Annotated in this window: 43 protein-coding genes (2 of these 43 only partly in view); 32 read left to right on the top strand and 11 right to left on the bottom strand. The window is 43.3% G+C overall.

Translation table 11 applies throughout. The features are described 5' to 3' along the window. The 5 genes from NAF19_RS03305 to NAF19_RS03285 form a co-directional block, all read left to right on the top strand. A protein-coding gene (locus NAF19_RS03305) for a putative Ig domain-containing protein (RefSeq protein ID WP_252788333.1) crosses the window boundary here: on the top strand, positions 1–1,028 show its 3' portion. 1,195 nt of this gene lie to the left of the window's left edge; only the last 1,028 of its 2,223 coding nucleotides appear in the window; its start codon lies beyond the left edge, outside the window; the stop codon is at positions 1,026–1,028. Positions 1,029–1,162: 134 nt separating this feature from the next. After that, positions 1,163–2,095, top strand: coding sequence for a dihydrodipicolinate synthase family protein (locus NAF19_RS03300; protein ID WP_252788332.1), 933 nt, complete (start codon positions 1,163–1,165; stop codon positions 2,093–2,095). A gap of 119 nt (positions 2,096–2,214) precedes the next feature. After that, a complete protein-coding gene (locus NAF19_RS03295; protein ID WP_252788330.1) occupies positions 2,215–3,792 on the top strand; it encodes an aldehyde dehydrogenase (NADP(+)) in 1,578 nt (525 codons plus the stop codon). Positions 3,793–3,870: 78 nt separating this feature from the next. After that, complete coding sequence (locus tag NAF19_RS03290) at positions 3,871–4,869, top strand: 4-hydroxyproline epimerase (protein WP_252788329.1); 999 nt, start codon at positions 3,871–3,873, stop codon at positions 4,867–4,869. Positions 4,870–4,974: 105 nt separating this feature from the next. Further along, the gene (locus NAF19_RS03285) at positions 4,975–6,219 is read left to right on the top strand and encodes an NAD(P)/FAD-dependent oxidoreductase (protein ID WP_252788328.1); all 1,245 of its coding nucleotides are present in this window, start codon (positions 4,975–4,977) and stop codon (positions 6,217–6,219) included. Positions 6,220–6,374: 155 nt separating this feature from the next. Here the strand turns inward: NAF19_RS03285 and NAF19_RS03280 are convergent, their stop codons facing one another. Then, on the bottom strand, positions 6,375–7,397 hold the full coding sequence (locus NAF19_RS03280) for a fatty acid desaturase (protein ID WP_252788327.1): 1,023 nt from the start codon (positions 7,395–7,397) through the stop codon (positions 6,375–6,377). Between the two features lie 507 nt (positions 7,398–7,904). Between NAF19_RS03280 and NAF19_RS03275 the strand changes: the two genes are divergently transcribed. Further along, positions 7,905–8,507: a GIN domain-containing protein gene (locus NAF19_RS03275; RefSeq protein WP_252788326.1), complete on the top strand. Its 603-nt coding sequence runs from the start codon at positions 7,905–7,907 to the stop codon at positions 8,505–8,507. Positions 8,508–8,565: 58 nt separating this feature from the next. On the opposite strand, the gene NAF19_RS03270 is transcribed toward NAF19_RS03275, so the two are convergent. The 5 genes from NAF19_RS03270 to NAF19_RS03250 form a co-directional block, all read right to left on the bottom strand. Beyond that, a complete protein-coding gene (locus tag NAF19_RS03270) occupies positions 8,566–11,688 on the bottom strand; it encodes an efflux RND transporter permease subunit (RefSeq protein ID WP_252788323.1) in 3,123 nt (1,040 codons plus the stop codon). Continuing rightward, positions 11,685–12,617, bottom strand: coding sequence for an efflux RND transporter periplasmic adaptor subunit (locus NAF19_RS03265; protein WP_252788322.1), 933 nt, complete (start codon positions 12,615–12,617; stop codon positions 11,685–11,687). Before NAF19_RS03265 ends, NAF19_RS03270 begins: the two co-directional genes overlap by 4 nt. Before the next feature lies 1 nt (position 12,618). Continuing rightward, positions 12,619–13,854 (bottom strand): TolC family protein, encoded by a 1,236-nt coding sequence (locus NAF19_RS03260; protein WP_252788320.1) that lies wholly within the window; start codon positions 13,852–13,854, stop codon positions 12,619–12,621. 136 nt (positions 13,855–13,990) lie between these two features. Further along, positions 13,991–15,265 carry a sensor histidine kinase gene (locus NAF19_RS03255; protein ID WP_252788318.1) on the bottom strand — a complete coding sequence of 425 codons (1,275 nt, stop codon included), beginning with the start codon at positions 15,263–15,265 and terminating at the stop codon, positions 13,991–13,993. Further along, entirely contained in the window at positions 15,262–15,939 is a 678-nt protein-coding gene (locus NAF19_RS03250; protein ID WP_252788317.1) for a response regulator transcription factor, read from the bottom strand. Before NAF19_RS03250 ends, NAF19_RS03255 begins: the two co-directional genes overlap by 4 nt. A 256-nt stretch (positions 15,940–16,195) precedes the next feature. Between NAF19_RS03250 and NAF19_RS03245 the strand changes: the two genes are divergently transcribed. The 20 genes from NAF19_RS03245 to NAF19_RS03155 all read left to right on the top strand — a co-directional run bounded on the left by NAF19_RS03245 (position 16,196) and on the right by NAF19_RS03155 (position 47,541). Further along, entirely contained in the window at positions 16,196–16,612 is a 417-nt protein-coding gene (locus NAF19_RS03245; RefSeq protein ID WP_252788316.1) for an EamA family transporter, read from the top strand. Positions 16,613–16,715: 103 nt separating this feature from the next. Next, positions 16,716–19,187: a TonB-dependent receptor domain-containing protein gene (locus NAF19_RS03240; RefSeq protein WP_252788314.1), complete on the top strand. Its 2,472-nt coding sequence runs from the start codon at positions 16,716–16,718 to the stop codon at positions 19,185–19,187. A 128-nt stretch (positions 19,188–19,315) separates the two neighbouring features. Further along, entirely contained in the window at positions 19,316–19,921 is a 606-nt protein-coding gene (locus NAF19_RS03235; RefSeq protein WP_252788313.1) for a C40 family peptidase, read from the top strand. Between the two features lie 285 nt (positions 19,922–20,206). Then, positions 20,207–21,238: a YncE family protein gene (locus NAF19_RS03230; RefSeq protein WP_252788311.1), complete on the top strand. Its 1,032-nt coding sequence runs from the start codon at positions 20,207–20,209 to the stop codon at positions 21,236–21,238. A gap of 291 nt (positions 21,239–21,529) precedes the next feature. Beyond that, positions 21,530–22,726: an MFS transporter gene (locus tag NAF19_RS03225; protein WP_252788310.1), complete on the top strand. Its 1,197-nt coding sequence runs from the start codon at positions 21,530–21,532 to the stop codon at positions 22,724–22,726. A 47-nt stretch (positions 22,727–22,773) separates the two neighbouring features. Next, positions 22,774–23,079, top strand: coding sequence for a hypothetical protein (locus NAF19_RS03220; protein WP_252788309.1), 306 nt, complete (start codon positions 22,774–22,776; stop codon positions 23,077–23,079). Between the two features lie 52 nt (positions 23,080–23,131). Continuing rightward, positions 23,132–23,794, top strand: a complete 663-nt coding sequence (locus NAF19_RS03215; protein WP_252788308.1) for an ATP-binding cassette domain-containing protein — start codon at positions 23,132–23,134, stop codon at positions 23,792–23,794. Positions 23,795–23,924: 130 nt separating this feature from the next. Beyond that, positions 23,925–27,572 (top strand): carboxypeptidase regulatory-like domain-containing protein, encoded by a 3,648-nt coding sequence (locus NAF19_RS03210; RefSeq protein ID WP_252788307.1) that lies wholly within the window; start codon positions 23,925–23,927, stop codon positions 27,570–27,572. Positions 27,573–27,950: 378 nt separating this feature from the next. Next, positions 27,951–31,454: a carboxypeptidase-like regulatory domain-containing protein gene (locus NAF19_RS03205; protein WP_252788306.1), complete on the top strand. Its 3,504-nt coding sequence runs from the start codon at positions 27,951–27,953 to the stop codon at positions 31,452–31,454. Positions 31,455–32,037: 583 nt separating this feature from the next. Further along, positions 32,038–33,642 (top strand): vitamin K epoxide reductase family protein, encoded by a 1,605-nt coding sequence (locus NAF19_RS03200; RefSeq protein WP_252788305.1) that lies wholly within the window; start codon positions 32,038–32,040, stop codon positions 33,640–33,642. A gap of 116 nt (positions 33,643–33,758) precedes the next feature. Next, a complete protein-coding gene (locus NAF19_RS03195) occupies positions 33,759–33,980 on the top strand; it encodes a bacteriocin-like protein (RefSeq protein ID WP_252788304.1) in 222 nt (73 codons plus the stop codon). A 42-nt stretch (positions 33,981–34,022) separates the two neighbouring features. Next, positions 34,023–35,114, top strand: a complete 1,092-nt coding sequence (locus tag NAF19_RS03190) for a TlpA disulfide reductase family protein (protein WP_252788303.1) — start codon at positions 34,023–34,025, stop codon at positions 35,112–35,114. A gap of 28 nt (positions 35,115–35,142) precedes the next feature. Further along, complete coding sequence (locus tag NAF19_RS03185) at positions 35,143–35,319, top strand: hypothetical protein (RefSeq protein WP_252788302.1); 177 nt, start codon at positions 35,143–35,145, stop codon at positions 35,317–35,319. A 7-nt stretch (positions 35,320–35,326) separates the two neighbouring features. After that, positions 35,327–37,777 (top strand): carboxypeptidase-like regulatory domain-containing protein, encoded by a 2,451-nt coding sequence (locus tag NAF19_RS03180; protein ID WP_252788301.1) that lies wholly within the window; start codon positions 35,327–35,329, stop codon positions 37,775–37,777. Next, on the top strand, positions 37,689–40,235 hold the full coding sequence (locus NAF19_RS03175) for a TonB-dependent receptor (protein ID WP_252788300.1): 2,547 nt from the start codon (positions 37,689–37,691) through the stop codon (positions 40,233–40,235). Before NAF19_RS03180 ends, NAF19_RS03175 begins: the two co-directional genes overlap by 89 nt. Before the next feature lie 149 nt (positions 40,236–40,384). Next, positions 40,385–40,627 (top strand): hypothetical protein, encoded by a 243-nt coding sequence (locus tag NAF19_RS03170; RefSeq protein ID WP_252788299.1) that lies wholly within the window; start codon positions 40,385–40,387, stop codon positions 40,625–40,627. A 100-nt stretch (positions 40,628–40,727) separates the two neighbouring features. Then, positions 40,728–40,937, top strand: coding sequence for a bacteriocin-like protein (locus NAF19_RS30910; protein WP_295796539.1), 210 nt, complete (start codon positions 40,728–40,730; stop codon positions 40,935–40,937). Positions 40,938–41,270: 333 nt separating this feature from the next. Further along, a complete protein-coding gene (locus NAF19_RS03165; RefSeq protein ID WP_252788298.1) occupies positions 41,271–43,448 on the top strand; it encodes a peptidase domain-containing ABC transporter in 2,178 nt (725 codons plus the stop codon). 47 nt (positions 43,449–43,495) lie between these two features. Further along, on the top strand, positions 43,496–44,800 hold the full coding sequence (locus NAF19_RS03160; RefSeq protein ID WP_252788297.1) for an HlyD family secretion protein: 1,305 nt from the start codon (positions 43,496–43,498) through the stop codon (positions 44,798–44,800). Between the two features lie 293 nt (positions 44,801–45,093). After that, positions 45,094–47,541, top strand: a complete 2,448-nt coding sequence (locus NAF19_RS03155) for a carboxypeptidase-like regulatory domain-containing protein (protein WP_252788296.1) — start codon at positions 45,094–45,096, stop codon at positions 47,539–47,541. Here the strand turns inward: NAF19_RS03155 and NAF19_RS03150 are convergent. Next, positions 47,538–49,211, bottom strand: a complete 1,674-nt coding sequence (locus NAF19_RS03150; protein WP_252788295.1) for an ArnT family glycosyltransferase — start codon at positions 49,209–49,211, stop codon at positions 47,538–47,540. The genes NAF19_RS03155 and NAF19_RS03150 overlap by 4 nt on opposite strands. A gap of 384 nt (positions 49,212–49,595) precedes the next feature. Here NAF19_RS03150 and NAF19_RS03145 point away from each other — a divergent pair, with 384 nt between their 5' ends. Beyond that, positions 49,596–50,099: a DUF2911 domain-containing protein gene (locus NAF19_RS03145; RefSeq protein WP_252788294.1), complete on the top strand. Its 504-nt coding sequence runs from the start codon at positions 49,596–49,598 to the stop codon at positions 50,097–50,099. 91 nt (positions 50,100–50,190) lie between these two features. Further along, the gene (locus NAF19_RS03140; protein WP_252788293.1) at positions 50,191–51,282 is read left to right on the top strand and encodes a DUF3810 domain-containing protein; all 1,092 of its coding nucleotides are present in this window, start codon (positions 50,191–50,193) and stop codon (positions 51,280–51,282) included. 105 nt (positions 51,283–51,387) lie between these two features. Here NAF19_RS03140 and NAF19_RS03135 read toward each other — a convergent pair whose 3' ends face one another. Next, positions 51,388–51,906: a hypothetical protein gene (locus tag NAF19_RS03135; RefSeq protein WP_252788292.1), complete on the bottom strand. Its 519-nt coding sequence runs from the start codon at positions 51,904–51,906 to the stop codon at positions 51,388–51,390. A gap of 414 nt (positions 51,907–52,320) precedes the next feature. Between NAF19_RS03135 and NAF19_RS03130 the strand changes: the two genes are divergently transcribed. Both NAF19_RS03130 and NAF19_RS03125 read left to right on the top strand, forming a co-directional pair. After that, entirely contained in the window at positions 52,321–54,495 is a 2,175-nt protein-coding gene (locus NAF19_RS03130) for a penicillin acylase family protein (protein ID WP_252788291.1), read from the top strand. A 109-nt stretch (positions 54,496–54,604) separates the two neighbouring features. Continuing rightward, the gene (locus NAF19_RS03125; protein WP_252788290.1) at positions 54,605–55,096 is read left to right on the top strand and encodes a hypothetical protein; all 492 of its coding nucleotides are present in this window, start codon (positions 54,605–54,607) and stop codon (positions 55,094–55,096) included. Between the two features lie 268 nt (positions 55,097–55,364). On the opposite strand, the gene NAF19_RS03120 is transcribed toward NAF19_RS03125, so the two are convergent. From NAF19_RS03120 to NAF19_RS03110, 3 genes are all read right to left on the bottom strand, one after another. Then, complete coding sequence (locus NAF19_RS03120; RefSeq protein ID WP_252788289.1) at positions 55,365–55,655, bottom strand: GIY-YIG nuclease family protein; 291 nt, start codon at positions 55,653–55,655, stop codon at positions 55,365–55,367. 91 nt (positions 55,656–55,746) lie between these two features. Beyond that, positions 55,747–56,193: a YybH family protein gene (locus tag NAF19_RS03115; protein WP_252788288.1), complete on the bottom strand. Its 447-nt coding sequence runs from the start codon at positions 56,191–56,193 to the stop codon at positions 55,747–55,749. A 110-nt stretch (positions 56,194–56,303) separates the two neighbouring features. Then, entirely contained in the window at positions 56,304–56,642 is a 339-nt protein-coding gene (locus tag NAF19_RS03110) for a TfoX/Sxy family protein (RefSeq protein ID WP_252788287.1), read from the bottom strand. 218 nt (positions 56,643–56,860) lie between these two features. Here NAF19_RS03110 and NAF19_RS03105 point away from each other — a divergent pair, with 218 nt between their 5' ends. Next, positions 56,861–57,433 carry an RNA polymerase sigma factor gene (locus tag NAF19_RS03105; protein ID WP_252788285.1) on the top strand — a complete coding sequence of 191 codons (573 nt, stop codon included), beginning with the start codon at positions 56,861–56,863 and terminating at the stop codon, positions 57,431–57,433. A 21-nt stretch (positions 57,434–57,454) separates the two neighbouring features. After that, positions 57,455–57,671 carry the 5' portion of a hypothetical protein gene (locus NAF19_RS03100; RefSeq protein WP_252788284.1) on the top strand. It continues 176 nt past the right edge of the window, so 217 of the gene's 393 nt are visible here — the first part of the coding sequence; it begins with the start codon at positions 57,455–57,457; its stop codon lies beyond the right edge, outside the window.

Here is a 57,671-nt window from a genome sequence, read left to right as displayed (position 1 = left end):
AAACCATGATTGATAAGCTAAGCGCACACGGCTGGAACTTTGTAAATATAGACGATGGCTGGGAAGCTGAAAAGCGTGCTGAAAGCGGTGAGATTGTAACCAACAGCAAGTTCCCGGATATGAAGGGTACTGCCAATTTTGTACACAGCCTGGGCTTAAAGATGGGGATTTACTCGTCGCCGGGTCCGCGTACCTGCGGCGGTTACTTAGGTAGCTGGCAGCATGAAGACCAGGATGCCAAAACTTACGGCGATTGGGGTATTGACTATTTAAAATACGATTGGTGCTCGTACAGCGAGGTAACGGCTAAAGACCCAAACCTTGATGATATGAAAAAACCTTACCAGGTAATGCGGGCATCGCTGAATAAAATCTCAAGGGATATTATGTTTAGCTTTTGCCAGTACGGTATGGGCCAGGTTTGGAACTGGGGCGCCGAAGTTGGCGGCAATAGCTGGCGCACCACTGGTGATATCACCGATACATGGAAAAGCATGACGGACATAGGCTTTACCCAGATGCCCGCCGCGCCACATGCCGAACCGGGCCATTTTAACGATCCGGATATGCTTATTGTCGGTAAAGTTGGTTGGGGCGATAACCAGCACAATACCCACTTAACGCCTGATGAGCAATATACACACATCAGCCTTTGGAGCCTGTTATCATCGCCCTTATTAATAGGCTGTGATATGGGCAAGTTGGACAGGTTTACACTTAACCTGCTTACCAACGATGAAGTATTGGCGATTGACCAGGATGCTTTAGGCAAAGAAGCATTACAGGCAGTTAAAAAAGACGATTACCAAATATGGATAAAGGATTTGGCAGATGGGGGCAAAGCAGTTGGGATATTTAACACATCCGATAAATATCAAACCATTACCCTTAACCGTGATGAAAACGGTTTTAGCGGGCTTGGTAAAATACGCGACGTTTGGCAGCAGAAATACATCATTACCAGCGGCAATACATATTCGGTAAAAGTTGCGCCGCACGGGGTAATGCTGGTGAAATTGAGTAAGTAGCCACACCCAAACCCTCTCCGCCGGCTGGCGGAAGAGGGCTTAAAAAGAATTAATTGAGTAAAAACATAAATATTAACAAATAACTAAAAGTCTCCTTCCGCTAATCAGCGGGGGAGATTTAGAGGGGGCATATTATGAGCGTAATTTGGAAAGGGGTTTTCCCGGCGGTAACAACAAAATTCAATGACAATGATGAAATGGATTTTGAGGCATTCGATAAAAATATCGAAGCACAATTAGAGGCTGGTGCAAAGGGCATCATCATAGGCGGTTCGCTTGGCGAGGCCAGCGTATTAACCGATGATGAAAAAATCGAACTGTTAAAGCAAACCGTGAAAACGGTTAACAAGCGCGCTTATGTGATATTAAATATTGCTGAGCAAACTACCAGGGCAGCGCTGGTATGTGCCGCCAACGCTTTAAAATACGGTGCTGATGGCTTAATGATGCTGCCGCCGTTGCGCTACAATGCCGACAAGCGCGAAACGCTGGAGTATTTTGCAACTGTTGCCAAAAGCACGCCATTGCCGATCATGATCTACAATAACCCCTACGATTATAAAATTGAGGTTACCCTGGATATGTTTGCCGAATTGGCCCAATATGATAACATACAGGCCGTAAAAGAGTCGACACGTGACGTGAGCAATGTAACAAGAATGATAAACCGTTTTGGAGACAGATTTAAACTATTAACAGGCGTAGATACGTTAGCATTGGAGAGTTTGTTTATGGGCTGCGATGGCTGGGTAGCTGGCTTGGTTGATGCTTTCCCGCGCGAAACCGTGGCGATATTTAATTTAGCCAAACAGGGCCGCCACCAGGAAGCACTGGCTATTTACCGCTGGTTTTTACCAGTGCTTGAGCTGGATATTCATCCAAAACTGGTTCAGTACATAAAGCTTGCCGAAAAGCAAACCGGCCTGGGTACCGAAACTGTAAGAGCTCCACGTTTGCCGCTAATTGGTGAAGAACGTGAACGTATATTATCAATAATTGATAACGCCATTGCCAATCGCCCTGAATTGCCTGCTGGTAGCTGGGGTGTTGAGGTTGAGGCTAATTAGCCTTTTTTGTCATTGCGAGGAACGAAGCAACCGCGAACTATGCAAGACGATTTTGCAGGGTGACGAGTTTGCTTCGTCGTATCTCATCGCAATGACAAGTTTTTTTAATTTTACATACTATGGAAACAAGAAACTTAATAGGCTACAAATACCAACCCGAACAAGGCAAAACATTCAAAGCCATAGATCCTGCTTTGGGCGTTGACCTGCCAGGTGAATTTTATGCCGCCAGTATAGCCGAAGCTGAAGCCGCCATGGTTTTGGCTGATAAAGCTTTTGCCACTTATCGCAACATAGGCAAAGCAAAGAGGGCTGCGTTCTTACGAGCAATAGCCGATGAAATAATTGCCATTGGCGATGCACTTATTGAACGTGCATCAGCCGAAAGCGGTTTACCTGCGCCACGTTTGCAGGGCGAACGCGGACGTACCACCAACCAGCTAAAAATGTTTGCCGATGTGCTGGAAGAAGGCTCATGGGTGGAAGCAATAATAGATACTGCCATACCCGATCGTCAGCCGTTGCCCCGTTTGGATATTCGTAAAATGATGGTGCCGCTTGGCCCGGCAGTAGTGTTTGGCGCAAGCAATTTTCCTTTGGCATTTTCCGTTGCGGGTGGTGATACTGCGGCTGCTTTGGCCGCAGGTTGTCCCGTAGTTGTTAAGGCACACCCTGCACATCCCGGAGCTAGTGCAATGGTAGCGGAAGCTATTAAAAAAGCTGCCGAAAAGACCGGCATGCCCGAAGGCGTTTTTTCGATATTATATGACGATGGTTATGCCGTTGGCGAAACGCTGGTAAAACATCCAAAAACCAAAATAGTAACCTTTACAGGCTCGTTAAAAGGCGGGATGGCCCTGGTGAAAATGGCACAGGAGCGTAAAGAGCCTATCCCGGTATTTGCCGAAATGGGCAGCGTTAATCCTATCGTTTTGCTTCCGCAGGCCCTTGAAAACCGGCCCGAAGAACTGGCTAAACTGGCAGGTCCGATAACCAATAATGCAGGTCAGTTTTGCACGCAGCCGGGTTTATTACTGGCAGTAAAATCTTCCGGACTGGATAAGTTTAAAACGGCGCTTGCCACTGCTATTGCCGGTATCAATTCAGATACCATGCTCACCCCTGGTATCTGCAAAAACTTTAGCAAACTGGCTGAAAGCGTGCTGGCTGATAAAGCTGTAACGGTTATCGCAAAATCGGATAAAATAAACACCGAAAAGTTAAACCAGGGTGCCGCCATTGTGACTGAAATTACTGCTTCAGCATTTTTGGCTGATGACAAGTTTAAAGAAGAAATTTTCGGGCCGTACTCCATGCTGATAGTGGCTGATGACATAGCCCAATTGGAGGAGGTTGTTGATTCGTTACACGGCCAGTTAACCGCCACTATTTATGCCGATGGAAATGAGCTTGCTGCTTATACAAGCATTACCGATATGCTGACAAACCGTGCCGGCAGGGTAATACTTAACGGCCCACCAACCGGTGTTGAAGTTGGTAATGCCATGCAACACGGTGGCCCTTACCCGGCAACCTCAGATAGCCGCTTTACATCGGTAGGTACCTCATCCATCAAACGTTTTGTGCGCCCGGTATGCTGGCAAAACTGGAGCGAGGATTTATTGCCCGACGAATTAAAAACCAATAATCCGCTTAATATCTGGCGGTTGTTTAATAATGAATGGAGTAAAAAGTAGTCCTAAGTCTGGAGTCTTAAGTCGTTAGTCAATTGCGATTTTCGACTCAGGACTTAAGACTCAGGACTTAAGACTGATATGAATAAGACATTCTTCTGCATAGACGCCCACACTTGCGGCAACCCGGTAAGGCTTGTAGCCGGCGGCGGCCCGAACCTTGAGGGTAATAACATGAGTGAAAAGCGCCAGCATTTTTTGAGAGAATACGACTGGATACGCAAAGGACTGATGTTTGAGCCGCGCGGCCACGATATGATGTCGGGCAGTATTCTTTACCCGCCGCACGACCCGGCAAACGACGTAGCTGTTTTGTTCATCGAAACCAGCGGTTGCTTGCCCATGTGCGGGCATGGTACCATCGGCACCATAACCATAGCTGTGGAAGAAGGGCTTATAGTTCCAAAAATTCCTGGAGTTATCCGCATGGAAGCACCTGCTGGTTTAGTGCTGATTGAGTACAAACAGGAGGGAAGCAAAGTTAAATCGGTAAAGCTAACCAACGTGGCATCGTATCTTGCAGCCGAAAACCTGGAAGTTGAATGCCCCGACTTGGGCTTACTAACCGTTGACGTAAGCTACGGCGGTAATTACTATGCCATTGTTGACCCGCAACCAAACTTTAAAGGACTTGAAGATTATACCGCCGACCAGCTAATATCATGGAGCCGTGTGTTACGGAAAAGGATAAATGAGAAATATACTTTTGTTCATCCTCAAAACCCAACCATAAACGGTTGCTCGCATATCCTTTGGACAGGCAAAACTATTTCACCTGAAGCCACTGCACGCAACGCGGTTTTCTATGGTGATAAAGCTATCGACCGCTCACCCTGCGGTACTGGTACGTCAGCCCGTATGGCGCAATGGCACGCAAAAGGAAAGTTAAAAAAAGGTGATAAATTTATACACGAAAGCATCATCGGCAGCCAGTTTATCGGCACCGTTGAAGATGAAGTAATGATAGGCGATAAACCGGCCATAATTCCCGGTATTGAGGGCTGGGCCAGGGTTTACGGGTATAATACTATTAAAATAGATGATGAGGACCCGTATGCATTTGGGTTCCAGGTGATATAAAGCCCCACCCAAACCCTCCCCTAAAGGGAGAGGGCTTTAAAAGAAGAGTTCAAAAAATAAAAACAATTAAAAAGTCTCCCCTTTAGGGGAGATTTAGAGGGGCTTATGAAAGCAATAATAATCGGTGGTGGTGTAATAGGTTTATTTTCGGCATACTACCTGCACAAATCAGGCTGGGAAGTCGACGTTTTGGAGCAAGGCGACCTGAGCGACAATTGTTCATTCGGCAACGCCGGTATGGTTACGCCAAGCCATTTTGTGCCGCTGGCGTCGCCCGGCATGATTGAGCAGGGGATACGCTGGATGTTTGACAGCAAAAGTCCGTTTTATGTAAAACCGTCCTTAAATAAAGAACTGATTGGCTGGGGACTAAAGTTTGTAAAAAGCGCCACCAAAAAGCATGTGGAACGCTCGGCGGAAGGATTGAGGGATATTTCATTACTAAGCCGGAATTTATACCACGAGTTTGAAAAGGACTCGGGTATCAATTTCGATTTGGAAGATAAAGGCATCCTGATGCTTTTTAAATCGGCAAAGGTTGAGGAAGAAGAGATTCACATGGTGGAAAAAGCTACCAAACTTGGTTTGGATGCACAATATTTAACACCGGAAGAAACCCGCAAACTACAGCCGGATATCGAACTGGACATATTAGGTGCCGTGCATTATCATTGTGACTCGCATATGTCGCCCAACAAACTGATGAAGGGATTAGTAAAATACCTGGAAGCAGAGGGGGTGCGCATACACAGAAATACTGAAGTTACAGGAATAAACCACGATGCCGGTAAAATAACATCAGTAATCACAAAGGATGCCGAATATACAGGCGATAGTTACCTGATTTCCGGCGGTTCATGGTCGCCGGGAATAGCAAAACTAGCCGGATTGAGCATACCGCTAATGCCGGGCAAAGGTTATTCTTTTATGGTGAACGACCCGGTTAAAAAAATGACCATTCCATCTATCCTCTGCGAAGCAAGGGTAGCCATAACACCGATGAATGGCGGCATCCGCTTTGGCGGCACCATGGAAATAGGCAAAATAAACAAGCAGGTAAACATGAACCGTGTAAAGGGAATTGTTGAATCAGTGCCCAAATACTTCCCTGAATTTAAGCTGGATGTGCCGGCTGAAAAAGATGTGTGGTTTGGTTTCAGGCCATGCTCACCGGACGGCCTGCCTTACATCGGCATATCAAGTAAATACAAAAACCTGGCTATTGCAACTGGTCATGCCATGATAGGTTTGGGCCTGGCGCCGGCTACTGGCAAGCTGATTGCCGATGCGTTCAATGGTGAAAAGCCAGTGATTGAGGCCGGACTGTTTAGCCCGAACAGGTACGAATAGCTTGAACCGCTGATTTTTATGATTGCGTTGATTTCGCTGATTGCCGTTTGCGAGGCATCATGGCAATCCTGCAATCCTTTAGTCAAAGTTCAGACAAACAAAAATGACCTGCCATTCGGCAGGTCATCTCAATAAAATCTTATAACGATTGTTGTTTACAAAACCGCTGCCGGTTCCTGTGCTTTTATCAGGTCGGTATCAGGTTTTGAGACATCGGTAAGCGCTACGCGGCCGCGGTCTTTTCTTAGTATCCTGTTAAACAGCGATATCTCCCTGTCAAACAAAAATCTGAAGAATAACTTGGTCCACGAAGTATGATAATGCAATGTATCGTAATATTCGGGGGCAGCTTTCCTTATCTCAGGCAGCTTATTCCATGGGATAGAAGGAAAATCGTGGTGCTCATTGTGGAAGCCTACGTTAAATGCAAGTACGTTCCATGAGCCATAATAGCTATAGGTTTCCTGCTCGTCGCTGTGGGTAAGGTAATGTTCCTGTATCCAGCGGGCACCAAGCGGGTGCAGGCCAACCGAAAACGAGAAGCTCAGCAGCAAAAACGCTACCGCCGGCCATCCCATAAAGTACCATATGGCAGTGGTGAATGCTGCCTGTAAAACAAAATTGGTAATAATCCACCCATCAATAGGGTGAATTTCGCGTAAACGCGAAAGACGGAATATTTGGAATATCGGGAAAAACAGCAGCCATAAGGCTTTACCAAAGAACGAGCTTCCTATCAGCTTTGCTTCCCATTTGTTGGGAAGGTCGGCATCAAGCTCATGCACACCCTGGAAAGAGTGGTGTTTGATGTGGTATTTTTCGAATGATATTGCGCTGGGCAATATTTGCGGTAAGTTTGAAAACATCGAGGCCCAACGGTTTGCATTGCCATTTTTAAACAACAGTTTGTGGGTACACTCATGTATCATCACAAAAAGTGCGTGGTCGGCAAAGGCGCCCAAAAGATAGGCAGCGCCAAAAATAATCCACCATGATTGGTCGCGCACAAACCAGGCGAGCACTACCTGGAAAGCCACCAAGCCTATAATGGCAAAAATTGTTATCGGGTTTTTACCAATCAACTGCCTTAGGTGCGGAAATTCTTTTAAGATTTTTTTTGTCCTTATACGGTGCGGCTCAGACTCCTGTGAGTAAACGAAATCGGTTCTTTTTGTCATTAGCTTAAATAGTATCAGGGGTAAAGATAATAATATGATGCTTAAATATAATTTTATTGTAAATTTTTATTCCGTAAAATTATATTAATAATTTATTTTTTTAATTCAAAACGTGTTTTTTGAGCCCGTTATTGCCGAAATAGGGCATTATAGCCATTTATAAATCACAACCTGTGGTTGTTTGCCCTTTGAATTGTACGAGGGCTGGAAATTAAAATTGAGCATTACTCCAAACAACTCCAATATCCTCTACTCTGTCGCGATTAATTGGTTAAAGTATAAATATAGGTGATAATTCTGTATTAAAATTGGGTTGCCGCTGGTTATTTCTCTCTGCCGACCGGTAAAAACTGTTCGCCATGGTTCACAAAGCGTACGCTATCGAACGGTTTTTTCAATAATAAAAAATTTAAATATTTGATTGTCAATTAATTACAAATAGGGTATCAAATTTGGCATGGGTTAGTAAATTAAAAAATAAATAATTCATCAATAAAATATACAACAATGAAAACTATAATAACAACAGCAGCAATATTACTGGTAGCAGTATTTGGGCTAAGTAATTCCACCTACGCCGTAGCAGCAAAAGACTCACAGGCATATACCATATTAACCGAAGTAAGCAGTATTAACAAAATCGAAGTTCATGGTAACGTTGAGCTATATGTATCGGCAGGTTCAACCGACCAGGTAAAAGTTTACAACCAATACTATAAAGAAACAGCATTGGTTCAAAGCCAAAACGGCGCGCTTTGCATATCATCATATAAAACAGAAAAACTGGTGGTTTGGGTAACCGTAAGCGATCTGCGCAGCCTTGAAGTTTACGATAACGCATCAGTAAAATCATTCGGCAAATTTGCTGCAATTGATATCGACGTTAAGCTTTATGACAATGCAACGGCGAAACTGGATGTGGACGCTTTTCGCGCTGACATTACCCTTAACGGCAATGCAAGAGCAAACGTTGCCGGCAGTATTACCTATGCAGCACTTAAATACAACAAGGCGTCAATGCTAACTACTACAAACCTGGTGGCGGACAACATCATCAAAACAGATGTTGATGGCGTTAAAGACAGCTCAGCAGATTTTGTATCACTATAAATATAAACACCAATCCAACCGACCGGCTTTGCATATTTGCAGGCCGGTTTTTGTTTTATTAGCTTAGTGCAGTTTCGCTGTTATGGTTGTCGCCATTAGGCTGTTGTGCGTTTTCATGGAACTTACCGCCCCGGTATAAAATGCGCATTGCGCTTGGCAGTACTATCAGCAACATTGGCAATGCTACCACAAAGCCGCCAATAACAGCAATAGCTAATGGTTGGTGTAACTGCGCACCGGCGCCGATACCCAATGCCAATGGCATCAAGGCTATGATAGCGCCGATAGCCGTCATCAGCTTTGGCCTTAGCCGTGTTGATATGGCGTACACAATTGCTTCGTCAATACCGTTTTCAGTACCTTTTTCAATATTCTCAAGCGCACGCTGTTTAAACTGCAAAAAGGTGAATATGGCATTTTCGCCAATTATACCTACAATCATTATCAGCCCGGTATAGCTGCCAACATTTAGCGGGGTATTGGTAATAAATAATGCCAGTATACTGCCCGAAATGCCTAAGACAGCGACTATCAAAATTAAAACAGCAATACGGAATTGTTTAAACAGGAACAATATCACTGCAAATACCAGTAAGCTTGAGGTAATGAGTATAGTTAGCAACTCTTTAAATGATTGCTGCTGTTGGGCATAGTCGCCGCCATACTCGATGTGGTAGCCCTGCGGCAGACTTACTTTTTGGGTGATATTTTTTTGAATAGCAGGGATAACGCTGCCAAGGTCGGCGCCCTCCAAACGGGAACTTATAACACCTATGGACTGGAGGTTTTCGCGGTTAATCTCGGCATCGCCAGGTTTAAGCGTCACGTCGGCCAGTTCGCTAATAGGTATCAGTTTACCGCTTGGCACAAATACCGTTTGATTTTGTATACCCGTAACATTTAAACCGCGGTTGCCGGGGTAAACCATGCGTATGGGCGATAGCTGCTCGCGTTCGAGCAGATTGCCTATTATATTGCCCTCGAGTGCGGTTTGTAGCTGGAATTGTAGACTGGCGGCTGTAATATTATATTGTGCAAGTTTGCTGTAATGCGGGTCGATACTTACCGACGGGCCTGCAATTATTATCCCGTCCTTCACATCGGCAGTGCCTTTTACACTTTCAACAATGCCTGCCACTTGTTGGGACAACGCTTGCAATTTTTGCTGGTTATCGCCAAATATTTTTATCTCAATCGGGTCTATTGATGTCATCAGGTCGCCCAGCATATCGCCAATTACCTGGCCGAAATCAATATTCAAAGCAGGCTGATTTGCGGCTATCTTCTTTCGGAGTTCGCTGATAACCTCTTCGGTGCTTTTGTCGCGGTCTTTTTTTAGTTGGATAAGATAGTCGCCTTTATTGGGTTCGGTTATAAAGAAGCCCATTTCGGTACCTGTGCGGCGCGAGTAAGCCTTAACTTCAGGTTGTTTTACAATTATCTTTTCAACCTGGCGCAGCATGCGGTCGGTTTCGTCGAGCGAGGTGCCGGGTGGCGAGCGATAATCGAGCACAATACTGCCTTCATCCATCTCGGGCAAAAAGCCGGTTTCGAGAAGGGGCGGTATAAATACGATAGCCAGCACAGCGCCGGCAATTATTATAATGCTCACAAATGGCCGCAGTATAAACCATTTAACCCAACGTTGCTTTTTAACATGGTGTTCTTCTTCTTTTTTTGATACTGCAGTGCTGTTGGGCTTATGCCGGCTTAGCAATGTATAAATTACGGGCAGGCCTATCCAGGTAACAAAGAAGGAGCACACCAGGGTAATGATCATGGTATTGGTGAGCACATGAAAGTATGCGCCTGCAACCCCCGTCATCAGCAAAAAGGGCACAAATATTACAATCGTGCTTATTGAGGAACCCAGCATAGCCGGGAACAGGTAGTCGATAGCGGTTTTTATCAATTTTAATGGCCGTTCGCGCGGGTGCTCTTCGTGGGTACGGTGTATTTGCTCAACCACTACAATGGCGTCATCAATAATTAAGCCCAGCGCAGCAGCAATAGCACCCAACGTCATGATGTTAAATGTATAGCCAACGCCATAAATAACTGCAAGGCTTAGACAAAGTGTCACCGGGATGGTAATCAAAATAACAGCGCTTGCCTTTACTGAACGAAGGAAAATAACGGCAACAATTATAGCCAACAAAAGACCCACCCAAAGGCTGTCGCTCACGCTTTTTATCGAATCTTTTACAAAATCAGCCTGCTCGTAGTAAGGTTTTATTGTTACGTCCTTAGGCAAAATTTTCTGCAAATCAGCAACCTTGCCATCCATATCGGCCGATAACGAAACGAGGTTAGCGTCGGGTTGTTTAATGACGGCTATCAGCACGCCATCGTGCCCGTTGGCATTTATGCGGGTATATTCAATACTTTCCTGTATGGCAATATCGGCAAAGTCTTTCAGCCTTACTACGCGTTTGCGGTTATTGCTTATTACCAGGTTTTCAAGCTGGTCCTTTGCGTTGATTGTGGCATCGGTAACCGTCAGGTACATCCGTTTATAGTCCGACAAATAACCTTCGGATTTTACAAAGTTGGTGGTGCTAAGCGTAGTGCTGATAATATCAGGCGTTAAGCCAAGCGAGCTCATTTTTTGTTTGTTGAGCGTTAGCCAGTACTCTTTTGCTTTACCGCCAATTACCCGTATTTCGGATATACCATCAACCTGCGACAGGAACGGCTTTACGGTGTAAGTGGCCAGTTGCCGCAGCTCGATAGGCGAACGGTTATGGCTCTCGAGCGTGTAACCGCTTACCGGCAGTATGGAGGGGTTCATTTTCTGAACGGTGATACTTACATCCGCAGGCAGATCGTTTTTTACCTGGTCGATACCAGCCTGTATTTTTTGCAGGCTCATGTCAATATCGTTACTCCAATCCATATAAGCCGATATTTCGCAGCTGCCGCGGCTGGTGGTGCTGCGCACAGTTTGCAGGCCCGGCACCTGCTTTATAGCATTTTCGAGCGGCTTGGTAACCGTAACCATCATTTTGTTTACCGGTTGCAAGCCCTCCTCAGCTATTACTTTTATTTTAGGGAAGGTAATTTCGGGGAAAAGCGAGGTTTGCAGCTTTGAATACGCAAACAAACCACCCATAATTATGATGACCAATACCAGGCTTACCGGCTTTCTATGCATTAAAAACGAGTCCTTTATAGGGGTCATGGCTCAATGATTTTTACTTTGGCGGTATCCGGCAGGCCATAATTCCCGCTAACAACTATTTTATCCTGTTTGGTAAAGGCGGGCGATAAAATCTCAATCCTGTCGCCCGAATGAATACCCTCTTTAACCGGCACTTTTACCGCAGTGGTGGGGTTTATCAATTTCATTACCCAAAACTCGGTTTGGGTTTCATTTGCTAGTATGGCAGCTTTGGGCAGCGAAACGGTATTGGTTTTTGCCGATTTTACTATCCGCGCTTTGGCTATCAGGTTTTCAGGTATTTGCTGACTGGTGTTTACTTTTAATACCACGCCCTGTGTTTGGGCAACCGTATCAACTGTTGGCATAAACGAAGTTACTGCCGCACCTACTTTTGTTCCGCCCGGCAAGGTGAGGTCAACGTTCTGCCCCATTTTTACATATTGGCGCAGTTCATAAGGCAGCTGCATTAAAAACACAAAGCTGCTGCGGTCGCTTATTACTGCCAGCGCCTCGCCATCGGCTACGTAATCGCCTTTTTGATGGCTCAGTTGTGAAATATAGCCCGACTCCGAAGCCTTTATCTTATTTATCCCTGAAAATTTGAAAGTAGTATCGAGCACGTTTATACTGTTGCCAATGCTTTGGGCTTCCTTGGTTTTTATGGTGAAAAGTAATTGCCCTTTACTTACGTTTTGGCCCGGTTTAACATTAGATAGTTCGATATAACCGTTGGCATTTGCTTTTACATAGTTTTTTTGCAGAATGGTTGACGTAGCGCTAAGGTCGATGTAATCAACCAGCGTACTGTCATTAACAGTTGTTACGGTAACCGGTGTTTGCGATGCCACAGCTGCGTCTGCTTCTTCGGCAGGCTTATCCTTGCCTTTGCACGAAAAAAGCAATACCGCAATGCCCAAAACCAAATATTTAACGGCGAGTGTCTTCATTTTATCTGTTCCAGTAATTTAGCTGATTGATGAGTTGTAGTTTGTTGATATTAGTGGTAGCGCGCAGGTTTTTAACCGTAAAATAATTACTGATGGCCAGTATAAGGTCGGCAATGCGCAGATCGCCCGTTTGTAATAGTTTGGTGTCGACTTTAATTAGTCCCTCCGAATATTTAAGCTGCTCATCAATTTGCTGCAGCAGTGTTTCAGTATCTTTTATCTGCTGTTTTAATTGTGCAATTTGCTGGCGGTATTGGGCATCAAAAAATGCTTTATAGTTTTGCCGGGTTTCCTCCTCGAGCGATAGTTTTCTGTACTGCAATTTACGCTGGCCACCATCATAAAGCGGCAGGGTAAAACTAAAACCGGCGCTAACGCCAAAGTTTTTATAAGCCTGGCCCATAAAATCGCTGTTGTAGCCGCCATCGGCCAATATGCTGGCTTTGGGCTTGTAACTGAAATCAACCAGTTGACGGCTGTTTACCAGTTTAAGGCTATCCAGCCGGTATTGCCTAAAAAAGATACTGCTGCCCGCATCCGGCAACATGGCCCTTTCAATTTTGGGTTCCTGTAACTCAATTATGGTAGTATCGGCTACGCCGGCCAGGTAATTAAGTGTGCTAAAGTCGTTTTTATATTGCAAGCGCGATTGTAAAAGCGTTAGCTGCTGCTGTTTCAGCGTTACTAAAAAAGTGAGGTAATCGCTTTGGCGATAAACGTTGCTGCGGGTGAGTTTGCGCAGCAGCGTATCTTCCTGGTTAAGCAAGGTTACCACCTCCTGATTAAATTTTTGCTGCTGTAAACTGCCGTAGGCGGTAATGTATTGGGTAGTGATGGCCTTTTTTAAATCCTGTTCCGAAATTTTAGCAGTATTGCTAACCGACTGCGATAGCAGCGTAATAGCCTGCAACTGTGCATCCACATTTTTTTTACCGACGATGGTTTGATTAACCCCCATCAGCGCATTAAAAGTATGCTCGTTAGTGATGGCCGAAGCATAGCCATAACCGCCAACAGCCGGGGCGTATAAGCCGCCACTGTTTAAATTAACCTGTGGTTTTAAGCCGGCACGGAGGCGCAAGCTGTCAACCTGGTTCGAGGCTACCTGGTTGCGTAAGTCCTTCAACAGGGGACTATTACTCTTGGCGGTTTCTAAAAAATGGTCGAGCGTGTTGGTTTGCGCAAAGGCAGCGGCACAAACAAAAAGGCTTAAAATAATGCTGAAAAGCAATTTCATTAAGTAGTCAATAAGGGTATTCAGTTAGCTAAAATAGGATATAATTCTGAATTAATTTGGGACGGGTGGTTATGTTGGCTGTATTTATAACTTGTAATAACATTGATACCCAAAAGTTTGTTTTGTTGGTAATTAGTTAAAATATTACCTCAAAAACATGATAACCCTGGTCATAAAAGTACTCCAGCTTAAACCCAAAACTCTCGCATATCTGCCTGGAAATTGTTAACCCCAGCCCGCTACCTTCAGAGTGCGACGACTTATGAAAACGGGTAAATATTTTTTCGCCGGCAAGTGGCTCCGCATCTCCCGTATTTTGAATGATCAACCCTTCATTATCCAAACTGATGATAATTTCGCCACCGATGTAATTGTGCCTTATTGCATTGCTGATGAGATTACTTAACAATATTTCGGTAAGGTAACGGTTGGCGTAAATCTCTTTATTGTTAAGGTTGCAGGTTACTTTTAGTTCTTTGTCGCTAAAAATCTCTTCAAACTGGCTGGTCATTTCCTCTACCAAATCAAGCAGGTTCAAGTGCTGCCTGTCATGCATTAGTTTGTTTTCAATTTTTACCAACAGCAGCAGCGATTGATTCAACCTCGTTAATCTTGATGCGGCGGTGTACAAATCGTTCAGCAGCTTGCTTTGCTGGTCGCTAAAATTTTCGGTTTGTATCAGGGTATCCAGCTTTGAGTTAATAACGGCAATGGGCGTCAGTAACTCGTGCGATGCATTTTCAGTAAATGCTTTCAGGTCGTCATAGTCGTGCTTTGCCCGCCCGGCCATATCAACCACGGCTTTGTTAAGTTCGTTAAACTCATCTATCGTTGTATTTACCTGTGGAATTTCGTGTTTATCGGCAATGCTGAACAACCGCAACTCGCCCATAATATTATAAAAAGGCTGCCAAAGGCGGTTTAATATCAGCCTGTTGGTTAAAAATAAAACCACCAGCAGTAACAATATAACTCCTATAGTAATGGTGAATATTAACTGGATTAAGTCCTCCGTTTCAACCTTCGATACGATAATTTGTATTCTAAAGTATTTATTACCTACAGTCACCGAGCTTATCAATCCACGGCCTGCCTCGTATTCGCCCTGCCGTCTGTGCCGGTGGCGTCCCTCAAATTGTTTATAATACTCGGTGTTAATGAATTCCCGTTTTACGGAGCCCGGGCTGGCAGGTGTGAATGTTATTTGCAGGTCGTTTGATTCAAAAGTTTGGGGTAACTCGTGATTAAGCTTTACGTAGTCGAAGATTTCACGCTCCTCAACCACTAAATCCTTGTCTTTTATCCCGGTTAAAATATAACTTATGGCCTGGTAATAGATAAAGCCGGTTATCAGCATTACAATTATGGTGGTAATAAGGTTTACCCGGTTGTATTTGGTTAACAGCTTCATTTATCGGTGAACTTATAACCCATGCCATAGGCAGCCTGTATATAATCTGTACAACCGGCTTCCATTAATTTTTTGCGAATGTTTTTTATGTGCGAGTAAATAAAATCGAAGTTGTTGGCCATATCAATACCATCGCCCCATAAATGCTCGGCAATAGCATTCTTTGATACTACTTTGCCTTTGTTGGCTATAAAATAAAGCAGCAATGCAAACTCTTTACGGGTGAATTTTAGTGGCGTGTTATCAATCTTAACCTCTTTGGCCTGCAGGTCGATGGTGATTTCGTTAAACACCAGTAAATTGCTGCCATTGTAGCTTTTTCGCCTGATAATGGCTGTTACCCTCGCCTTCAGTTCAGATAAATGAAAGGGTTTTACCAGGTAATCATCAGCCCCAATGTTTAATCCTTCCAGCCGGTCATCCAGCGAATTTTTGGCTGAAATGATAAGCACCCCATCCGGGTGGTTGTTATCTTTTAAACTCTTAAGTATCTCCAGTCCGTTGCCGCCGGGCAGGGTAATATCCAGCAGGATACAGTCGTAGCGGTACATATTTACCTTTGCCAGCGCACTTTGATAGGTCGCCGCGGTTTCGCAAATATTGCCTGCTTCGGTAAAATATTCTTCGATACTTTCGCGCAGGCCTTCCTCGTCTTCAACAATCAGTATTTTCAAAACCTAATTTTTCTGATAAAGATAACCGCTGATTTTGGATGATTTCTGTTTTATTTTGATTTCACCGATTTTAACACGATTAAAGGATTTGGCAGGATTTACAGGATTTTTATTAACTCTATGTAGGTTGGCTTTTGGTATTAATCGTGTAATCTTTTAAATCATTAAATCGTGTTCTGTTTGTTGTCCCAATTTTACACAGGTTTATTATTTAATTTTAATCCTGTTAATCATTCATATCATTAAATCGTGTTTTATGTGGTGGATATACGCTTTACTCTCGGCCCTGTTTGCGGCCTTAACTGCAATTTTTGCAAAAGTTGGTATAAAAGGGGTTGATACCGATTTGGCTACTGCAATACGGACTGTAGTGATATTATTAATTGCCTGGGCCATTGTGTTTTTTAAGGGGGGCGTGGGGTCTATCGGCAGCCTCAACAAACTTAACTGGACTTTCCTGGCATTGTCCGGCTGTGCCACCGGCCTATCTTGGATATGCTATTTTAAGGCGTTACAAGTGGGCAAAGTATCACAGGTTGCTCCTATTGATAAGTTAAGCGTGGCGCTTGCAATTATTTTGGCGGTTGTATTTTTAAAAGAATCGTTGAGCATAGCACAGGCGGTGGGGGCACTGATGATAATTGGGGGTAGCGTGGTGTTAATTTTTGCCTGATGAATCCCCGCGTTAAATAATTGTTAACCCTGTTTTTAAACTCCAGTTTTAATCCAAAGTCGTGCCGCAGCTTTGCAGCTATAAATTGTTGGAAACAAACCGGATGAAAACGTACTGGATATTTTTACTGCTGATAATAACTTCTTTAAATCTTAAGGCTCAAAATAATAATCAAAACAATACCGGTAAAATTGCCGGAAAGGTAATTGATGCTGTTACAAAAGTAGCAGTAGATTATGCCACCATTGGTATATACAAACAAGGCAGCACGTCGCCATTTAACGGCGCCAGCACCGACCCTAAAGGCAATTTTAAAATTGATAATATCCCGGCCGGTGAATACACTTTAAAAGTTGATTTTTTAGGTTATAAACAGCTTGCTGTTGAACATTTGGTTATCAGCGCTACGGCTAAAAATTTGTCGGTTGGCAGCTTGTCTTTGTCCCCAGTGCAAAATGAGTTAAAGGGAGTTACCGTGACAGCAAATGCGCCTACTGTAGAAAACAAAATTGATAAGCTTGTTTACAGCCCCGGCAACGACTTAACAGCGCAGGGCGGTGTAGCTATTGATGTGTTGAAGAAAGTACCGATGGTTACGGTTGATATTGACGGCAATGTGGAACTGATGGGCAACGCCAACATCCGGTTTTTAATTAATGGCAAACCATCAAGCATTTTTGGCGCCAGCTTAACCGATGCACTACAAGCTATCCCGGCCAGCCAGATTAAAAGCATTGAAGTAATTACCAGCCCCGGTGCAAAATATGACGCGGCAGGTACCGGGGGCATCATCAACATAATTTTGAAGGATAGTAAGGTACAAGGCATTAACGGAAGCGTAAACCTGTCAGCAGGTACGCGGCTCGAAAATGGCTCGTTTAACCTGAGTGCGCGAAAAGGTAACTTTGGTGTAAACGCATTTTTTAGCGGTAACGAGCAATTGAACAGCACAGCTATCAGTACAAATAACCGCACATCGTACAACGGCGCGAGGGATACCGTAACCAGTTTATCGCAAAAGGGCAGCAATGCATTTAAAAGAAGCGGCTACCAGTCAGGCATCAGTTTTAACTGGAGCATCAGCCCTAAGGATGAATTGACAACATCCATAAACTTTAACCATTTTGGCAACAATGGGCATGGAATTACCAACCAGGACCAAAACACGCTTGCTGCTTTAACCGGTCAAAATATCGATACGTTAAGCCTCAGTAATTCAGGCAGCCGCTTTAGTGCCAATTCAAAAGACTGGAGCCTGGCCTATAAAAAAACCTTTGCTAAAGAAGGCCAGGAGTTAAATATATTATACAACGCCAGCTACGGGAGCAACGTAAATGATTATACGCTGCGGCAGGATTATTTAGCGCCGGTTGTCCCGTCGACGGGTTCAACAAGCAATAATCCCGGCAAGGATAAAGAGACAGATATATCGGTAGATTATTCGCAGCCAATAGCAAAAGATTTTAATATTGAAACAGGTGCCAAAACTGTTATCGAAAACTTAAACAATAGTATAGTTAGCCAAACACTAAACAATGGTGCTTACATTCCAAACCCATTTCAAACCTATGGGTTTACTTATAAGCGCACCATTTTTGCCTACTATGTTTCAGCATCGTTTTCGCTGTTTAATTTTGTTGACGGCAAGGCAGGTTTAAGGTACGAGCACACCAGCTCAACTTCCGATTTTCCGAATACCATTATCCCGTCATACGGCATTTTTGCGCCATCGTTTGTGTTAACACACAAGTTGAGCAAAACACAATCGATAAAGTTTAGCTATAGCTACCGGTTGGAACGCCCCGAATACCGCGACCTGAACCCGTTTTACAATATCAGCGACCCGCACAACATCAGCACCGGCAACCCGAATTTGAAACCGGAACTTGGACATAATTTTGAACTGGGCTACAATAAATCATTCGATAAGGGTGCGAACGTATATGTCGCTGCGTTTTACAGGTATAATACCAACGATATACAATCGTTTACTACGTTTTACCCTTCAATAACAATTGGCGACTCTACTTATAACAATGTCTCTCTCGACCAGCGTTATAATATCGGACGCGAGAATAATATGGGCATTAACCTGTACGGTTCGTTACCTGTAACCGGCAAGTTAAGCCTGCGCTCCAACATGTTTTTTGCCGACAGGGTTACCACCAACCCGGGCAGCCCTTCGGTTAGTGGTTTTATGTACCGCATTAACCTTAACGGCAACTACCAGTTTGCTGATGATTTTGCAGCCGAGTTTTTTGTAAACTACCGTTCATCGCAAAAAACCATACAGGGCTCAAGGCCGGCATTTGCATTTTACAATTTAGCCGTTCGTAAGCAGTTTATGAATAAAAAAGCAAGTATCGGATTAACTGCCGCCAATCCGTTTAGCCAGTATGTAAACCTGCAATCAAGTACGTTCGGTTCTAATTTTAATCAATCAAGCAGCAGGTTGGTGCCTTTTCGGTCGTTTGGTATTAGTCTGAGTTATAAATTCGGCAAGCTGGAGTTTAAAAAGGATAAGGAGCGCGACGATAATAGCCCGCCGATGCCCCAGGATAACGCCGGACAGTAGATAATATTAATAAATTGTTAAAAAAGCGTTGATTTTGAGGGTGATACAAAATTAATTACCAATTTTTTTTACAATTTTGATAAAAAATTTGGGTTACTTAAATAAATCTAATATCTTGTCCTCGTAAAATGAGGAACAAATTAACCACCCTAATTCTCCTTCTATGCATGGTCGCTGTGTTGCCATGTGCTGCACGCGCGAAAAAACCAGCAAAATCAAAAAAATCGCATAAAACTTCAAGTCGTCACCATAAAAAATCGGAAGAGGAATTGGTAGTTCACCATACTTACGACCAGGCTTTTGGCACTGATTCTGTTTCGGCAGATAAATTAATAAACTTTGCTCAAAACCTGATAGGTACCCGTTACCGCTCTGCAACATCCAACCCACAAGTAGGTTTTGATTGCTCCGGATTTGTAAGCTACGTATTTAAAAATTTCAATTTTAATGTGCCCCGCTCGTCAGGTGAATTTATTGACGTGGGCGAAAAAGTTACTTATGACGACGCCAGGCCCGGCGACATCGTCATATTCACAAGCCCTACCAACAGTCACCGTATTGGCCATGTTGGCATTGTATACAGCAACAACGACGGCGAATTTAAATTTATCCACTCCACATCGGGTAAAGAGCACGGCGTTACCATTACAACGATGGACGATACCTACAAAATGCGTTTTGTACAGGTGGTGCGTTTGCTTAAACGCAATGACGTAATGCTGGCCAGCCAGTAAAATCTCCAATTTATTTTATCATTTGCCCTTGGGCACAGGCCTTCGACCTGTGCTGATGAATTGCGCTCCGTTGGGGCTTTTATTTTTCTACTAAGTTTATAGTTCCGGTCCTGCCAAAATAGAAATATGATTGATCTTTTGTACAAACCCAGCCCCAACGGGGCGGCATCCGTCAGCGCAGGTCGAAGGCCTGCGCTAAATATGGTTTCAACGCACCCTGCGCGGTTTCAATATTTTAGCGTGAATTTTACAGGATTTATACAGAATGTTTAGTTAACTACGCATATGAAATTACTATTAAAAGCATTCGGCATAGCGCTAACGGGTTTGGCCTTAGCCGCCCCTTCACTATTATTTGCCCAAAAAACAGGCTTTAAAGTGTTAACCACCTTCCCCATAAAAAGTAGTGGCGGCTGGGATTATATTACTGTTGATGGCGCGAGCAAGCGTATTTATGTATCGCACGGAATGCAGGTAAATATTTTGGATGTTGCCACCGGCGATTCGGTTAGCGTAATCCCCGATACCAAAGGCGTGCACGGCATAGCCCTGGCTCCTGAATTTAATAAAGGCTACACCAGCAATGGCCGGGCAAACAGCATTACTGTTTTTAACCTTAAAACTAACGATGTTTTAAAACAGGTTGCTGCAGGCACCAACCCGGATGCTATTTTTTATGACGAATTTTCAAAGAAGGTTTATGCGTTTAATGGCCGCAGTAAAGATGCAACAGTAGTTGATGCTGCTACCGATATGGTTGTTGCCACTATACCTTTAGGCGGAAAACCCGAAACCGGCGTATCTGACGGGAAAGGAAAAGTGTTTGTTAATATTGAAGATACCAACGAGGAAGTTGAAATAGACGCCAAAACAAACCAGGTATTAAACCGCTGGAAACTTGATGGCGGCGAAGAACCATCAGGCCTTGCTATCGACACTAAAACCAACCGTTTGTTTATAGGCTGCGGCGGTAACAAAACCATGGTTGTAATGGATGCCGGCAACGGCCACATATTTGGCAAATATCCAATTGGCGGCTGCGATGGTGTAGCTTTCGACCCAACTCTGAAGCTGGCTTATGCCTCTAATGGCGAAGGCACAATTTCAGTAATACGCGAGCTGAGCGCCGATAAGTTTGAGTTTGTAGAAAACATAACAACCGAACCTAGTGCGCGGACAATAGGGATTGATGTGTTAACCCACAAATTATACCTGCCAGCAGGCAAATCAAAACCGGTTGCACCAACGGCCGACAATGCCCACCCAAGGCCGCAACAAATACCGGGCACCTTTCATGTTATTGTAGTAGGGAAGTAATATACAATAAGGCTCCGTATCTCTCTGTGTCTTCTTGTGTAACCCGCGGTTGTTTTTACCCCGGAGGTTGCGGAGAAGGCACAGGGAGCACGGAGTTTGTTTTTTAGCAGTACTGTTAAGTCAAAAGTCTTAAGTCGCAAGTCTTAAGTCAAATTTAGTCTTTTTCTGACTTGGGACTCAAGACTTTCGACTCAAGACTAAGCGTCAATTCGCGATTGACACGACACCACCTTAATATTTACATATCTTGTTCCCTGCAAAACTTGTATTTTAGCGCTGCTAAATATTTAAGTGAACCACCAGGCTACCAACATAAAAACACCCGCGCAATTAAGGATAGCCTGTGCCATATTCTATTTTATTTCGGGGTTTGGGTATTCCACCTGGGCATCGCGCATACCATCAATTAAACACGCACTTAATTTAAACGAAGCGCAACTTGGTTCTGTGCTGTTTGCTATGCCTATAGGGCTTATGCTAACCATGCCGGTAACCAACCGCCTGCTTAGTCATTACAGCGCTCGTGCAGTAATGCTTTTTGGCTCCGTATTTTTATGTCTGATAATAGTTGTTATCGGCTACACAAATGCTGTTTGGCAATTGGTTGCTATGCTGTTTTGTTTCGGCTCAGCGCGTAATTTAATGACGCTTTCCATAAATACCCAGGGTGTAGCCGTGCAGGCATTGTATAGCAAATCAATAATGGCAACTTTTCACGGCATCTGGAGCCTGGCGGGTTTTGCCGGGGCGGGAGTGGGTTACCTGGTGATATATTATGGCATTGGCCTGCAGTACCATTTTTTGTTTGCGGGTATCGCCCTTTTTGTGCTTACGGTTTATTTTATCAATAACACGCTCGATCAAAAGCCAATCCCTCAAAGCCGCAAGCCTGTATTTTCATTGCCCGATAAATACTTGATCAAGTTCTCCTTAATTTGTTTCGCCAGTATGGCCTGCGAAAATGCCATGTATGACTGGAGCGCCATCTACTTTCAAAAAGCCGTGCACGCCGAAAAAGCCACCGCAACAGCAGCCTTTGTATTCTACATGGTTGCCATGACAGCCGGGCGGTTTGTAGGCGACAAACTGGTTACCCGCCTGGGTATAAAAACCGTACTTAAATTTAGCGGCATATTTATCTTCTCGGGTTTGATGCTTGCCGTGGTACTGCCGTACACTGTTACTGTAATGGTAGGGTTTGTGCTTACGGGCCTTGGCGTATCATGCGTCGTCCCCATGATTTTCAGCCTGGCAGGTAAATCAAAAAATATGAGCAGTTCATCCGCTTTGGCCTCCATATCAACTGTTGGGTATATCGGTTTTTTAATAGTGCCGCCCTTTGTGGGCTACATTGCCCATGCCTCAAGCATCCGCCTGTCATTCGGTATTATTGCTTTATTTGGGGTGATGATAGTCTGGCTGGTGGCAAAACTAAGAACGGATGACAGTCATTCGGCTGATGAATGCGCAATCCTTCCTGAAAATTAGTTCAACTAAAATATAAGTTATCAATAATATTTGCGTTATCACAACTAATGCGCACCTTAAAAATAATTGCACGATTTTACCGCGGAATTTTCCTGGCCAATTTTTTTGTAACGATAGTTAGCGCCTATGCCATTGCTTTCCATCGCGACCAGGCTAATAAATTAATCGGAACTTTTTTTTGGGGCAAGATAGTAACCTTATGCCTGATGATTTACTTTGCTTTTGTAGCCAAAAAGAAAGAATTGTACTACTATCAAAATCTCGGCATATCGAAACAAAGGTTGGCCGTAACAGTCTGGCTGGTTGATTTTTCGCTTTGGTTGATATTAATAATTATTGCCTATCGGCGATGAAACAACCTAATCAACCCAATCTACCCCAATCAACTTAATCAACCATTCCACCATGATCCACACCCTCGAAGCAGACGGCATCCAGCTTGATTTCGGCATAAGGCACATCCTTACGGACGTTTACCTGAAATGCGAAACCGGCAAAATAACCGGTCTGCTGGGGCGCAACGGTCAGGGTAAAACCTGCCTGATGAATATTATACTGGGTACATTAAATTCATCAATTAATTCCATCAGGTTTGATGGCAACATTACCCGCAAAATTAATAAGAGACCCGATTTATTGCTTTATCTCCCCCAGTTTAATTTTATCCCCAAAGAATTGACCGTAAAAACGGTGCTGGAAGATTTTGGCCTTTCGGCAGATGATTTAAATCGTCGTTTCCCTGAATTTGAATCACGGCACGAGCTAAAAGTTAAGCAGCTGTCGGGTGGGCAATGGCGGACATTGGAGCTGTACGTTGTGGTAAAGACTCCTTCTCTATTTGCTATGCTCGATGAACCTTTTACGCACCTAAATCCTATCCAGATAGAAAACATTAAACAGTTTTTGCTGGAAGAAAAAGCAAATAAAGGTTTTTTAATAACCGACCATATGTACACGCACCTGCTTGACATTAGCGACAACGTTTACCTGCTTAAAGATGGCCGTACCCACGTTGCCAACTCCGTTGATGATCTGGAAGAACTGGGATACATACGGCTTGGCTATTGAACTTACAATAATTGATAGTTTACGCCTATAGTAAATAATTAAACATTGGCAACTTAGTATCTTTACTAAGCGTAATTTAATTACAAATTAAAACGTTTGATTTATTAGCCTATTTGGAATAAATTTGGTTATGGCCAAAACCTTGCTATTGCTATTTTTTTTACTTCCTGCCGTAATATTTGGCCAGGTAACCGTAACGGGCAAGGTTGTAAACCATGCCGACGGCAAGCCTGTTGCCAACGCCACGGTGTTTTTAAACAACACAACTACAGGCACCAAAACTACTGCCACCGGTATATTCAGCCTTAAAAATGCGAAAGCGGGCAAATATGATTTAGTAGTTTCGGCTCCCGGCTTTGATGCCTATAAACAAACAATAAATGCTGAAAATGGCAATCAGAATATCGCTGCAATTAGCTTATCGGCCAAAGTGAAAAAGGTTACCACGCTAACCGAAGCCGAAAAAAATAATTACGGCCGCTACCTGGGTTTGTTTAAAGATGAATTTTTAGGGACGTCGGCATTGGCTAAGGAATCAAAAATAACCAACCCCGAAGTACTTGATTTAAAGTACGACGAAAAAACAAGCACGCTGACGGCGTCGGCTGATGGGTTGTTGCTGATTACCAACGCAGCGCTCGGTTATAACATAAAATATCTTTTAAAAGATTTTACGCTGAACAACGGGGAAGAAAAAACAAGTGTGTTTTCGGGCTGTGCTTTTTTCGAAAAAATTAAGGGGACAGCAAAGCAGGAGCAGGAATGGCAAAACCGGAGAGAGGAAGCCTATGAAGGTTCGTTGCCACATTTTTTACGCTCGGTTATTGCCGACAACCTGGACCAGCAGGGTTTTAAGGCCCAGCGCCTCCCGTCAAATGCCGAAAGGCCTGCAGACAGCGTAATTAATGCAAAGCTGAAGAAATTTATTGCATTAAGCAGTGATAAAGCTTCACGCGACTCGCTAAACTATTGGGTTAAAAAAAAGAACCTGCCTAAAACCCCCGGCGGCCTGCTGCCAACCCCGCTTGCAAAAACCTATTTAATAACAGGGGCCGACAATAGTGCCTTGTATACCTTAAGCGGCAAAAGCGGCGAAATTTATGTGGCTTACAGCAAGTATCACGCGTTTGCCAACATACCCTTAAACAAGTTAGCTGCCTATGACAATACAGGTAACACCCTGTTGCACTTTAACGGTCCGGCTGTTTTTTTTGATAAAAACGGGATAATCACAAATTCAGAAAGCATAACAATGGAAGGTGCCTGGCTGCGCAAGCGCCTTGCCGATAACTTGCCAACCGATTATCAGCCACAGCAAAGCGAGGCAATTACGCCCGACAGCTTATTGGTTAAAAACTTAAACCAAAAAATAACTGCCTATACAGGCGGCCATATTGAAAAAGCCTACCTGCATTTTGATAAGCCCTACTACGCAACAGGCGACACCATCTACTTTAAAGCCTACGTTACCGATGGTGCCAAACACGAACTATCAACCTGGAGCGAAGTGTTGAACGCCGATCTGATAAACAGCGATAATAAAATAGCGCGGTCGGTTAAATTACAATTAACCAATGGCCTGGGGTGGGGTACTTTCGTATTGGCTGATACGCTATCGGGCGGTAACTACCACATAAGAGCTTACACCAATTGGATGCGCAATGCCGGGAACGATTATTTTTTCGACCAGGCAATAACTATCGGCAGCGCATCTGGTACAAAAGTTCCTGAAGGAGGGAGTGTTGCCGCTAAATCAAAATTGGTCCCGGTTGTTGCGCTCAATAAATCTGATGTACAGTTTTTACCCGAGAGCGGCAATATGCTGGCAGGCGTTAAAACCCAAATAGCGGTTAAAACCATATCGCCCGATGGGTTCGGCACGGAAATAAAAGGCATTATTACCGATAGCGAAAACAAACCGGCGGGCACGTTTGCAACCACTCACCTGGGTATGGGTGTGTTTGAGTTTATACCTGTCGCAGGTAAAACCTATAAGGCCGGCATAACATTCGCCGATGGTTCATCAACCATAACAGAGCTACCAAAAGTAAATGACAACGGCTATCAGCTCAATATAGATAACGCCAACGCAGGCATCATCAAAATAAATGTGATAGGCGGTAAACAAAACGCGTTGGATAAATTAACGCTTGTGGGGCAGTCGGGTGGGGTTGTTTATTTTTCGGCAAAAAATGCCGATGCCGGCAAGTTTAGTATCGCCGTATCCAAAAAGGAATTTCCGACCGGTGTAGTGCAGTTTACCTTGTTTGATGCAAACGGGCAGCCATTAAACGAGCGGCTGGTGTTTGTAAATAATAACGACCAGTTGAACCTTAATGTATCAACCGGGCAAACGGCTTATGCAGCCAGGCATAAGGTGCAGGTAACTATCCAGGCCAAAAACAAGCTGAACCAGCCCGCTATTGGTAACTTTTCGGTAGCAGTTACTGACGAATCCAAGGTGCCGATTGATGAGTCAAATGAAAATACCATATTGTCAAAACTGCTGCTTACATCCGAATTGAAAGGTTATATCGAGCAACCCAACTACTATTTTACCAACGTTACCGACAAAACCGGGGCCGACCTTGATGCACTGATGCTAACCCAGGGCTATCACCGTTTTGAATGGAAACAGGTGCTGGATAACACGCCGCACCAGGTAACTTATCAGCCCGAAAAAGCGCTTGAAATTGCAGGTTTGGTTAAAAAAGGCAGTAAACCACTCGCGAACCAAAAAGTAACCTTGTTTGCCAAAAGCGCAACCAATTTTTTTAAGGATACAGTTACCGATGCTAACGGCCGGTTTATTTTTAAAAACCTGGTATTTGGGGACAGTACCAAATTTGTTGTGCAGGCAAAAACAGCAAAGGGACAGGATAACGTGGTGCTAACCGTGGATACACCCTCAACTCCTGCAATATTGCGTTTGCTGCCTGCCTGGAATACCGCGGCAGGAGGTAAGGCAGGTAATGGCTTTTATGAGATCGACATGTCCGCCTATATACAAAACAGCAAACAGTTTAATATGGAGCAGCAGAAATACGGCATCAATAAACACCCGCTGTTGCTAAAGGGAGTTACTGTAAAGGATAAAAAAGGCCCCGACCAATTTGAACACTCGCAGAATTTTAACGGCAAAGGCAGCGCCGACCAGGTTGTAACAGCCAAAGACCTCGAAACTCTGGCATGCGGCAGGTTAACAGAATGTTTAAGGGCTAAACTCAACAATATAGTTTTTAAAAACGGGTACATGTATGTGAGGAAACTTAGCGGACTCGACGCTTTAAGCGGCGACGAATTTAAGGACCCGATGAAGGTAATAATTGATGGTACCATGCAGGAAGCTTCAGCCGACCTGCTGGATAATGTAAGCACTGGCGATGTTGAAAGCGTAGAGGTATTGGACAATATACATTCCACCGCAATTTATGGTGCGCAAGGCTCGGCAGGGCTGCTGATTATTACACTTAAACAGGGACGCAAAGCAAACAACTATTATCGTTATTCGCCGGGTGTGGTAACTTATATGCCAAAGGGATTTTATTTAGCAAAGGAGTTTTACTCGCCACAGTATGATAACCCGCAGACCAACCAAAAGATGGCCGACTTGCGCAGCACCATTTACTGGAACCCAACAGTGGTAACCGGGCAGGACGGCAAAGCCTCGTTCGAGTTTTTTAACGCAGATGGCAAGGGCACTTACCGGGTAGTTGTTGAAGGTATTGATGTGGAGGGGAACCTGGGGCGGCAGGTTTACCGGTATAAGGTGGACTAACACAAAATAGTTCTTGTAACAGGCAAAAAACTGTTGCTGTTCACAGTGGAACATAATGAACAGGGTGGAACAGTAAATAGTCAATACATTTCGGTGAAAAGTGTATTTCCTGGTCATTAGGGGGGTTTTTAACTTAAAAATCAGTATTAAAAACACAAAAAGTACTGACAAAACAGTGTCAGTTTTTCATCATTTTTAATGCCGAAATTTGCGGCGCACCGTACAGGCACGGGATATTGTCTGATTTCAGCTGCGCCCCCACCAATTTCGGTTACAGGCGTGGGTGGCAATTTATAGAAGCAGGTGTATATTTATAAAGTGGAGTAAATTATTGCTACTCAATTGCATTTGCTATTGCTTTTTCATTAACTTTAGGTAATGAAAACCTTTATCTTAACCATATCACTTTTTTTCATTTCATTAAGTTGCCTGGGGCAGTACACTATCAGTGGCCGGGTTATTAACCAGGCTGATACAAAGCCTGTTGCCGGCGCCAGCGTATTTTTAAGCAATACTACAACCGGCACTACAACTGCCGGCGACGGTACATTCCTGCTGCAGAATGTGCGCCCCGGTAAGTACGACCTGGTAGTTTCCATTGTTGGGTTTGAGGCGGAAAAGCAAACCGTAACCGTAGGCATAGCAGGTATTAAGTTTACCGATATTGTGCTATACCCCAAAACTATTGCGTTGAGCCAGGTAACGGTAAGGGCCGAAAAGAACGACCCCGAAAGGCAAAAGTATCTCGACAAATTTGCGAAGGAGTTTTTGGGCAACACCGACCTTGCCCGCGAATGCAAAATACTAAACCCCGAATTGCTCGACTTTCATTTTAACGCCGACAGTAACACACTATCGGCATCGTCGGTTGACTTTTTGCTGATTGAAAATAAAGCGCTTGGTTACAGGATAAAATATCTTTTGAACTATTTTATACTTGATAATTCGCACTTCGATACCAAAGCATTGAGCTATTACGGGTATATTTTATTTGAAAAAATGAGCGGTACGCCGGCGCAGGAAAAAGAATGGCAAAAACGCCGGAGCGAAGTTTACCAGGGCTCGCAAATGCATTTTTTGCGATCGGTTGTTAATAACAGGATTGAAGAGGAGGGCTTCAGGGTATTAAGGCTTCCCGTTAAGGCTGACTACGTGCCCGACAGCGTTTTTTATTTTGATAAGGTGCTTTCGAAAAATATAAAAGATGCCGACTCCCTGGTTACTGGTCCCGATGGACAAGGCTTGTACAACTTGTTTACCAGGCACGATATGCTTTATGTTAGTTACAATAAATACCATCATTTTAATAACAGCTCGTACGCTAAGTTGGGTAACCAGGGCAATACTATCGTAACTTTTAATTCGACGGGTGCAACCTTTGATAGCAATGGCACTATTATCGACCCTAAAAGCCTTACCTACGATGGCGCATGGGCCAGGAGCGGTGTGGCTGCCCTGTTGCCGGTTGATTATAGTGATGGGGTGGCAGCCACCATCAATACAAAGCAAATAAATACCATTATAAACAAACTAAAAGCCTTTGCCGATACCCAAAAAGTTGAGAAAGTTTACCTGCATTTTGATAAACCCTACTATGGGGCCGGTGATACTGTCTATTTTAAAGCCTACGTAACCTCGGGCGGGCAGCATCAGCTATCGGCACAGAGCGGCATATTGCATGTTGATTTGATAAATCCAACCAGTAAATTAGCAAAATCCATACAGCTAAAGTTAACCAATGGCCTGGCCTGGGGCGATTTTGCATTGCCCGACACCCTGAAAGGTGGTAAATACCGCATACGGGCTTATACTAGCCCAATGCGCAATGGAGGAGAAGACTCTTTTTTTGAGCAGGATATACTTATCGGTTCAATGGGGATTAAAGGCGTGCCGGAGGGTGGCAATACAGTGACCAAATCATCGGCTTTGAAAGCATCGGTAACCAAAAATGATATCCGGTTTTTACCCGAAGGCGGTAGCTTTATTGCAGGCAATTATTCGCGGATAGCGTTCAAAGCGGTTGCCCCTAATGGTTTTGGCGCTGAGGTAAAGGGAACGGTAACTGATGATGCAGGACAGGAAGTATGCACCTTTGCCTCCACGCATTTGGGCATGGGCGCTTTTAATATAGTGGCACGCGAAGGCGTTGCCTACAAGGCGAACGTAATTTTCGCCGACGGCTCGACCTCCATAGTCGACTTACCCAAAGCAGTAAACGCCGGATACACGCTAAGCTTAAACAATAGCAATGTTGACACCATACGGCTAAGGATAACCGCCGCCGGCGGCAGCAGTATGGATAAACTCAGTCTGCTGGCACAGGCCGGCGGGGTGGTTTATTACGCTGCTGAAAGTGTGCCCGGCCTTAAATTTTTTAGTGCGGTAATACCAAAAAACAGGTTCCCTACGGGTATTGTACAGTTTACCCTGTTCAACGCAAATGGCGAACCAATGAACGAACGCCTGGCCTTTGTGAATAATCCGGCAGATAGCCTTAAGCTGGCAATATCAGCAAAAAATACTTATACGCCTCGCCAGAAAGTTAATATTAGGCTTACTGCCGCAGGGGGCGATGATAAACCGGTAACCGGCAACTTTTCTGTGGCGGTAATTGACGAAACCAATGTACCGGTTGATGAGGACGCCGAAAACACTATCCTTTCAAACCTGCTGCTTACATCCGAATTGAGGGGCGCAGTTGAACAGCCCAATTACTATTTCAGAAATGTTAACGATAAAAAGCTTGCTGATTTGGATATGCTGATGCTTACACAGGGCTACCGCAGTTTTGAATGGAAAAAAATATTAGCCGGCACAAATACCCCGGTAAAATATCAACCTGAACAATCCTTACAGATATCGGGCACAGTAAAAAGAAACGGCAAAGCGGTACCCGGGGCCAAAGTAAAACTGTTTACCACAACAAACGGCGTATTTATGCTGGATACGCTGACCGACAAAAACGGTAAATTTATATTTCCGAACCTGGAGTTTGCCGACAATACAAAGTTTGTGGTACAGTCGCGGGTTGAAAAAGGACAGGACGAGGTAACGCTCGACCTGGACACGCCTTCATTTCCGGCCATCAGCGTAAAAAATGCCGGTATCAACAACGCGCCGTCTTTTAAAAATGCCGATACTGCCTATTACATGATCAACCAGCGCCGGTTTTACCAGGAGCAACTGAAGTACGGCATAAACAAAACTTCCATTTTGTTGAAAGAGGTAAAAGTTGAAGCCAAAAAAGACCCGGTTATACCGCATTCCGAAAACCTGAATGGTTCCGGCCAGGCCGACAAGGTGCTGACCGCTAAAGATATTGAACGGTTTATTTGCGGAAGGCTTAAGGATTGTTTACAAGGAGTTTTGAAGGGAATTATATTCACAAGGAATGGCACACCTACTTTCGATGGTATAACACCGGTCCCCATTTACATTGATGGCACTTTTGTTGAATCGGATGAATTTGATGCTTTACGCCCGGACGATATTGAAGGAATTGAGCAAGTTTATGGACCACATTACGGAGCAATTTACGGAGCCAGGATGGCCAATGGCGGATTAATAATAACAACCAAACGGGCGAAAAAAATAAATGAATATTACCGCTACGCACCCGGTGTAGTAACTTATAAACCTACAGGCTTTTACAAAGCCCGCGAGTTTTACTCACCGCAGTATGACAACCCAAAAACAAACCAGAAAATGCTCGATCTCCGCAGCACCATTTACTGGAACCCAACAGTGGTAACCGGGCAGGACGGCAAAGCCTCGTTCGAGTTTTTTAACGCAGATGGCAAGGGCACTTACCGGGTAGTTGTTGAAGGTATTGATGTGGAGGGGAACCTGGGGCGACAGGTTTACCGGTATAAGGTGGACTAACACAAAATAGTTCTTGTAACAGGCAAAAAACTGTTGCTGTTCACAGTGGAACATAATGAACAGGGTGGAACAGTAAATAGTCAATACATTTCGGTAAAAAGTGCATTTCCTGTTCATTAGGGCAGTTTTTAACTTAAAAATCAGTATTAAAAACACAAAAAGTACTGACAAAACACTGTCAGTATTTCATCATTTTTAATGCCTAAATTTGCGGCCCATCGAACAGGCACTGTATATTGTCTGATTTCAGCTGCCATGGATAGCAATTTATGGAAGCAGGTGTATATTTATTAAGTAGAGTAAATTATTGCTACTAAATTGCATTTGCTATTGCTTTTTCATTAACTTTAGGTATTGACGCCGACGGAAACTTGGGGCGGCAGGTTTATCGCTATAAAGTGGATTAAACTATATGGTTTGATAAAAATTTTATCAAATGCGAAATTATTGTGCATTACACAATTATAATATAATTGACGCGAAATTTATTTGAATTAATATTTTGATTTTTGCCTTTAATACTATACTTTTAGTTTTTGCGTTTTAACGCTATAATTTTAGTTTTTAACTATTACCTGGCCTTATGTTATCGTTTACCAATTACCAAAATCCCGAAGCGGCAGTTATCAAATTATTAAAGTGCCTTGCTATTGGCATCGATCCTGTTTCCATTATTACTGAGTTAGAAAAACACCCTGATTATCCCAGTCTGCTGGCTATCAGTGATGTACTTACCGCGTTCGATATAGATAACGCGGCCTACCGGGTTGATGCCGAAAATATTGGCACTGTTCCCTGTCCCTTTATTGCGCATACCAACTTAAACGGCGGCGATTTTTTAACGATAGAAAAAATTACCGGCGACACCGTTTTAGCCAGCAGCGACAAATGGAACCGCCATACTTTAGGCCTTGATGAGTTTAAAAAAATGTTCCAGGGCGTGGTATTAACTGCCGAACCATCACAGGCCTATAAAACAACTAAAAGCCTTACAACGGTTTTAAGCTTGATAAAAAACCCGGCGATTGCAGCGGTACTGTTGCTCATACTGCTGGGTGTGCTGCTGCATAACGGTTATTTTACTGATTTAACCTGGCAAACTGTATTGCTAACCCTTTTTAAAACCGCGGGGTTGGTAACATCCGTTCTGCTGCTGGTACAATCGATAGATAGTAACAACCCGCTGGTGCAAAAGCTTTGCCAGGCAAGCAGCAAAACCAATTGCAACGCCATATTATCATCAAAGGCCGCAAAAGTTTTCGATGGCCTTAGCTGGAGCGAGGTTGGCTTTTTTTACTTTGCGGGTACCTGGCTGTTGCTCCTTTTTGGCGGCGGCTCCGCTTTGGTTTGGTGGGTGCTGGCGGTTTTAAATATAGTAAGCCTGCCCTATACCGTTTATTCCATTTATTACCAGGCGCGGGTGGCCAAACAATGGTGCGTTTTATGTTGCACCGTGCAGGCGCTTTTATGGTTGGAGTTTGCATCAATTGCGCTTCGCACCCTCTCCTTTGGAGAGGGCCGGGGTGAGGCCACTATATCAGGTTTGGGTGAACTTATTCCCATTTTCACCTGCCTCCTGCTCCCTGTCATTTTATGGATGCTGTTAAAGCCTCTACTTTTAAGCCGGCAGCAACTGCGCCCATTAAAAAATCAGCTGCGAAAATTTAAATACAATACCGAACTGTTTAACAATGTGTTGGTGGCTCAGCCCAAATATTCCACGCCTGATGATGAATGGAGCATCGTGTTAGGCAATGTAGAGGCCAGCAATATAATTACTATGGTAACCAACCCCTATTGTCCGCCCTGCGCGAAAATGCATGCTTCGTTGGATGATTTGGTGAATAATAATGGAAATATACAGGCCCGGATAGTTTTTACAGCAAATAATACTGATAAAGATATTAAAACCCCTATAAGCCGCCACCTGATGGCCCTGAACGAACTCCCCGACAAAGCAATTGTAAAACAAGCCCTGCACGACTGGTACGAACAAAAGCAGAAAAACTACGAAGCCTGGGCAAAAGTGTACCCCGTGCAGCTAAACGAAGCAAATTTTTACAAGCTGGATAAGCAAAGCGACTGGGTAAAAATGGCAGAAGTAACCGCTACGCCCACAATGTTGCTTAACGGCTACCGCCTGCCTGATTTGTACCAGCTCCCCGATTTAAAATACATGCTTGAGTAAAGCACGTAAGATACTTTTCGCGAAAGTATAGGAGCATGCCCTTTTAAAAACACATGCAGCCTAATTTACCGGGGCGGAACACGGTAAAATTAATCAATTTATAATAAATTAATTTTATGAAAAAATTTGAAAAGCTCAGCAGAGCAGAAATGAAAAATGTATTAGGTGGCGTTATTGATCCAGGTGGCGGTTCGAGGTGCAGTACGGGATCTTGTACAATTGCAGTTTCAGGCCATGGCGATCAGCCGGGCGACTGTCAAACAAATTCAGCAAACAAGTGCGTTTGTGCAGCTCTTGATTACCCTGCAAGTGCTGTTGACGCGAAGTGCGTTAAATAATAATTAAAGGGTCCTTTCTGAGGACCCTTTAAAATTTTATCTATGAAATACAAGGTTACACTGCTACTATTGTTAGCATTTAAGCTGACATATAGTCAATTTAGCTATAGTCTAAAAGTTTTGGTTCCGGGTGCCGTAAATGGCAGTACTGCATATTTCAAGATTTGGGACTTTTATTCAAATCACAAATTTAAAAAGCTTGACTCAGCGGTCGTTGTAAATAGCGAATTTTCAATTAACGGCGTGCTAAATAAGCCATGTGAAAGGGCCGTTTTGTCTGTAAAAGAAAATGGTATTGAAAAAATTTATTTGCAATTGATTGTTGATAGCGGGATTAATAAGATTATAATAACTAAAGTCGATAGCGATTATTATGAAAACAAATTAAGGAATACCACCTTCAATTCAATATCTAATTTAATCGACAATAAAATTGATAGTTTAAATAGAAAATTCGAAGGAAATAAAAACCTGACCTCAGCTTACAAACAAGAATCGAAACTTGAAGTAATAAAGCAATTTCCCAATAGCTTTTATAGTTTAATTGCGTTACGTATATTATCAAATCAGGTCGACAGAGAACAGGCATCCTTGATCAAAACATTTCAAGTATTAGATGAATCTTTACGACGGTCGGCATTAGGCTTAGAGACGGATTCAATATTATTAAGTGAAACTACCGCAATAAACCAAGTTAAGGCCGGCAACAAAGTTCCGCAGTTTTTTGTGAAGACGGCTAACGGTAAGATTTTCGCAAATGGTAGCCTAACAGGAAAACCATATATTATTGCATTTTCCGCAACTTGGTGTATCCCATGCCAAATTTATCAAAAAAAACTCCTCTCAATATATCATAGATATAAAAGCAAAAACCTAAAAGTGGTATATTTTAACCTTGATGATGATGTTGTAAAATGGAGAAAACATATAATCGAAAAAAAACTTGATTGGATTAATGTATCTGAACGAACCAAATTTAAGGATAGTAAAATTGCCAAGCAGTTTTATGCCATTTCAATTCCGTTGTATATTATTGTTGATAAAACAGGAACTATCATTTACAATGGGGATGAGTCTCAAGATACTGACTATAATTATTTGGAACAAACAGTAAATAATTACCTTAAAGATTGACAGCGATAACCCGCACACCAACCAAAAAATGGCAGATTTACGCAGCACCATATACTGGAACCCCAACATCATAACCGATAAAGACGGCAAAGCATCGTTTGAATATTTTAACGCCGATGGCAAAGGTACTTACCGGGTTGTTGTTGAAGGTATTGATGCGGATGGCAATTTGGGGCGGCAGGTTTTGAGGTATAAGGTAGAATAATGAATATATGATTAAACGCTTATTATTTCTTTGTTTTCTGCTGCCTTGCCTGGCTTTTGGCCAGGCAGGTAAGGATAGTATCTTTCAGAATAACCTGCACAAAAATATTGCTGCAACCCTAAACGCCTTCACAGCCAATCACCCTATAGAAAAAGCCTACCTCCAATTCGACAAACCCTATTATGCTATTGGCGATACCATTTATTTTAAAGCCTATGTAACCATCAGCGCACAACATAAACTGTCCGCAATGAGTGGTATATTAAATGCTGAACTAATCAGTCCTGACAATAAAATCGCCCGCTCACTAAAATTGCAAATGATTGCTGGCGTAGCCTGGGGTGATTTTACGCTGACCGATACCTTAAAAGGTGGCAACTACCGCGTTAGAGCATACACCAACTGGATGCGCAGTGAGGGCGAAACCGCTTTCTTTGAGCAAGCACTCCCGGTAGGCAGCGCATTTGCAGCCCGAATCCCCGAGAGCGGGCAACCGAAAAATAGAAAAGCTGTTGCGAACATAACAGCTAAGAAGTTCGATGTGCAGTTCATGCCGGAACGCGGTAGCCAGGTAGGCGGCAATTACTCAAAAATAGCATTTAAGGCTATTGCGCCGGGGGGGCTAGGGACTGATATTACTGGAACTATTAAAGATGAGACAGGCTTAGAGATATGCAAATTTGCATCGTCTCATTTGGGGATTGGATCATTCAATTTAGTGCCTGAAGTGGGTAAAACCTATAAAGCCGACATAACTTACGCAGACGGCACAACAAGCGTTATCGACTTGCCAAAGGCAGTAAGCAATGGCTATACAATCAGTTTAAATAACAATAACCCTGATACAGTACGAATACGAATAACAGCAGGCAATGAAGCAACGGCGGGTAAATTAAGCCTGGTTGCGCAAGCAGGCGGCGTAGTTTATTACGCGGCCGAAAAACAGGGCGACAGCAAAATATTTTCGGCAGCTATACCAAAAAGTAAATTCCCGACGGGTATTATACAATTCACCTTGTTTTCGCAAAACGACGAACCATTGAATGAACGCCTCGTATTCATTAATCACCACGACCAGCTAAAGCTCAATTTAAAAGCAGATAAACAAGAATACACCATTCGCCATAAAGTAAAGCTTAACCTAAGCCCAAAAGATAAAGATGGCAAACCGGTAACCGGTAGTTTTTCCGTGGCGGTAACCGACGAAACAAAGGTTGCGGTCGATTCGCTTAATGAAAATACGATACTGACAAACCTGCTGCTTACCTCGGAACTGAAAGGGAACATAGCACAACCAAGTTATTATTTTGCGAGTGCGGACGAGAAAACCCAAATAGATCTGGATAACCTGATGCTCACACAGGGATACCGCCATTTTGATTGGAAGAAAATACTATCAGACACCGTTGCAACAAATATTTACCAGCCCGAAAAAGCGATGCAGGTATCGGGGACAGTAAAAAGAAATGGCAAACCGGTGCCAGGTGCACAGGTTAAACTTTTTAGCAAAGCCGGCGGTATGTTTATGCTCGATACGCTGACTGACGTGCATGGAAAGTTTGCTTTTAAAGACTTATTATTTGCCGACAGTACAAAATTTATTGTACAATCGAAGCTTAAAAAAGGGCAGGATGATGTTACACTTGAACTGGATACCATTCAGCCACCAAGGGTAACCATAGATAAGTTCGGTTCTGGTAAATATTTGCAAACAAGTGTTTCAGCCGCTGATATTTCAACTTATGTTATCAATCAGAAGCAGTTTTATGAAGAGCAACAAAAATATGGCATAAATAAGCACCCCATTATTTTAAAGGGAGTAAAGGTAGAAGCAAAGTATGAACCTAAAATTCCGCATTCTGAAAACCTAAATGGTTCTGGAAACGCCGATTACGTGTTTACATCAAAAGATATTGAAAAATTTAATTGTGCTAGGCTTGCTGAATGTCTGTCAGGTAGACTGCCTGGACTGCGTTTTAGAAACGGGATTCCAGAGAGTATGGCCGTTGTGATAGATGGCAACTTTGTTGATGTTGATCTATTTACTTCTATAAACCCGGATGATATAGAGGGGATAGAAATAATCCTCGGGCCACACTATGCTGCAATTTATGGAACCAGGATGGCTAATGGCGGAATTATTATAACCACTAAACGAGGCAAAAGAACCAAAGACTACTACCGCTACGCCCCCGGCGTAGTAACCTACATGCCCAAAGGCTTTTACAAAGTCCGCGAGTTTTACTCACCGCAATATGATAACCCGCACACCAACCAAAAAATGGCCGATTTACGCAGTACCATTTACTGGAACCCCAACATCATAACCGATAAAGACGGCAAAGCTTCGTTTGAATATTTTAACGCCGATGGCAAGGGTACTTACCGGGTTGTTGTCGAGGGCATTGATGCAGATGGTAATTTGGGGCGGCAGGTTTTTAGGTATAAGGTGGAGTAAAAAATATATGATTAAACGCTTATTGTTTCTTTGTTTGATTTTGCCATGTTTGGCCTTTAGCCAGGCAAATAAGGATAGTACCTTTCAAAATAACCAGCACAAAAACATTGCCGCAACCCTGAATGCTTACACAACCAATTACCCTACCGAAAAAGCCTACCTCCAATTCGACAAACCCTACTATGCTATTGGCGATACCGTTTATTTTAAAGCCTACGTAACCATTGCCGCGCAGCATAAACTGTCCGCAATGAGTGGTATATTATATGCTGAACTAATCAATCCCGACAATAAAATCGCCTGGTCACTAAAGCTGCAGATGCTTGCCGGGGTAGCCTGGGGTGATTTTACGCTTGCGGATACCTTAAAAGGCGGCAACTACCGCGTTAGAGCATACACCAACTGGATGCGCAATGAGGGTGAAACCGCTTTCTTTGAGCAAACCTTACTGGTTGGCAGCGCAGTTGCAGCCCGAATCCCCGAGAGCGGACAACCGAAAAATAAAAAAGCTGTTGCGAACTTAACAGCTAAGAAGTTCGATGTGCAGTTTATGCCAGAAGGCGGTAGCCTGGTAGCCGGCAATTACTCAAAAATAGCATTTAAGGCTATTGGTGCCGATGGATTAGGTATCGATATAAAAGGCGCCGTCACAGATGAAACAGGCGCCGGGGTATCCACATTTGCATCAACCCATTTGGGGATAGGTGCATTCAATTTTGTGCCTGTAGTTGGCAAAACCTATAAAGCAAACATAACCTATGCGGATAGCACAACAAATACCGTAGAACTACCAAAAGCGATAAACAATGGCTATACAATCAGCTTAAATAACGCTAACCCTGATACGATAAGAATACGGATAACAGCAGGCAATGAAGCAACCAGCGGAAAACTAAGCCTGGTTGCCCAGTCGGGCGGCGTGGTTTATTACGCTGCCGAAAAGCAGGGCGACAGTAAAATATTTTCAGCTACTATACCTAAAAGCAAATTCCCAACGGGTATTATACAATTCACCTTGTTTTCGCAAAATGGTGAACCGCTTAACGAGCGGCTTGCATTTATCAATCATCACGACCAATTAAATCTCAATTTAAAAACGGATAAACCGGGATACACCATACGCCAAAAAGTAAAGTTTAAGCTAAATCCAAAAGATAAAAACGGCAAATCTGTTACCGGGAGTTTTTCGGTGGCGGTAACGGATGAAACAAAGGTTCCGGTTGATACCCTGAACGAAAACGGCATATTAACAAATTTGCTACTCACATCGGAATTAAAAGGAAACATCGAGCAGCCGGGTTATTATTTTACCAACACCGATACAAAAGTGCAAACAGATTTAGATAACCTGCTGCTTACTCAGGGCTACCGCCAATTTGAATGGAAAAGAATATTGTCAGACACCCTTGCAACAAATATTTACCAGCCCGAAAAGGCAATGCAAATATCGGGCACAGTAAAGCGCAATGGTAAGCCTGTACAAGGTGCACAGGTTAAACTTTTTAGTAAAACTGGCGGCATGTTTATGCTGGATACACTGACCGATGTGAATGGTAAATTTGCGTTCAAAGACCTAATATTTGCCGACAGTACAAAATTTGTTGTGCAGTCGAGGGTAAAAAAGGGACAAGATGATGTGACGCTTGAACTGGATACAATTCAGGCACCACAGCTAACTATAAAAAGTTACGGCTCAGGTCAATATGCGCAGGCGAATGTTTCAGTTGCCGATATTTCTACTTATGTTATCAATCAAAAACAATTTTATGAAGAGCAGCAAAAGTATGGCATAAATAAGCATCCCATTGTTTTAAAGGGAGTAAAGGTAGAAGCAAAGTACGAACCTAAAATTCCGCATTCTGAAAACTTAAATGGCTCTGGTAATGCCGACCAAATTTTAACAGCGAAAGATATTGAGCGTTTTATTTGTGGAAAGCTTTCTGATTGCCTGATAGGGGTATTGAATGGCATTAAATTTCAAAACGGTGTGCCCCAAGTTGGAGCCTTAGTTATAGATGGTACATTTGTAGACGTAGAGACATTTATTGACCTGAGACCCGATGACATTGAGGGTATAGAAGTGATTCACGGAGCACATTACGGAGCTATATACGGTACAAGAATGGCTAACGGTGGATTAATAATCACCACCAAAAGAGCAAAAAAACAAAACAACTACTACCGCTACGCCCCCGGCGTAGTAACCTATATGCCCAAAGGGTTTTACAAAGCCCGCGAGTTTTATTCGCCGCAATACGATAACCCGCACACCAACCAAAAAATGGCAGATTTACGCAGCACCATTTACTGGAACCCCAACATCATAACCGATAAAGACGGCAAAGCATCGTTTGAATATTTTAACGCCGATGGCAAAGGTACTTACCGGGTTGTTGTTGAAGGTATTGATGCGGATGGCAATTTGGGGCGGCAGGTGTTTAGGTATAAAGTGGAATAAATTATGACGTTTGGTAAAAATGTTATCAAACGCGAAATAATTGTGTATCACGCAATTGTAAAAGTAATTGACGCGAAATTTATTTACATTAATATTTTGATTTTTGCTTTTAACGCTATACATTTAGTTTTTAACTATTACCTAACCTTATGCATTCATTTACAAGTCACCAATACATTATCACCCGAATAGACAGGTTAATAACACATCTGTTTACCGCTTTTTTAGCAACTATATGCTGTAAACGGTTTTGTTCCCCGTTACCATTACCTGGTGTTGTTAAACCTATTTGCCTAAAAGCAGAAGTACACGCGACGTCCATAATGTTGCTTAACGGCTACCGCCTGCCTGATTTGTACCTGCTGTCCGATTTAAAATACATGCTTGAGTAAAGCGTATAAGATACTTTGTGCACAAAAGTAAAGGAGCGTGCCCTTTGAAACACATGCCGCCAGCCGGGGTGTTACCGGTATAAAACTAAAATACACTTATATGAAAAAGCAACAAAAGTTAAGCAGAAATGAAATGAAAGCCGTTACAGGTGGCATCAGGCAGGACCAGGTTTGGGTTATCTGTAACATTAATGGCACTAACCAACAAGTGTTAAGTCCGTGCGCCCCATGCCCTCACTGTCCTAACAATGGATCATGGGTTTCGTACGCATATGCTGGTGATGCAGACCGTTGTCCTTGCCTGTTATAAGCCTGGGCATCAATAAATATTGGCAGTTAGTATTTGCTAACTGCCAATTGTTAAGGAACGATAAAAGAACATGAAAAAATGGGTTATGATGCTGTTATTATTTCTTGTTATGCGTGGTAAGACTTTTTGTAAGCAAAAATTTGAGATAAATTGCCAATACCTCGGCTCCACGCAAAAAGCAAAGCATCATTCGAATATTAACGCCGATGGTTAAGGTACTTACCGCATTGTTGTTGAAGGCATTGATGCAGATGGTAATTTGGGGCAGCTGCTGTTTAAGTTTGAGTAAATGTCAATTTAAAAATATAAATTCGTTAATAAATAATACGTCCTATGCCTTTCACCCACTATAAACAACCTGATCAAATGGACTGCGGCCCTACCTGCTTACGCATGGTGGCAAAGCACTACGGGCGTAATTTTAAGGTGCAAACACTGCGGAAGCTTTGTGAAATAAACCGCGAAGGCGTTTCGCTGCTGGGCATAAGCGATGCTGCAGAAAAAACGGGCTTTCGTTCGCTGGGGGTGAAACTTAGTGTATCCCAGCTAAAAGAGGCCGAACTACCCTGTATTTTACACTGGCGCCAAAATCACTTTGTGGTGCTGTATAAAATAAAAAACCATAAGTATTACCTCGCCGACCCGGCTGCCGGCCTGGTAACCCTTAACGAAGCTGATTTTACCCGCAATTGGGTTGGCGATAAAGAAAACGAAGAAGGCATAGCCCTCCTATTAGCTCCAACCCCGCAATTTTACGAGCAGGACGACGAAAAAGGCACCGAGGTTAGCTGGTCGTTTTTGTTTAGGTATCTGATTGCCTATCGTAAACTGGTTTTGCAATTGCTTTTCGGACTGGGCATAGGCAGTTTGCTACAATTGATCGCGCCGTTTTTAACGCAATCGGTGGTGGATATCGGTATTAATACCCGTAACCTCAATTTCGTCTACATTATTCTTATCGCCCAAACAGCGCTAATACTTGGCCGGGTAAGCGTAGAATTTATCCGCAGCTGGATACTGCTGCACATCAGTACACGCATCAACATATCCATCCTTACCGATTTTTTGATAAAGCTGATGAAGCTGCCCATGAGTTTTTTCGATACCAAAATGACGGGCGACATTATGCAGCGCATGAACGACCAGAGAAACATCCAGACCTTTTTAACAGGGTCGACCCTGAGCACTGTATTCAGTATGTTTAACCTGGCAGTGTTTTCGGTTGTGCTGGCCTACTATAACATCGGAGTGTTTTTTGTATTTGCGGTGAGCAGCGCATTGTACATTGGCTGGATAGTGCTTTTCTTAAAACGCCGCCGCGCCTTAAACTATAAAAGTTTTGAGGTATCGGCCAAAAACCAAAGCAGCATTGTGCAGCTGATAGGCGGCATGCAGGAAATTAAGCTCAACAACTGCGAACAACAAAAACGCTGGGAATGGGAGCACATACAGGCACGGCTATTTAAGTTCAACGTAAAAAACCTGGCGCTTAGCCAGTACCAGCAGGGCGGCGCTACATTTATAAACGAAGGAAAAAATATCCTCATTACATTTTTAAGCGCCCAGGCCGTAATAAACGGCAACCTGACGTTGGGTGCGATGGTTGCGGTGCAATATATTGTGGGTCAGTTGAGCAGTCCCATTGAACAGTTGCTGGGCTTTATTCAAGGTTTCCAAGATGCCAAAATTAGTTTGGAAAGGCTCAACGAAATCCACCAGATGGACGACGAAGAGCCGGTGAACAAGGAATGGAGCCACACCCTGCCCGAAAACAAAAGCCTCAGCATAAATAAACTGACATTCCGCTACCCGGGCGCAGGTAACGAACCTGTGTTGGAGGATATAGATCTGAGCATACCCGAAGGAAAAACCACAGCCATCGTAGGCATGAGCGGTAGTGGGAAAACCACTATTTTAAAGTTGCTGCTACGTTTTTACGAGCCGCAAAAAGGCGAGATAAAAGTTGGGGAGCAATCTATCAATAACATCGGCTTTAAAACATGGCGTGGCCAATGTGGTGTGGTTATGCAGGATGGTTTTATATTTTCCGAGTCCATTGAACGGAACATAGCCGTTGGCGATGACTACCCTGATAAGGAAAAACTGCGGCATGCCATAAAAGTGGCCAATATACAGGATTTTATAGATGGCCTGCCGCTGGGCTTAAACACAAAAATTGGCGCCGAAGGCAACGGGATAAGCCAGGGCCAGCGTCAGCGTATGCTGATAGCAAGGGCCGTTTATAAAAACCCGCAATACATATTTTTCGATGAAGCTACCAACGCGCTTGATGCCAATAACGAACGGGTAATAATGGACAACCTTGCCGAATTTTTTAAAGGACGGACCGTCGTAATTGTGGCTCACCGCCTAAGCACGGTAAGCAATGCTGACAACATTATATTACTGGACAAAGGCCGTATTGTTGAACAAGGTACACACCGCGAATTAACCGCATTAAAAGGCGACTATTATAAATTAGTGAAAAACCAATTGGAGTTAGGAACATAGCCCGCTTTCAACTAATCTCTAATCTCCAACCTCTAATCTCTAACACCATGCCATCAATATACACAGACAAGCTAAATCCGGATGCCCGCCACACCGACGACATGCAGGATATCATTACCGCAGTGCCGGGCTGGTTATTGCGTTGGGGTATCTCCTTGTTTTTTGGAATCCTGGTTTTGATAGTGCTGCTGGGCGCGTTAATAAAGTACCCCGATATAGTAAATGCCCAATTAAAGGTTGATTCGCCAAATTCGCCAAAGCCGGTAGTTTCAAAAATATCAGGCAAGCTTGTACAATTGCTTGTGAACGAAAAGCAGGTGGTTACCGCTGGTGAGCCGCTTGCCTATCTTGAAAGCACTGCAGATCATGATAAAGTGCTGGCTTTGCTGGCCAATGTTAAACTGTTGCAACTGCAGTTAGCGCAAAATAAACCGCTAAATAATCTGGTTGTTGGCCAGGCCGGGAACACCCAGCTTGGTGAATTGCAAGCTGCCTACCAGGCTTTTTCGCAGGAGTACCTTGCTTATAAATCGACAATTGACAATGGTTTTTTGATTAAAAAGAAAGCCTATCTGCAAAAGGATTTAAGTAACCTATCGGTCCAGCAGCAACAGCTTAATAGCCAAAAAAACATCGAACAGCTCGATTTTTCGCTCACAGATGACGAATACGAAATGCACAAAAAACTCGCTCAGCAAAAAGTAGAAACCAAAGCAGAGCTGCGGCAGGAAGAGAGCAAATACCTGGCAAAAAAAACTTCACTGCTGCAAACTGAATCGGCTATAATAAATGGCGATAATAATTACGCCGCCAAGCAAAAGGAAATTTTAGAGTTGGATAACCAGGTGTTGGAAGAAAAATCGAAGTTTTTGCAGGCGCTTAACAGTCTTATCAGCACAGCAGAGGACTGGAAAAATAAATATGTATTAACAGCATCGCAGGCGGGCAAATTGTCGTACGCGGGTATTATTCAAAAAAACCAGGTGCTAACCGCCGGGCAGGAGGTTTTTTATATCGACCCCGGTAATGAGGCGTTTTTTGGCGAGATGACTATTTCGCAAAATAACATGGGCAAGGTTAAAGAAGGGCAGGAAGTGCTGGTAAAGCTAAGGAGCTACCCTTTTGAAGAATATGGCATGATTCGCGGCCGGATAAAATACATTGCTGATGTACCTTATAAGGACAGCATCTTTATCTCGAAGGTTGATTTTAAAATAAAAAACTCGTCTGATTTAAGAAAACCCATCCATCTGAAGCAGGGCATGGTGGCCGATGCGGAGATAATTACGCAGGATGCCACAATTCTACAGCGCATTACCCGTAGTTTCTTTAAAATATTAGGCAATAAGTAAATTTAATGGTCTAAAAATCAAATTGATAGGGCTGTTTTGAATTTCAAACTAAAGTTTTAAGGAATAAAATTTTTCTTTTTTAAAAAGATCGGTATATTTATAAACCCAATTTAAATACCCGGTTTTTTTGCTTTTTTAATGCATTGCTTTATAAATACTTAGCTTTCTTTTTGACTGGAAGTAAAGAGCCGTTTTTAATAGTATTGAAATAAACCGATAGTTTTTTAACTGCCTTACTAAAGGGTAAAAAAAATACGACCCGGGAACCGTTAGCGCACACAAAATTACTTTACATGAGAAAGATATTTTTTACGATTACTTTGTTATTCTCGATACAAACAATTGCTTTTTGCCAGGGCAGTAGCCCTGTTTTAGAAAACGCGGTTTCGAAGATAAAAACTACCATTACCGACCGTATTATTGAAAAAGCTTATTTACATTTCGACAGGCCTTACCCTTACTATGTAGCGGGTGATGTAATATATTTTAAAACTTATGTAACAATGGGCGAGCTGCACCAACCTTCCACCATAAGCGGTATATTGCATGTCGACCTTATTGGTAAAAACGATGCTTTGTTGCAAACAAAATCAATCCAGCTTACCAATGGGGTAGGATGGGGCGATTTTTCGTTGCCCGACACGTTGCAAAAAGGCAACTACCGCGTAAGGGCCTACACCAATTACATGCGTAATGGCGATCATGCTTACTTTTTCGACAAAAACATTTCCGTAAGTTCAATAAACAACGTCGACAGGGTAGCTGTGGTTAATAAAAAAGCCGGACAGCCGGCATTGCAGTTTTTCCCGGAGGGCGGTAACATGGTAACCGATGTTCACACGAAAGTAGCCTTTAAGGCAATAGGTGCAGATGGACTTGGCATTGATGTTAAGGGAGTAATTTTAGATGATGCCAATACCGAGGTAGTCAAAATTCCTTCAAGCCATTTGGGTATGGGTGTATTTGAGTTTGTCCCCGAAGAGGGTAAGAAATACAAAGCCAAAGTAACCTACAGTAATGGAACGCAAGCTACCGTTAATTTGCCCGATGCGGCTGCAAAAGGGATTGCACTGGCTGTTAATACGAACGACCCTTCGAAAATATCGATAGAAATAAGGGCCAACCGGGCTTATTATAAAGAAAACTTGAATAAAGAGGTGAACCTGTTGATATACTGGTCAGGTTCGGTAAAAAAGGTAAATACCAAGCTGGATAGCGAGGTTTTGGGGCTTGATTTGCCAACTGCGGGCATGAAAACGGGTATAATGCAAATAACCCTGTTTTCGGATAAAGGCGAACCGCTGAGCGAACGCCTGGCATTTATACAAAACCCCGACTTGCTTAATGTTGCAGTCACCAGCAATAAGTCATCATTTGGCAAACGCGAAAACGTATTGCTAAACTTTAATGCAAAAAGTACCGAAGGCCCGGCAAGAGGGTCGTTCTCGGTATCTGTTATAGATGAAAGCAAAATTTTGGTTGATGAAAATGCTGAAAGTACCATTCTTACCAATATTTTGCTAACGTCGGACTTAAAAGGATATGTTGAAAAGCCTAACTATTACTTTGCTAATGTAAATAACGAAACACGCGCCAACCTTGATGCTTTGATGCTTACCCAGGGCTATCGCCGTTTTGTTTGGAAACAACTTTTGGCTGATAACTCAACTACCACAGCAGCAGTTTATAAGCCAGAGCGGTTAATTGATATAACCGGTAAAGTAAAAACCAAGGCGGGGGCGCCTGTACCCAATGTAGCGGTTAACCTGGTGCCAAACGCCGGCGGAGGACTTAAAACTGCAACTACCGATGCTCAGGGAAATTTTAAATTCGCCGACATGGTTTTTGAAACGGGGGCGAGCTTTGTATTGAGAACAGATTCCAAATCGGGCAAAAATGCCGCTATTATAACGCTGGATGCGCCAGAAGCCGGTGCCGCCATCGACCCGGCCAACACAGTGGATGCCGATTATAACTCCAATGCCGATATACTTGCATCACTGCAAAATAGCCAAAAAGCAGGGCAGATGACCGCCAGCAACGACTCGCGGGTCTATTTAAAAGATGACCGCGTTGTTGGGCCTAAAAAAACTGCCTCCTATCGTTCATCAAACTTAGGTGGGCCAGGCCATGCCGACCAGGTAATTAATGGAGATAATTTTGTAAATGCACCTTCGCTTGTAACAGCGTTAAACGGCATTGCCCGCGATGTTGATTTTGAAAATGGTTTGCCATATTTAAAAACAGGCCAAACACTTACTCCCGGCGGAACTATGGGTAACCCAATGTTAATAGTTGTTGACGGCATTGTAGGTGGCCGGCAAATTGACGATATTCCGCCCCGAATGGTTGAAACGGTTGAAATTTTAAAACAAAATAATGCAACCATTTACGGTGTTAGGGGAGGTGCCGGGGTTATAGTTATTACAACCAGGCAAACGCTTGGGGCGGATGCAACAATTAGTAAAGAGATGTCGCCAGGTGTTTATTCATTTACACCTGCAGGGTTCTATAAGGCAAAAGAGTTTTATTCGCCGCAGTATAACGTAGCTGACGCCAGCAAAGGCCCGGATAACCGCACTACAATTTACTGGAACCCCAACGTGGTTACCGATTCAGGTGGCAATGGTGCAGTTAGTTTCTTTAATGCCGATGGTACCGGCACTTACCGGGTAGTTATTGAAGGCATTGACGTGAATGGCAATTTAGGCCGCCAGGTTTTTAAATACAAAGTTAACTAGTGCTGATGCCCGGCAACCGGCCGGGTAATTAAAAACACGTGGTTTAAAACATCGTGCCTGGCGGTTTTATTGATAAACCTGGGCATGATGTTTTCCTGCGGATAGTTTATAAACGATTTCAATATCGTGAATTTTGCCCTGCGTTTCACCAGGGTATCCATCGAGCGCCCGTTTACATAAAATACTGAAGCTTCGGTTGAGGTGAACTGGTCAAATTTATCAATCGGCACAAAGTCAACCGGCCGTTTGCAATAGAACTGGAAATTATTATTCTCGAACTTTACAGAATAGATATGCACGCTATCAAACTGTTTTTGATTGATGTATTGTGCGGCGGCGATTTCACCTTTGTAAGGTGTAATTTGATTAAACAGCACAGTATTTAAATAAAACCCCACAAATAGAGCAGCGGCACAGCTAAAAACAAAAAGGCGGAAATGTGCTTCCCTGATTCTTACAATGGCCGCAAAAATTATCAACCCAAACAAAACAACATCCACCCAAAAAAGTAAATAATTGGCCGGCCGTAAAAAGTAATTGAGCACTGCTACAATAATGGGTAACAGTATAATAGATACCCATTGCGAAATAGTCCTGAACTTTTCCTCAAGTTTACTTAGCTGGTTGACGTAAAACGGCGCTGTAAAAATGGCGAACAACGGAAATACCGAATTTGTATAGAACGGCAGTTGGAAGCCGGACAGTGAAAAAAGTACCAACAATAACAACCCACCGCCAATGGTATAATACTCCGCCAGTTTTTCACCGCGAAATATCTGCTTTATGTTTTTAAACACAGCGTAATAAAATACCAGGCACCAAGGTGCAAAGGCCCAAAGCAGTGTATGTAAGTAAAAGAATTTACTACCTGTATCTTCACGACTTATTGGTCCGGAGTTTATGAAACGACCAAATTGACTATCCCACAAAAACCACTTAATACCTGATACGTTGTGCCTGCCAAATGTCGTTTTTTCGGGATGCAGATCAAACTGGGTGTAAAGGGCATACAACTCGGGCAGCACAAATACGATAGTAAGCACTCCCAGGGCCAGCCACTTCAGCTTAAATATCTGCTTAAATTGTTTTTGAAAAATAAGCTGGCCAAGCAGGGCACCATAAATAGCGATTATCACAAATATGCCTTTGGTCATTATAGCGCAGGCGGTAAGCAGTGCCGCCATCAATAATTGCCCCCAACTATAACGCTCATTCAGTTTAGCTATGTGATAAATGGCGCCTGGTATCAACGCCATAAGGTAGGGCTCGGCCCTGGTGTCGGTATTTGAAAGTAATACCTCTACTGCCGTCATCAATATCATAACTGCGGTAAAGGCAACCTGCCATCCGTAATACCTGCGCGCAAGCAGCCAGGTATAAACAAGGCTCAGCGTAAAAAAAAGTAAAGCAGGTAAGCGATAGGCCCAAACGCTTACGCCAAATAACTTAAAGCTGGCCAATACCATCCAAAACGGAAAATGTGGTTTGTCCAGCCAATCCTGGTTATAGGTGTAGAGTTCAAAAAAATCCTTTTTATAAAGGAGCGTTTTGGCTATGGTCGCATACAGACCGGGGTCGTCGGTAAAAAAGTTGACGTTTATGCCGGCAAAATTAACAGCAAGCGCCACTACAAATAATAACAGGTAAAATATCTTATTTGTATCCCTCATTTAATTGCGCGGCGATTTATAAATACCCGGCAAATATAAGGTATGCGGTTAAATAAAACAGCCGGGAAGAATAGGCGCAGGGTTTAAAACAAAAAACCTCACACCCTGTGGGCGTGAGGCCAAAAATCACAACAATTGTTTAACCTTTCGGTCAATTCCTAACTGCAATATGATTCTGATATTTAGAACGTTACAATATTGTTTTTGTTTTGTATTCGGCACCCGATTTTTAAATATTTTCGAATAGTAGTTTAAACAGGGGTAAAAGGCTGTTAACGCATATTGTTATGAGGCCATTATTGATAATTAGACGCTAATTTGACACTAAAAGTCCAAATTTTCAGTTTATCTTTATAACAAATTATAACCAATAAAATATTTATTATGAAAGCAGTATTTCAAATTAAGGCGCTATCATTTTTACTATGTGCCGTTTTACTATCTACGGCAGCTATGGCGCAAAGCCCGCACAAAGGCGTAAAAGGCAGGGTGGCCGGTGCAAATATCACCATCCGTTACGGTAGCCCTTTTGTTAAAGGCCGTAAAATTTGGGGAGGTCTTGAGCCATACGGTAAAGTTTACCGCGCAGGCGCCGATTCGGCGACAACTTTTACTACCGACAAAGACATTACCGTTGAAGGTAAAAAATTAGCAAAAGGCAAATACGCATTTTTTGTTATCCCTGTTGAAAAAGGCCAGTGGACCGTTATTTTTAACAAAACAGCCGAGCAATGGGGCGCATTTAAATACGACCAGGCACAGGATGCACTGCGTGTAATGGTAACCCCTAAAGCACATGCAATGACAGAATCATTGACTTACGTATTCAGCAAAAGTGGTTTTAGTATGGATTGGGATAAAATAAGCATCCCGGTTTCGATAAAATAATTTACGCTGATAAATTACCATTAAGAGCCTTCCGTATTTACGGAGGGCTTTTTTGTGCCCTAAAACCGGCATATTGCTATATTTACCGCGCATGTTAAGTAATACCGTTAAAAAGCAACTAAAGTTTAAAGCAATAACAATAGCCGCACTGCTTGCAGCTATTTTTTTGCTGATGTTTTTTGCAGGTTACCCGCGTGCTGTGGAACGCTATTTTTCTGAAAGCCTTTACCCCGTAGTTTGTTACCTGCTGCATCCCGTGCTCAATGTTTTTCCGTTTAGTGTGGGCGACGTGCTGTACATTTTTGTAATAGGCTATTTGTTTTTTGCTTTGTACCGTTTTATAAAACTGCTTTTTAAAAAGCAGTTTATGCCTGCTGTTTTTTTGGCAGGTGGCATTATTATAAAAGTACAGGCTGCCATTTTGATATTTTATTTGTTTTGGGGGATGAACTACTTTCGGCCATCTGCCGGTGAAAGGTTAAACCTTAGGGATACCAGTTACACTACGGCAAATCTGAAGGCGGTTACAACTATGCTTATTGACAGCGCCAATGCTACCCGGGCCCGTTTAACACCTGCCGATTTTGGGCAACCAAACTCAACAATATACCAAAATGCAGTAGCCGCAATCAGTAAGTTATCGGCTGATTCTATTCAATTTCGCAGCTATCATCCCGGCGTAAAGCCATCTATATTAACGCCAGTATTAAATTATATCGGTACCTCGGGATATTTTAACCCGTTTACCGGCGAGGCGCAAATAAACTACCAGATGCCTGTTTTTAACCGCCCGGTAGTTGCCTGTCATGAAATGTCGCACCAGATGGGCTATGGGCCCGAGGATGAAGCAGACTTTGTGGGCTTTTTAGCAGGAATAAATTCGCACGATAAACTGCTGCGCTATTCAGCCTATCACCTTGCAGTTGACGAATTTATGCATGCGCTGTATTACCGTGACAGCCTGGCTAATAAAGAACTAAAGCCCCGGGTATCAAAAGCCGTTCACCAGGATTTTGTGAACGAACGGGCCTATTGGCGGGCCTACCAAAGCAGGGCTGAAATAATTACCAGTATTTTTTACGACAAGTTTTTAAAAGTAAACAACCAACCCCAGGGCCTTGAAACCTACAACCGCATGATTTTACTGGTAATGGCGATGTATGAGAAAAGAGTTCATAGTTGATGGTTCATAGTTCATGGTGAAGAGAGTCAAGAGCCAAGAACCAAGAGTCAAGACAAAAAAATATTCCAGCGGCTATGAACCATGAACCATCAACTATGAACTTCCTTACAAAATCACCCCTTCCGCGGTAAACTTCAAATCGTTTTTGCCGGCTAATGCCGACGTTGCGTAGCCGTTATCATTTATCATCAGCTTTTCGTTTTCGGCGCGGATGTGCAGGCTATCTACGTAAAACTCGCCGCTGATGCGTATTACCGCAACAGGGGCATGCACTTCCAGTTCGGCCACTATGTTATGCTCAAGGCTCATAGCCGAATCATTGTCCAGTTGGTGCACGTGTATGATGGTTGTTCCGTCCAGCCGTAGTATTTTAATACTGTCGCTTTCGGTAACTATAGAATAATGAGCACCGGTTACCGGCTTGTTCGCAAGAATTGTTACCCGTGTACCGTCAATATCTTTAATATCCAGGTCAATTTCAAGATGCGAGTCGTTCGGTCCCGGTCCGCCCTGCGAAACCGAATTAATTCTTAAAAAGTGTTTCCAGTTACCTTCTTCGCCGTAGCTTATAGTTTTGCCCTGCACAATAAATGCGCTCGAGCCAATTACAAATGCGTATTTCATACCTGTGTGGTTTATACAGTTATAATAGCAGAAGTATCAAAAATGTTTCCGTTATTTTTCAGGAACTTCAACCTTTATACACAAAAAAAATGCGTTCCGTATCTCACCCCGGAACGCACACAACATCATTCAAATAATGTTGATCAACTAAATCTCAGATAACATGTTTAAAATCACCCAAGCTCTTTATGTAACAGGCTGTTAGGCCGCTATGTAACATTTTTATAATAATAAATAGATATATCAAAAGCTATACCTATTTAAGCAATTTCGGCCTATATTAGTTAAAGCTAAAATGCCAACGGTGTTAAATAATATTTAGTATAATTAACAATTGTATTTTTAACACTAATTAACAATGTGATGTAAAAATAGCCTATTTATTACAAAATAAAGGGCAAAACGATTGTTATTATGAAGAAAAATTTAATTATTGCCCTAATACTATCCCCGATATTATGTTTTGCCCAAAAATATTCATCAACAGAAATAAAACGGTTTAAGCAGCAGGCAGCGGCAGTTACCATTGTGCGCGACAATTGGGGCGTACCGCATATTTATGGCAAAACAGACGCTAATGCCGTTTTTGGGCTGATGTACACCGAATGCGAGGATAATTTTAAGGGTATAGAACAAAACTATTTATACCAATTGGGCAGGCAAACCGAGGTTGCAGGCAGCAAGGAGCTTTATACGGATGTGCAGCTGCAATTAATAGCAGATACAGCCGATGCCATTAAGGATTATAGAGCAGCAGCCCCCTGGTTCAGGGAATTAATGGATGCTTTTGCCGACGGTGTGAACTATTATTTATACACTCACCCTGCTATTAAACCGGCTGTTTTTCAGCACTTTGAGCCGTGGTATGCGCTCATGTTTACCGATGGTAGCGTATCGGCGACCGTAACCGGTGGCATAAACCTGGGCGAAACGGCTAAATTTTATGGCAATGAGCCCGAAAAAATAGGCGCAGTTTACAGGCCAAAGGTTGATGACAGGGAAACCGGTTCCAACGGATTTGCCATTGCGCCATCCAAATCAAAATCGGGGCATGCCATGTTATACATTAATCCGCATGTGCCGTTTTATTTCAGGAGCGAAGTGCAACTGGTAAGCGATGAAGGCCTGGACGTATACGGCGCAGTAACCTGGGGACAGTTTTTTGTTTACCAGGGTTTTAACCCACACTGTGGTTGGATGCACACCAGCAGCAATGCCGATGTTGGCGATTTGTACGCTGAAAAGGTTACTAAAAAAGACGGCCAATGGTTTTACGAATACGATGGCAAGTTGAAGCCGGTAACTACCCGCAAACTGGTATTGAATATAAAAACTGCAGCAGGAGTGGAGCAAAAGGTCATCACGGGTTATTACACCCATCATGGTCCCGTACTGGGTAGTCGCGATGGCAAATGGCTGGCTTTGAAAGCAAATAACCGCTCGTACAATGCTTTGGTAGAATCGTGGCTGATAACAAAGGCAAAAACATTTGCCGAATACAAAAAGGCAATGGGACTGCTGCAAAATGCAACCAATAACACCGTTTATGCCGACGACCAGGGCAATATTGCTTTTTGGTACGGTAATTTTATGCCGAAACGTAACCCGGCTTATGATTGGCGCTTACCAGTAGATGGTAGCACCTCTGCGACTGAGTGGCAGGGCCTGCACCCGGTTGATGAAAGCGTGCATGTTTACAACCCTGCCAACGGCTGGATACAAAATTGCAATTCAACTCCTTTTGCTTCATCGGGCAAATACAGTCCGGATAAAAACAAGTACCCGGCTTACATGGCACCCGATGGCCAAAACTTTCGCGCGGTTAATGCCATTAAATTATTGGGTGATGGCAAAAAACTTTCTATTGACGAATTGATTGCGAAGGGTTATAACCATTACCTGGCTGCTTTTGATGTGCTGCTGCCGCCGTTGTTTAAGGCTTACGAGGCTACACCCGACTCTGTAAAGCAAGCGCTTGCCGGCCCTGTAAATACCATGAAGCAGTGGGACAGGAATTCGGATGCCAATTCGGTGGCCACCACACTGGCTGTTGAATGGGGTACTGCGCTGATGCGTAAACTTCCGGCTGCAAAAAGCGACGAGGAAGGAACTTATCAAACTGAACGTATAAACAATTTGATGCAAACGCTCACTGCCAAACAACAACTGGAAATATTTGCCGAAGTGGTAAGTGCTGTAACCAAACGTTACGGCAACTGGGAAACAAAATGGGGCGATATTAACCGATACCAGCGCCCGGCAGATGGTAAAACATTTAGCGATAATGCACCAAGTTTGCCGGTTGGCGCGGTTTCATCGGCGTTTGGGCAGTTGCCATCGTTCCAGAGCCGCACTATGGATACCAAAAAACGCTATGGCTATTCGGGCAATAGCTTTATTGCAGCTGTGGAATTTGGTACCCGTATTAAGGCAAAAACTATAATTACAGGCGGCCAATCGTTCAATCCCGCTTCAAAACACTATACCGATCAGGCTGGCATGTATATTGAAGGTAAGTTTAAGGATGTTTTGTTTTATAAGGCCGATGTGTTAAAACACGCGGAGAAAACTTATCATCCGGGGGAATGAGCCTCAAGTCTTGAGTCTTAAGTCCAAAGTCTTTGAAGAACCGACTCAAGACTTTGGACTTAAGACTCAGGACTGTTATATTTGATATCGAACAAACACTTAAGTTGTTATGAAAAAATACCTGTTAATGTTGCCGGTGATGCTTTTGGCCAGCCTTGGCATACATGCACAAACCACAAAGTTTACCGACCTTATTTATTACGCCAGTCTTAAAAATAGCGACGTTTACGATAATATAATGCAGAACAACTATTTTCGGCAGGATTACAGTATTGATGTTAATGGGCACGAGGTGGAGTATTTTAAAAATATTACCGGCAAACCCAATACCGAAAAAATTGAAGTAGGCAACTACACCAAATTGTACAATGGCGATATACTGCGCACCGTTCACTACACCTCAACCGACCCGCAACATATCATCAACATGATTGCCCAGGCCAAGCGTTTCGGCCTCGACCTAAAGTTCCAGGGCGCCGACGAAGCCAATAATATTTACATTTACGACAACAGCTTCTACGCAGTAAGCATCTACCTGCGCCGCGACCAAACATCAGGCATGGTGGAGATAAAGCAGAAGGAATATTTGGGGATAGAATAGACAGTTGGCAGTTTTGAGTGGGCAGTAGGCAAAAAAACGGGTGTCATGCTGAGTCACTCGAAGCATGCGGGCAAGGGCCTCTACACCATGCATCACGAACTTTTATTGAATAATTAACCCAACGGAGGGTGTCATGCTGAGGCACTCGAAGCATGCGGGCAAAGGCCCATCCGCCATGCATCAGGAACTTTTTCTAAATGAGTAATATAAAACGGGTGTCATGCTGAGGCACTCGAAGCATGCGGGCAAAGGCCCTGTACGCCATGCATCACGAACTTTTTCTAACCGACAATCCTGGCAATGAATCCCAATTACCGGCTATAATTGCTTCTTTCTTTTTCGTATTCCAGCCTTTAACTTGTTTTTCAAACGCTATTGCCTGGTTAACATCGTTAAAGTCTACACAAAATACCATTTTTACAGGGCGCCTTTTGCATGTGTATGAGCCGGGGTCCAGGCCGTTTTCATGCTCATACATACGTCTGTCCATATCATTGGTTACTCCTGTATAATAGGAGTCATCGCTGCATAAAAGTATGTAAACAAAATACTGTTTCATTTAATGTTATCGGTTAAAGCATGGCGTAAAGGCCACTGCGCTCATGCTTCGAGTGCCTCAGCATGACACCCCTTTATTGTTTGTTTTGTGATTAACTCGAATGATCATGCAATATTTTCCACCCTGTTTTGGTGTGTATACATACCAACGAATACCTTCCCGAGCGCTCCGGTAATTTATTGCCATAAAGTGTAAAACCACCGGTTACCAACGCATAATCGGTACCCAGCATACGCACTTTTAAATCAAAATAACGCAGGTTTTGCTTGGGCATACCATCGGGCTTGAAGTATGACTTTTTATAAAGATCTGTTATCCCGGTCATTCCAACCGGGCCGGTAGGGTACATCATGGTGGCCGATGGGTCGTATAAACTGACGAAGGTATCCAGGTGACCTTTGTTCCATTCCAATGCCGAATTGTTCATGGCATCTATAATTTCTTTTTCGGCACTTTGGGCCTTAACGGCAGCTGCGGCAAATAAAAAGCAAAGCATCAGCACAAAATGTCTTGCAAAATAGTTCTTGTTAATAGTCATGTTTTTTAGTTTAATTCAGGTTGAAGTTACCGAAAAGAGAGCGTTTTAATGTGCGAAAATTTTGTTTCTGAAACCACTTCAACTTCTACAACAACTACAACCTCCACAACCTATTTCTTCTTACTCGCCTTCGCTTTGGGGTTAAAAACAAGTGCCAGTTTTATCCAGCGGTCAAAGTCTTTTTGATTCAGGAAGGCTTCCTCGCTCACATACACAAAATCTTTGGCGGGCCTGTCGCGCATCATCATTTGGCGTACGCCATTTTCGTCGAGCACGCCTTCAATAGCTTCCGCTCCGATGCGGCACATCATTTCATCGCCGCTTACACAAACACACATTTTACCGTTCACCATAAAGCAAACGCCGCGAAACATTTCTTTCTCTTCCACATCAGGCAGGTGGACTAACGCTTCGCGGATTCTGTCGGCAAGTCTCTTATTGTAGTTCATTGGTTCATTCGTTCATTGGTAGCATGGTGGCTGCCTGTCATTCATTAAATCATTGGTAATATGGTGGTAACTTGTAATTTTGTTCACTATTACCCGTCCAATATAACGAATAATATCTTCCGGACTTTCGGACTTTTCCGACTTTTGGACTTTTTTTCAAATTCCTTAAAATGTTTCCGAAAGACAGTCGTCTTCCCTATTAAATAACAGTAAATAAATTGATAACCGCCGCAATGCCCGAAGAAAACCACCAAACTATCATACAAGCCATCGCTTCGTATGGTAAAAATTTGCTGGGTTTTATAAGGCGGCGGGTTAAAAACGATGCCGATGCCGAAGACATTCTGCAGGATGTATGGTACCAGTTTAGCTCGGTTATAAATTCGGAACCCATTGAGCAAACCAGCGCGTGGCTTTACCGCGTTGCCCGTAATAAAATACTGGACAAGCATAAAAAGCACACCGAGGTTTTAATGGACGATATGCTGCCCGACAGCGATGATGACGATGATGCGCCGGACTTTAAAGCCATCCTGATGACGGAAGCAAACACGCCCGAAACCGAATACCTGCGCAACCTTTTTTGGGAGCAGTTGCTCACTGCGCTTGACGAACTGCCGGTTGAACAACGCGAGGTGTTTATGTGGCACGAGCTTGACGACATACCCTTTAGCGAAATTGCCGAAAATACAGGCATAAACGTGCAAACCCTGGTATCGCGCAAGCGGTATGCGGTGGTGCACCTGCGCAAACGGTTAAAACAATTGTACGAGGAAATTACACAATATTAAAAACATTAAAAAATTACGAACATGAAATCATTTCTTTATAAAAGGCGTTTTATTTTTATTCCATTTGGGGTTGCCGCCTTCCTCACCGTCATCAGCTTTGCGGTGATGACCTTATGGAACAACTTACTGCCGGGCATATTACACGTAGGCGCAATAACCTTCTGGCAGGCCATGGGCATATTTGTTTTATGCAAAATACTATTCGGTTTTGGTAAAGGCGGAGGCCCCGGTCGTGGCA

It is taken from the genome of Mucilaginibacter flavidus, from assembly GCF_024055575.1.
In the GTDB taxonomy this organism is placed as follows: domain Bacteria; phylum Bacteroidota; class Bacteroidia; order Sphingobacteriales; family Sphingobacteriaceae; genus Mucilaginibacter; species Mucilaginibacter flavidus.
The sequence above is the reverse complement of the archived record's forward strand: the minus strand, read 5'-3'. Positions and strand labels throughout refer to the sequence as shown.

What these genes read in the sequence shown, in the direction of transcription:
- NAF19_RS03180 (WP_252788301.1), top strand. Translation starts at nt 35,327, where the DNA reads ATGATTAAACGCTTATTATTTCTTTGTTTTCTGCTGCCTTGCCTGGCT.
- NAF19_RS03280 (WP_252788327.1), bottom strand. Translation starts at nt 7,397, where the DNA reads ATGACAAAAAGAACCGATTTCGTTTACTCACAGGAGTCTGAGCCGCAC.
- NAF19_RS03270 (WP_252788323.1), bottom strand. Translation starts at nt 11,688, where the DNA reads ATGACCCCTATAAAGGACTCGTTTTTAATGCATAGAAAGCCGGTAAGC.
- NAF19_RS03145 (WP_252788294.1), top strand. Translation starts at nt 49,596, where the DNA reads ATGAAAGCAGTATTTCAAATTAAGGCGCTATCATTTTTACTATGTGCC.
- NAF19_RS03285 (WP_252788328.1), top strand. Translation starts at nt 4,975, where the DNA reads ATGAAAGCAATAATAATCGGTGGTGGTGTAATAGGTTTATTTTCGGCA.
- NAF19_RS03135 (WP_252788292.1), bottom strand. Translation starts at nt 51,906, where the DNA reads ATGAAATACGCATTTGTAATTGGCTCGAGCGCATTTATTGTGCAGGGC.
- NAF19_RS03255 (WP_252788318.1), bottom strand. Translation starts at nt 15,265, where the DNA reads ATGAAGCTGTTAACCAAATACAACCGGGTAAACCTTATTACCACCATA.
- NAF19_RS03175 (WP_252788300.1), top strand. Translation starts at nt 37,689, where the DNA reads ATGGCAAGGGTACTTACCGGGTTGTTGTCGAGGGCATTGATGCAGATG.
- NAF19_RS03275 (WP_252788326.1), top strand. Translation starts at nt 7,905, where the DNA reads ATGAAAACTATAATAACAACAGCAGCAATATTACTGGTAGCAGTATTT.
- NAF19_RS03185 (WP_252788302.1), top strand. Translation starts at nt 35,143, where the DNA reads ATGGCAGATTTACGCAGCACCATATACTGGAACCCCAACATCATAACC.
- NAF19_RS03260 (WP_252788320.1), bottom strand. Translation starts at nt 13,854, where the DNA reads ATGAAATTGCTTTTCAGCATTATTTTAAGCCTTTTTGTTTGTGCCGCT.
- NAF19_RS03230 (WP_252788311.1), top strand. Translation starts at nt 20,207, where the DNA reads ATGAAATTACTATTAAAAGCATTCGGCATAGCGCTAACGGGTTTGGCC.
- NAF19_RS03200 (WP_252788305.1), top strand. Translation starts at nt 32,038, where the DNA reads ATGTTATCGTTTACCAATTACCAAAATCCCGAAGCGGCAGTTATCAAA.
- NAF19_RS03170 (WP_252788299.1), top strand. Translation starts at nt 40,385, where the DNA reads ATGCATTCATTTACAAGTCACCAATACATTATCACCCGAATAGACAGG.
- NAF19_RS03205 (WP_252788306.1), top strand. Translation starts at nt 27,951, where the DNA reads ATGAAAACCTTTATCTTAACCATATCACTTTTTTTCATTTCATTAAGT.
- NAF19_RS03220 (WP_252788309.1), top strand. Translation starts at nt 22,774, where the DNA reads ATGCGCACCTTAAAAATAATTGCACGATTTTACCGCGGAATTTTCCTG.
- NAF19_RS03110 (WP_252788287.1), bottom strand. Translation starts at nt 56,642, where the DNA reads ATGAACTACAATAAGAGACTTGCCGACAGAATCCGCGAAGCGTTAGTC.
- NAF19_RS03265 (WP_252788322.1), bottom strand. Translation starts at nt 12,617, where the DNA reads ATGAAGACACTCGCCGTTAAATATTTGGTTTTGGGCATTGCGGTATTG.
- NAF19_RS03190 (WP_252788303.1), top strand. Translation starts at nt 34,023, where the DNA reads ATGAAATACAAGGTTACACTGCTACTATTGTTAGCATTTAAGCTGACA.
- NAF19_RS03150 (WP_252788295.1), bottom strand. Translation starts at nt 49,211, where the DNA reads ATGAGGGATACAAATAAGATATTTTACCTGTTATTATTTGTAGTGGCG.
- NAF19_RS30910 (WP_295796539.1), top strand. Translation starts at nt 40,728, where the DNA reads ATGAAAAAGCAACAAAAGTTAAGCAGAAATGAAATGAAAGCCGTTACA.
- NAF19_RS03130 (WP_252788291.1), top strand. Translation starts at nt 52,321, where the DNA reads ATGAAGAAAAATTTAATTATTGCCCTAATACTATCCCCGATATTATGT.
- NAF19_RS03115 (WP_252788288.1), bottom strand. Translation starts at nt 56,193, where the DNA reads ATGACTATTAACAAGAACTATTTTGCAAGACATTTTGTGCTGATGCTT.
- NAF19_RS03160 (WP_252788297.1), top strand. Translation starts at nt 43,496, where the DNA reads ATGCCATCAATATACACAGACAAGCTAAATCCGGATGCCCGCCACACC.
- NAF19_RS03235 (WP_252788313.1), top strand. Translation starts at nt 19,316, where the DNA reads ATGAGGAACAAATTAACCACCCTAATTCTCCTTCTATGCATGGTCGCT.
- NAF19_RS03240 (WP_252788314.1), top strand. Translation starts at nt 16,716, where the DNA reads ATGAAAACGTACTGGATATTTTTACTGCTGATAATAACTTCTTTAAAT.
- NAF19_RS03210 (WP_252788307.1), top strand. Translation starts at nt 23,925, where the DNA reads ATGGCCAAAACCTTGCTATTGCTATTTTTTTTACTTCCTGCCGTAATA.
- NAF19_RS03290 (WP_252788329.1), top strand. Translation starts at nt 3,871, where the DNA reads ATGAATAAGACATTCTTCTGCATAGACGCCCACACTTGCGGCAACCCG.
- NAF19_RS03120 (WP_252788289.1), bottom strand. Translation starts at nt 55,655, where the DNA reads ATGAAACAGTATTTTGTTTACATACTTTTATGCAGCGATGACTCCTAT.
- NAF19_RS03215 (WP_252788308.1), top strand. Translation starts at nt 23,132, where the DNA reads ATGATCCACACCCTCGAAGCAGACGGCATCCAGCTTGATTTCGGCATA.
- NAF19_RS03165 (WP_252788298.1), top strand. Translation starts at nt 41,271, where the DNA reads ATGCCTTTCACCCACTATAAACAACCTGATCAAATGGACTGCGGCCCT.
- NAF19_RS03295 (WP_252788330.1), top strand. Translation starts at nt 2,215, where the DNA reads ATGGAAACAAGAAACTTAATAGGCTACAAATACCAACCCGAACAAGGC.
- NAF19_RS03195 (WP_252788304.1), top strand. Translation starts at nt 33,759, where the DNA reads ATGAAAAAATTTGAAAAGCTCAGCAGAGCAGAAATGAAAAATGTATTA.
- NAF19_RS03155 (WP_252788296.1), top strand. Translation starts at nt 45,094, where the DNA reads ATGAGAAAGATATTTTTTACGATTACTTTGTTATTCTCGATACAAACA.
- NAF19_RS03300 (WP_252788332.1), top strand. Translation starts at nt 1,163, where the DNA reads ATGAGCGTAATTTGGAAAGGGGTTTTCCCGGCGGTAACAACAAAATTC.
- NAF19_RS03140 (WP_252788293.1), top strand. Translation starts at nt 50,191, where the DNA reads ATGTTAAGTAATACCGTTAAAAAGCAACTAAAGTTTAAAGCAATAACA.
- NAF19_RS03125 (WP_252788290.1), top strand. Translation starts at nt 54,605, where the DNA reads ATGAAAAAATACCTGTTAATGTTGCCGGTGATGCTTTTGGCCAGCCTT.
- NAF19_RS03245 (WP_252788316.1), top strand. Translation starts at nt 16,196, where the DNA reads ATGTGGTGGATATACGCTTTACTCTCGGCCCTGTTTGCGGCCTTAACT.